Here is a 53,316-nt window from a genome sequence, read left to right as displayed (position 1 = left end):
AAAGATTATTCGAGCTTTATAAATGTTGCTGAAATGGATACAAACGGGGATGGTTATAAAGAAATCATTTTAAGAAATATAGGAATGGGCAGAATCTATGATACGTCTCCCTTTCAAAATATTCAAATTTTTACCCTTGAAGGTGGGCTTGATGAGTTTCTTGCAGCCCAATGGAAAAAGGTGGATGGCGGCAGAATCATAAACGCCGATACCGGTATGGAACTCATTAATCGAGAGATAAATGAGAGGCGTGATCATTTAGTTGAATTACAACTTCACCCCAACTATGACCCTAATAAAAGAGGACTATTGGCAAACCCATATTACTCTCGAACTTTTGGGGGGGGGATACAACATCCTTTTAGTTACCAAGGTGAAGGATATATAGCCTATATCCAGCCTCGGACCGATTTTGATCAAGGTAAAATTGATATTGCACATTGGGGGCTCATTCAGAAAATCACGGAGACTTGGCGAAAACATGACATTTGTTATATCGCGCAATTACGATAGATAGAAAAAGCTAGGTGCCTGAATTTCGGAGCGCCTCGAAACTTTAATAATCAGTTCTTCAGAGTTCGGGGGCCCTCAGAGTTCGGGGGACAGTTACCGATCTGTTGCTTTTGGGCTGGTTTTGCTAGGCAAGCGTAAGCGTTAATCCAACACAAAAAAAAGCGGTGCTTTCCATGTAGGAAGCACCGCTTTTTATTCGTTTGCGATCTGAGGATATCAGATTAGCCGACGATTTCGCACTCAGAGAAGAAGTATTTGATTTCTTCTGCAGCCGTTTCCGGAGCGTCGGAACCGTGGACGGAGTTTTCTTGAACGTCGATGGCGAAATCTTTGCGGATTGTGCCTTCTTCTGCGTTCGCCGGGTTTGTTGCGCCCATGATTTCGCGGTTAGCGAGGATGGCGTTTTCGCCTTCCAGAACCTGTACAACAACCGGTTCGGAGATCATGTATTCAACCAGTTCACCGAAGAAAGAACGCTCTTTATGCACAGCGTAGAAGCCTTCAGCTTGCTTTTGAGTCAGTTGGATGCGCTTGGAAGCAACGACGCGCAGGCCTTTTTCTTCAAAACGAGCGACGATTTGACCCGTCAGGTTGCGGCGAGTTGCGTCCGGTTTGATGATGGACAGTGTACGTTCGATAGCCATAATAGGGAAACCCCTTTGTCTGTAAAATCTCTGTGAAGTCACCGGGACGGATACCCAGCGACAAAGTGGGCGCCTTATACAGCGTCAAAACGCAATTTGCAACTGCACAATTATGTTTTTCATCTTTCATGGTGAAATGCCCAAAAAATGTGCTAAAAGCGCGACTATGTTACATATAAATGATCTGACATACCGCATTGGCGGGCGCATCCTGTTTGAACAGGCAACTGTTGTCGTTCCGGCAGGTCACAAGGTAGGCCTTGTCGGCAAAAACGGCACGGGCAAATCCACTTTGTTTAAACTAATTCTAGAAGAGCTTGCACCGGATGATGGAAGCCTGAGCGTACAAAAACGCGCCCGCGTGGGACGAGTCGCACAGGAAGCACCAACGGGCAGTGATTCTTTGCTCGATACCGTGTTAAAGGCTGATGGAGAACGTGAAAGTCTGTTGGCTGAGGCCGACACCTGCACCGACCCGCACCGGATCGGTGAAATCCACGCCCGACTTGCTGATATTGATGCCCATAGCGCCCCGGCACGCGCGGCAACGATCCTGAATGGTCTGGGCTTTGACCACGAAGCGCAGTTGCGACCCTGTAGCGATTTTTCTGGCGGTTGGCAGATGCGTGTGGCCTTGGCGGCTGCTTTGTTTGCCCAACCTGATTTGTTGTTGCTGGATGAACCGACCAACCACCTGGATCTTGAAGCCGTCATGTGGTTGGAAGATTATTTAAAAAGGTATCCCGGCACCATTTTAGTGATCAGCCACGAACGGGCCTTGTTAAATACGGTGGTGGACGAGATCATTCATCTGGAACATTGCAAGCTCACGCGCTATGGCGGCAATTATGATACGTTTGAAAAAACACGCCGGGAAAAGCTCGCCCTGCAAGCCAAGGCGCAATCCAAGCAGATGGCTCAGCGCAAACACTTGCAAAGCTTCGTTGATCGTTTCCGTGCCAAGGCCAGCAAGGCCAAGCAGGCGCAAAGCCGCGTGAAAATGCTGGAAAAAATGGAACCGATTGCATCGGTACTGGAAGAAAAGACCTATACCTTTGATTTCCCGGACCCGGAACCGCTGTCTTCGCCCTTAATCGCGATGGAAGAGGTCGATGTTGGGTATGAAGAAAATAAACCGATCCTGAAGAAACTGTCTTTACGCATTGATATGGATGACCGTATCGCCCTTTTAGGGGCCAACGGCAATGGTAAATCCACATTGGTTAAACTGCTGGCCAACCGCCTTGCGCCAATGGAAGGGAGCTTGCGCAAATCCAGTAAGTTAAAAGTTGGCTATTTCGCTCAACATCAAACCGATGAACTGAACGTACAAAAAACACCGTTTGACCATATGGCCGCCTTGATGCCGGATGCGGTGGAGTCCAAAGTGCGTGCGCAACTGGGGCGTTTTGGGTTCGAAGGCAACAAAGCCGATAGCAAAATTGAAAAATTGTCCGGTGGCGAAAAAGCCCGCTTGCTGTTTGCGCTGATGAGCTTCGAGGCCCCGCACATTATGTTTCTCGATGAACCGACCAACCATTTGGATGTGGATTCCCGCGAAGCCCTTGTGCAAGCCATCAATACCTATGACGGGGCGGTTGTGATTGTTTCGCATGATCCACACTTGCTGGAACTAACCTGTGATCGCCTGTGGATTGTGGAAAAAGGGGATTGTAAAGACTTTGATGGGGATTTGGCGGAATATAAACGCCAATTGATTGAAGCGCGTCGCGGCGACAAGAAAAACAACACCAACACTGATCAAAACAGCGCGGCCAATCAAAAAAAGGCCAGTCGCCAAGATCGTGCCGCCCAACGCGCGGCCCAAGCCCCTTTGCGCAAAAAAGCCAAAGAGGCGGAAAAACGCGTCGAAAAGTACACGCAGGAAAAAGAAAAACTGGAAGCCAAACTCGCTGACCCCAAGGTTTATGAGGGGCCGAGCGATAAGCTGCAAGCCTTGCAAATCAAGCTTGGCGAGATCAACAATCAACTGGAAGAAGCCGAAATGGAATGGCTGGAAGCTGCGGAAGCGTTGGAAGAGGCTAACGCTTGAATTTCTAACAATTTCGCGTTGCATTAAGGGGGCATCGCCTCTACAATCCGGGTCGTTGTATCGGGCAATACAATCGAAGGGGCATGTGGGGCGTGGCATCTAATCCTATTTTTTTTGTCAGATGGTTTTATGACGTTCAAAAATATATTCAAAAGGAAACAACGCGCTGGACCATAATCAGAGGTTTTCTTGTTGCCCTTGGCGCATCTCTTATATCAATTCTTGATCCTGTTGGGCTGACCAGTGCAACAGACCAACAGTCTATTTCTGCCTATAACCGGATTACATCGCCATTCTATAATAACGAGAAAAGTGGTGGAATATCTATCTTATTGATTGATGAAAGTACGATTAACGCTGCGAAAGCGAATAATCACGAGATTGGTTACCTCAACTATCCGCCGACTTTACGCCAATATGCAGATATTTTGTACAATGTCGCCAAACTGCGCCCAAAAGCTATTTTTATAGATATGTTGCTTTTGGATCCTCGGGGGGACGCTCAAGAACAAGTGCATCTTGAAAACACTTTGAAGAGAATAAAACGTGCCGGGGTTGACGTTTATTTTCCCAATCCAAACCTGCATACCCGCACATGGAATGGTCAGGATTGCACGTCACAGAGCTTGAAGAATATCGGCAATATCGATCAAATCTCAACAGCTTCACCTTTTGTCAGGTTTCAAGGTTATGATCGTTATTACCCCCTTGTTGGGTATCAGGCGTGCAATAATGAAATTGGTTATTCACCGGCGCTTAGACTCTATTATGACCAATGTCAGAAAGAAGGGAATTGTACGTCCTCAATTTTGGAGAGTGCCTCTCAGGTCTTTTCAGACCCTATGGATATTCAATGGGGGAATGGATTAGCACAGTTAAATATAAAATACCCTTTTTATAACCAAGATTGTCAGGAGCATCCGGCAGACTTTAATGGGAGGCTCGCTCGGTCAATACGTTATTTGGCAGAAGCAATACTAAATAAATTTCTGTCGGTTTCTTCTCAAAAAGGCTGTTTTTTCCATTCCCTCATTCCAATGTTGGATTTTCTGAAATTTCAAAAATCATCCGACCTGACTAAGAAAAAGATCGCTGGCGAGTTTGTCGCCAATAAGGTCGTCATGATCGGGGCTTCTCTCATTGGAAATGAAGATTTAACGCAGTCACCAACGATTGCACAGGTCCCCGGTGTCGTCGCTCACGCTATGGCCTACGATAATTTGCGTACCTATGGAACAGAATATTATCGTCCTGCTGAAAAGCTATTTTGGCATATAGATGCGACCACTCTGGTTGAATTTTGTTTAACAATTTTTATTATTATTGTTGAGGCATTGATTATTAAATCGATCGTGTCAAATACCAAGCAATCCCCATATAAGCTGCTTCTTAAAATGGCTTTTTTAAGCCTGCTTGTATTCTTAACTATTTTTTCGGCAGAAATCGCTTTTGTCAGTTGGTGGAATTTTGAACCTGTGAACTGGCTGGGGGTTTCCATGCTTGCGCTCACCTTTATTGGTGTTTTGACCGTTAATGCCCTTAAGAGCATATTCTCGTTTAGGTTTAATGAACCGAATCAAACTAAATGAAAGAGCGGCATGCTCTTTTACCGAATAAAATGAGGTTAAAAATGAAAAAAATACTCTTGATCGGACTGCTTCTCTTGTCTGCGTCCTTTTTAGGGGGACACTCAAGCTTTGCTGCAGATGTTCAACTCGTGAATGTTATTGCATATGATTCTATAGACAATACTGTTGACCTATATAGTGATCCGATGTCCGGGGAATTTGTTACGGTGAAAACAAGTGAGCTCTTACCGCTTCCTTTTGAAGTCGTCCGTCACCCTCAGAAGCCTCATATGCTGCAGTATAGTGACAAGTTTTGGTTGCCTGAATCATTCGTCCAAACCGATGAAAAAACCATTGTCGTAACGGATATGAATTGCCTGATCAAACAACTGAAAGAACGCCCTAAATTGGCGGTCGCACGTTCCTCAGATTATGGGCAACTTGTCTCACGCGGACTAGGGAACTGCAAGGATTAAGAAAAATGGAAAAGATAAAGCAGTTTAAAACCTTGTTAGGTGCCGGTCTCTGTCTGGTATCCTTGTCCGCATGTCAAACAACGGGCCAGACAAATCCAATTTACGACAAAATTCCCGGTAAGATGCAAGCCTCGGTTAAGGAAAGGCAAAACCCTGAATTAGAAGAAAATTTTTTAACAAAATTTTTGGATGGGATTGATTTTAAAGGGGATCTGGCTAAAAAAGATTACAAGTTCTCAAAGGACGTGAAGGCTCTTAAACAAAAAGAGAAAAGCTTAGGGCTTACAGGTAATAGGCAAGATTTTGAAAAAGCTGTTTTAAGACTTCATGATGAAAGCTCTCTTGTCGGTCCAGGTTATGACTATTTAAAAAAATATATCAATAGAGTCGCCAACAAGTTGCTGCAACATTATTCCGAAGCACATATTGATCCGCCTGTAACTTTTTTAATTACAGATAAAAATTATTATACGGCGAGGATGTCGACGTTTAACTTGCTGACCCTTCCAACCGGCACGCTTTTAAACATTGCGAGTGAGGATGAACTCGCTGCGATCTTGGCGCATGAAATGTCTCATTCAATTTTCCGTCACATGAATTCCGAGGTTTGGGAAAAATTAGCGGCTAAAGGTGTGCGCTCTGGTCTTTACACACTAGGTGCATTGATTTCGAATAAGCTAGGTGTGGATGCCACAGCCACCGGAATCGTCACCAGTTTAATTGATGATCCGGTCAGCGATTATTATACGAACGTACTGGCATATGAACACAAACGTGAAGATGAGCTTGAAGCGGATCTTCTGGCGGTTGATATGCTTTATAACGCAGGTTACAACTGGAACAGTGTCTTAACATATATCAAAAAAGTCTCTGCCCAGACACCACACAATGAAGCTGAAGAGACAGCAAAAGGGTGGTTCCGTTCCTATGCCTTTAGCCATCCGAGCGGGAAAGTCCGCTACCAGAATGCAAAATATTATATTCAAAAAGAATACCGTCGCGAAATTGTGAATCTTCCTCGTCTCAAGACCGAGGCCTATCAGAGGCATGTCTTCCAAGGTGTCGGTTTTAAAGCCATTGAACGCCGCCTCTATTTTAACCAAGCGCGCTTAGCCTTTGAAAAGAAAGACCTGAAAACAGCTGAACAAAAAATCCGCCTTTCTTTACGAGGGAAAGTAAACGATCCCGACTCTACAATTCGTCTCCTGTTTTATAAAATAAGGAAAGCGCAGGGTAAAAATAACAAAGCTATTAAAAATCTGGAAATTGCCGCAAATGGACCAGAGCCCACTTATGAGGTTTTTGACATTTTGCTGCGGGAATACGAAAATATAAAAATGTGGGATAAAGCGATTGTTGCGCATAAGCTTGCCAAACGGAAATTTCCAATTTCAGAGACAAGCTATATGGCTACATTGATTAAATATCAAGTTATGGCCCGCAAAGATAAGGATGCTCTTTACACGTTGCAGGCCTGTGAAAATAATCGTCAAAACACGAAGGAAAATAAGAGAATGTTTCACACTTGCCAGTTCTCGTTTAACGATGCGATGGCAGAACGTGAAGGTCGTAAAAATATGACAGCTTCAGAGACTTAAAAAAACGGTTTTACGAGTTCTCGAATTCCGTGAATTCCGGGGTCAGCTACGAAATTATCTTTCTTGATTGCGCAACTTAATTAGGTGGCTGACCCCGGAATATCCGCGAGAACTTCTTATGAAAGATTGAGAAAGATAATTTCGAGGTTGATCCCGGAATACAGAACTAAACTACGGATTTGTAAAGAAACGAATATAGCCGTTTTTATAATCTTTGGATTCACTGTTGGGTCGCCTTAAGTGGAACGATTCAGCACCTAAAACTAGTTCATTCTTATTGGATTCTAATTCCTGAGGAGTTAGGCATAGTATGATCCACCCATTATCGAGGTATATGAGTATACCTTCCTTACATTCTTCAGATTTTTCGTATGTGTATACGTTGTCCATAGGCCGCCCAATCCATTGACCGGCAATGGTCATAAGTACGAAGCTCTGTTCAGAAAACCACTTATCAATTTTTGAAATCATAGACTGTTCCATTGTTAAACCATTCTTTTTCTAGTTCGGGGCTAGTTCGGGGGGGCTAGTTCGGGGCACTAGTTCGGGGGACAGTTACCGAATTACTTGCCTAAGCTTTTCATACCTCTTTCAGAAAATGAAGGAGAATTCCGGGGTCAGCCACCTAATTAAATTTCGAGGCTGCCCCCGGAATAGGCACTTTATTGCCTAAAAAGCCCGGACCAAAACCGAGAGATCGGTAACTGTCCCCCGAACTTTAAAAAGCCCGGACCAAAACCGAGAGATCGGTAACTGTCCCCCGAACTCGCCCCGAACTCTGTAACTGTCCCCCGAACTCTGAACTCTGCCCCGAACTCTGAACTTTCTTCCCGAACTGTCCCCGAACTGTCCCCCGAACTCCAACTCAACTCCGAACTCCGCCTTATGGAATTGGTTTATACTCTACGTCATATCCTCTACCAAGTTCGGTTGTAAGGCATTCTGCTAGTTTTTTTCCTAGTTTTATGTGCTTTTCCTTTTCATTTGGAGAAACAAAGCCTGAATCAGGTGGATAATCATGATTAAATGTTCTCTGATATGCTTGATCCCACATGGTAATATTTTCTCTCAGAGAGTTTGAAATATTCAAACTTGAAATATCAACTGGCCCAAATTTTTGCTCGGAATAGAAACCTAGTTTTACTAGGGTTTGATCTTCATCTTCATATAAGAAAATTGGTGAAGTCATATATTCACATGCGAGAACTATTTTATTTACCATATCAATATCTTTCGAATTCTTTAATTGGATAGGCACTTACGATGTAGCCATTGTCTGAAACAACCACTGTGGTTGTTTTATTACCTACTAAGTGAAGTTCGAAGTTCGGGGACAGTTACAAGTTCGGGGGACAGTTACCGAATTACTTGCCTACGAGAATTCCAGAGTCAGCCTCAAAATTATATTATTTTTTAAGTTTTGTTTACAATAATCGGTGCCAATAATCGGTGACAGCTACCAATTTACTTGTCTTCTTGCAGCTTCCTTCCTGTTTTTTTCTTTCGGTAATCGGTATCTGTAACCGACTACCTGCACAAGCGATTATAAGCGGCGTTCCTGTAAAGACATATAGTCTGGAGACTTGCCAAAGAAAGTTGTTCTCAGTAGTCTGGCTGTCTTGATAAACAAAATAATCAATCATGGGTGGCAAATGGAATATTCTCTCATTGATGAAAATGATGTCAAACGGGTTGCGTTTTACGGCAATATCAAAGCCTCGTCCCGTCACAAAATTCTTGAAATTGCCAAAGCAATGGCGACATCTGATCAAAAAAAATGGATTCTGGATGTGCATGAGTTTGACTATATCGATTCATCCGGTCTAGGGATGTTGATTGAACTCCATGAACAGGCGGAAAGCAAGGGGATTACGCTTACGATTACCGGGGCCAAGCCGATGGTACGGCGCATGTTCGACCTTTCCAAATTCGATAGACTTTTTAAAATTGTTGATTAATTAGACGGTATTCCTTTCATGTTTATAGATGCGATCGGGCAAAGCCATCAGCCAAGTCAGGATGCCCGCATAATCTCTCTCGTCCCCAGTATTACGGAATTGCTGTTTGATATGGGGTTGGGGGATCAAGTCGTCGGGCGCACTGTTTTTTGTGTCCACCCCAAAGATCAGGTCAAGCAAGTACGCAGTATTGGCGGGACCAAACAGGTCAATATGGATAAGGTCAAGGCGTTGAACGCCACGCACCTGATCGTCAATGTGGATGAAAACCCCAAAGAACTGGTTGATGAACTGGCTGAGTTTATCCCTCATATCGTTGTCACCCATCCGAACACACCAAGTGATAATATTGATCTGTTCAGCCTGATCGGAAATATTTTCAATAAAAAGGGAGAGGCCGCGCGACTAATTTCAGATTTTCAGGCCGCCCTGACACATGCCCAGTTGACGGCACAAGGACTGGAAGAAAAAAAGGTCCTTTATTTTATCTGGAAAGATCCGTGGATGACGGTGACGGGCGAGACTTATATCTCTCAATCGCTCCGCACCGCCCATATGATCACCCAGCCGCAAGCCGCAGAGGTGCGTTATCCTGAAATTGATCTGGAAAGTGGCATTTTAGACGAGGTGGATGCCATCCTTTTTTCCAGCGAACCGTTTCTGTTTAAACAGCATCATTTGGATGAATTCAGCGAGGAATACAATATTCCTGCTGATAAGCTTCATATTATTGATGGTGAAATGACCAGTTGGTACGGCAGTCGTGCCATAGAGGGTATGCGATATTTAGCGCAATTTGCGCAGAAGCTTTCAGGCTAAGCTTAAATATATATAAAGCTATAAAAGCGGCGGTCCTCATGGATGCGCCGCTTTTATATTTTATGTGATTAGTTAGCTACATGCACCACAGCAGGAAGCGCCACCAGAGGCAAGGTCGGCGAAGTTATGACGGAACATGCCTTCTTTTAACGGCCCTTTGGACAGGAGATAGGCTGCATCTTCGATTTGCGCTTCTTCAGGGCAGTTATAAACTTCGTGAATTGTGATGCCATTTGGGGCTTGGCCCAGTTCAAGGTCACCTTCAACACTCATAATTTTATTATCTTCTGTGATGGCCAAGCGAAAAACGTTCATAAAAATGCTCCTGATATAGAAATTAAGTTGGAACAGAATTAACGCCGGGGCGCAAAAAATGAAATGATGTCGGTCAACCGGCGCCTACGTTATTTTACGTAAAAAATGTACGCAGTGATGCGGATTTCCTGAGGACAACCTGCGCTGTAATCTGGCAGGATAAAAAACCAGTTAAAATTAATCGTGTAACTATGGGTACTTGGGTATGAATAATACGGGCACACCGATTCAAAATGCGGCGGATGACGACTTGAATCTAAATCGTGAAATCGGCTTTGGCATTGGCAAAAGGCTACTGCTTGCTTTTGGAAGTGTAGGCTTCCTTTGCGTTCTGGTCAGTTTTGTCAGTTGGAATGGGCTTAATCAACTGAGTGAAACCCAAAATGCGATCAGTGAAGAAAAGGTCCCGGTGATTATTTCTTCGTTGATTTTGGCGAACCAGACATCACAGTTGGTGGCTTCGGCACCGTTGTTGAGTGCGGCATCCACAGATGAAGAACGCCAAACCCATATGGATATGATTGAAAAAACGATCACGGATGCTAATCAAGGGGTGAACTCGCTAGCCCCCCTGTTAAAAGATAAAAAGCAGGCCGAAGCCTTACAGGCGAAATTGCAGCAAATCCCGCCGCTGGTGACGCGTATGAACGAGATCGTGCGCCAAATGCAGCAGATGGAAGCACGGCGCAATGAATTGGCGAAAAATCTAATTTCCTTGCGTGAAATTTCCCAGACAAAACTTGATCCCATGACCAGTGGCGTCAATATCAGTATGCTGGATATTTCTGAAAAATGGCTGGCTTATATTGAACAGGTTATGGAACAGATCAAGGCGGGGCAAGAGATTGATCTCGAAACAACGGAATTGGAAATGGCCCCGTTGGAAGTCACCAAGTTTTTAAAAGCCGTTCTGGGTTTTAAAAGCGGGGCAAATCTTTTGATCGGTATGTTGCTGGAAGGGTCGCAAAGCGAAACAGCCGAAAGCCTGCAAAAAGTCGAAGAAGGGTTTTTACAATCCATCGCATCTATGGCTAGTCCGTTGTCTGTAATGGCGCAAACCCAAGACGTTGCCGAGCTTGAAAAATTATTTCAGGAACTTCTGACATTGGGCAGTAAGGGGGATGCCACAAACAACATTTTGAAACTGCGCCGGGAACAACTGAAATTACGCAATGAAAGCGATGCCCTGCTTAATCAGGCGCGTGATGTTTCAAGTGCTTTGTCGGTTGAGGTCGACAAAATTGTTGCTGATCTCAAAAACGATATGGACGGGGCGGTTGCACAAAACCACGAGTCCGCGCAAAAGACCATGATTGCGTTGGTTATTGTGACGGTGATTTCCATTTTGGTGGTTATCCTTGTAGGCTGGTTCTACGTCTTGCGCAATCTGGTGAAACGTTTGATGATTTTGGTTCGGGGCATGCAACAAATTGCCCGTGGGGATCTGTCCACGCGGGTCAATCGCAATGGCAGTGATGAAATCAGTATGATGGGTTCGGCCCTTGCGTTGTTGCGAAATGGTTTGCGTGAAGCGGACGAACTGAAAAAGGCGCAGGAAGAACAGCAAAAACGTGCCGAAGAAGAAAAGAAAGCGCAGGCGCAAAAATTGGCGGACGATTTTGATCGGGCTGTTGGACAATCCCTATCCATTCTGTCTGAATCGTTGGGTGATATCCGTAACAAGGCGGTTTCAATGAATGAAATCTCGCGTCACACTTTGTCTGAAACTCAGGAAGTGACACAAGCTTCGCAAGTGATGACGCAGGATATTTCCTCGGTTGCAGCCAATACGGAGGAACTGTCACGTTCCATCACCGAAATCAGTGGGCAGGTCGCCAATAGTTCGCAAGTGGCAAATGAGGCGGTTAGTCGTGCGGCCAACCTGAATAACAATATTGAACGCTTGAAAGATGGTTCTGAAAAAATCGAAAGTGTGATCGGCTTGATCAATACGATTGCCGAGCAAACCAATCTGCTGGCCCTGAATGCAACGATTGAAGCTTCGCGTGCGGGCGAGGCCGGTAAAGGCTTCGCTGTGGTCGCCAGTGAGGTGAAAAATCTCGCAAACCAGACGGCATCCGCGATCGACAATATCTCAGAACTGATTGGCAATATCCAAAATGAAATTGCAGAAGCGGTTGAAGCCAACGCGCAAATCACCACCATTATTTCCGATATTGATCAATTATCTGCCGGGATTGCGGCGGCTGTTGAAGAACAAAGTGCCGCGACAGCTGAAATTAGCCGAACTGTACAAAATACAGCAACCCATGTGAACACGATTTCTGAACGTGTGGTCGATGTGGCGGATGCGATTAAAAATAATGACGAAAAGGTCAGTGAAGTTTTGGAAGGTGTTTCAAGTATCGATGATCAGAGCAGCAAGCTTAATCAAGAAGTTGAATCGTTCCTTGATGATATGCGAGAGGCATAAGCGGCATACCTAGAAACCCTGATAAATGATACGCAAAAACACCGAGTCTTATTTAAAAAGCATCGGTTTGATTGTTTTGGACAAAAAAACAGGGCGTCAGTTGAAAAAAAATGTTGGTGAGATGAACAAAAAACAGCATGGTTTTGTATAAATAAATTTATAAAAATCAAATGGTTAATATAATATATGTAGGGGGTCAAAACTGTTTGGCTGCTAAACGAGGAGCCGAGCCTGTTTCTCTTTACAATTTTTAACATTTTGATTTTAAAACTGCGTTACACTGCCGCGCATGGCAACTCAAATTAGGAGAAAAAGCAATGAGTGATGTCTATCAGGCAATGCGTAACGAGTTCTCGCTGGAGATCCCGAGCAATTATAATTTTGCGTTCGATTTGGTTGAAAAACGCGCCAAGGATGAACCGAATAAAGTTGCCTACATTGCTGTAAGCCGTGATGGCGAACAGATGGAAGAACACACTTACGCAAAACTCAACGCAAAAGCGAACCGCTTTGCCAATGGCCTGCGTTCATTGGGCTGTAAAAAAGGCGATTTTGCCTGTGTGGTTATTGCCCGTATCCCGGCATGGTACGAAGTGCTGGTCGGTGCGATGAAGGTCGGCGTTGTGTCTATGCCGGGGACAAACCTGCTGACGGCACATGATTTGGAATACCGCATCAATCGTGCAGGTGCAAAGCTGGCGATTGTGACAGCGGAACATGCCGAAAAAATTGAAGAGATCAAAGAAAAATGCCCGACGCTGGAACACCTGATTATTATTGGTGAAGACCGTGATGGCTGGGTGAATTTTGAAACATTATGCGCTGAAAACTCTGATGAATTGTCACGTGATGATGTGGAGCCGACCGGTGCAGACGATATGATGTTGATCTATTTTACATCTGGCACAACGTCTATGCCGAAAATGGTCCCGCGGGATTATTCCTATGGGTTGGCGCATGCCATTACCGGCAAGTACTGGATGGATTTGCAAGACGGTGATGTTCATTGGACATTGACTGATACCGGTTGGGCCAAAGCCGCATGGGGCATGCTGTTCCCGCCGATGTTGATGGGCGCAACGATTGTTCTGTATGATGGGGATGGCCGTTTCGATGGGGATTTCCACCTGAAATTAATCGAACGCTTAAAGGTAACATCCTTCTGCGCCCCGCCGACGGTTTACCGTGTCTTTGCCCAAATGGACCTGTCACCTTATAATCTTGATAGCCTGAAACATTGCATCGGTGCGGGCGAACCGTTGAACCCGGAAGTGATGCGCACGTGGAAAGAAGCAACCGGTTGTGATGTTTATGACGGCTACGGGCAAACCGAAACAGTCAATATCGTTGCGAACTATAAGGGAATGGAAATTCGCCCCGGCTCTATGGGCAAACCTGTTCCTGGTCTGACTGTGGATGTGGTTGATGATGACGGCAAGATTGTTGCCGACGATACCGTGGGCCATATTGCCGTTAAAATGACGGAGCAATATCCGTACGGTTTGTTCAAAGGGTATTTCAAAGACGAAGCCGCCAATGCAAAATGTTTCAGCAATGGTTGGTATTATACCGGGGATACGGCAACACGCGATAAAGATGGCTACATCTGGTTCGTTGGTCGTTCTGATGACGTGATTACCTCGTCCGGTTACCGTATCAGCCCGTTCGAGGTTGAAAGCGCTTTGATCGAACACCCGGCAGTTGCCGAGTCTGCTGTTGTGGCAAAACCCGATGAAATGCGCGGCGAGATCGTGAAAGCCTACGTGACGTTGGCGGCTGGCTATGAAGCATCTGATGAGCTGGAAAAAGAAATTCAGGATTTCGTCAAGCATCTGACCGCGCCTTACAAGTACCCGCGCGAGATCGAATTCCGCGACGCTTTGCCGAAAACCATTTCCGGTAAAATCCGTCGTGTGGAATTGCGCGACGAAGCGAAAGCTTAACACAGTCAAACCCTTTGCACGTTGTTCTTTGGCGTGCAAAGGGGCAGGCATAAAAAAAGTCCCTTGTTCAGATAAGCGAACAAGGGACTTTTTTTTATTCGTTATTTTTTAATCAGGCTGATGGATTAATCGAGGCTGTATTCAGATTTTCCACACCGTTATAGATAACCTTTTCGCCGGAAACGCGGACTTTGCGCTCAGCAATTAATTTCAGGGCCAGCGGGTAAATTCTATGTTCCTGTTCCAGCACGCGCGCGCCCAGATCGTTTGCGCTGTCACCGGGCAGGACCGGAACGGCGGCTTGGACGATGATGGGGCCTTCGTCCATTGCCGGGCGAACATAATGAACGGTCGCCCCATGAAATTTGACACCGGCTTCAATGGCGCGTTCATGGGTATGTAACCCTTTGAACGAAGGAAGCAAAGCCGGGTGAATATTGATCAAACGATCACGCCATTTTTGCACAAACCCATCGGTCAGAAGACGCATGAAACCGGCAAGGCAGATTAAATCGACTTTGTCGCTATCTAGAACCTGATGCAACGCCTCTTCAAATGCCTCGCGACCATTATATTTTTTGTGGTCAATCACCGTGGTTTTGATGTCGGCCTGTTTCGCACGTTCTAAACCATAGGCGCTTTCCACATTAGAAATCACACGGGTGATTTCTGCTGGGGCATCGTCTTTCGCACACATGTCGATCAGGGCTTGCAGATTACTGCCACTGCCCGAGATTAAAACGGCGACTTTTAGCTTTGCCATGTCTCAATACCGCTGATGTTGACAAGTTCACCTGAATCGCGTTTGACGACTGTGCCGATTGTTGTTACGCGTTCGCCGCCATCTTGCAGGATCTTGGTCAAGACGTCTGCTTGATCCGCATCTACGATGACGCACATGCCGATCCCACAGTTAAAGGTACGGGCCAGTTCATGGTTTGCGATGCCGCCAGCCTCAGCCAACCAAGAGAAAACAGCAGGTAATTTCCAGCTGGATGCATCAATGTCAACGCCCAGACCATCGGGCAAAACGCGCGGAATATTTTCAACCAGACCACCACCTGTGATGTGGGCCAGTGCGTTTACACCACCGGATTTAATGGCAGCGAGTGTGCTTTTGACATAAATTTTTGTAGGATCAAGCAAGGCTTCGGCCAGACTGCGCTCAGCATCAAACGGGGCAGGGGCGGCATAATCCAGTCCAGCGGCTTCAACCACGCGGCGCACCAATGAGAACCCGTTGGAATGTAAACCGTTGGAAGCAAGGCCGAGAACCACGTCGCCTTCTTTTACATTTGCACCGGTCAGTTCTTGACCGCGTTCAACCGCACCAACACAGAACCCGGCCAGATCGTAATCGCCTTCGCTGTACATACCCGGCATTTCAGCCGTTTCGCCACCGATCAGGGCGGCACCTGCTTGAATACAGCCTTCTGCAATGCCTTTGATGATATCGCGCCCGGCAGAAACATCAAGTTTGCCTGTCGCGTAATAATCAAGGAACAACAGCGGTTCGGCCCCTTGCACAACCAGATCGTTGACGCACATGGCGACAAGGTCGATTCCAACCGTATCGTGTTTGTCAGCAAGAATGGCGACTTTCAATTTTGTGCCGACACCGTCTGTGCCAGAAACAAGGATGGGGTCCTGATAGCCCGCAGCCCGCAAATCAAAGAAAGCACCGAAACCGCCCAATCCGTCCATGACGCCTGCACGTTTGGTAGATTTTGCCAGCGGTTTGATCTCATCGACCAAATCGTTACCCGCATCGATATCGACACCTGCATCTTTATAGGTGAGACCCTTTTGATCAGCCATGACCCAACCTTCACTAAATCCATATGAAAAGAGCGTCCAACATACACCATGTTGAACGCCCCGAACATACTGAATTACAGCCAGTTTGCAATGAAGAAAACGCGATTGTCAGGTGATTCTTTTAATTGCAGCGTTGTACGGGTTGCATGCCGTTTAAGGCGGCACCAATATTATGCCAGACACCGGCGGTTTCAGCATCAACGCAACGGTTCAAATGATAATGACATTCTTCAATAGCTTTTTGGTGGCCGAATTCGTTGACGAGGTATTCTGCAATCTCTTTTGGGCTTACACTCATTCTCATGGAATTGACTCCTTAAAACATGATGTGGGGTTGCCTCGGCAATGTCTTTATATAAAAAGCACTTCTGCGCTGCATTGCAATATTGCTATTGTGCGGTGCGGAAATCAAGTTTTTAATTATTAAAAATAAATGTCAAAGTGGGTTTAACTGCCATTTTCTTGCATCCAAGCGGAAAACAGGGCAAAACAAAAGCGAAGAAATTTCCATCAAGGGGCGGTTATGATTGATAAAATACGCACGATTATCCTGTTTGGTTTATGGGTGGGATTGTTTGTCCTGAATATGGGACCAGCTCAAGCCGACGATGTCTTTGAAGTCAATGGCGTTTATGTGGATGTCACCGCCAAAAATGTCACTTTAGCCCGCCAACAAGCGATGCGAGAAGGCGAAGGCCGTGCGTTTGATATTTTGCTGAAACGCCTGACCATGAAGGCGGACCGTGATTTGTTGCCGTGGGTGGAGCCCAGCCGACGTGCACAATATATTCGTGACTTCAGCGTGAATGGCGAAAAATCTTCATCCGTGCGTTATTTGGCGACCTACACGTATCATTTTAAGGCCGATGCCATTCGAAATCTTTTAAAGGCTCGCGGTATTCCTTTTGCGGAAACCATCAGCAAACCAGTCTTGATCCTGCCCCTGTTTGAAGACGGAACGCGCTTATCCTTATGGGAAAATCCAAACCCGTGGCGCGATGTTTGGAGCAATCAACAAACACAAAATGGCCTTGTTCCCCTCGCGTTGCCTTTAGGGGATTTAGCTGATATTTCCGGGGTGAGTGCCCAACAGGCATTGGCTGGGGATCGTGATGCCTTAATGGCAATGACGCAACGATATGAAGTCCCAAGCGTTGTGATTGCACATTTATCGGTAACGGGGCGTGATAGCGAAGGTTTGCCCAATAGTGTTGATTTAATTGTGAACCGGATTGGGTCCGTATATGAAGGGCGTGCGACCTTATTGGGGTTGGCGGCACAAGAAGGTGAGAGCGCGAACGCGTTTCTGACCCGTCTTGCCGATGAGGTCTCAGACATTGTTCAGGAAAGCTGGAAACGCGATAATTTATTACAGTTCGGACAAATGGATGTTTTACCGGTTAATTTGGCGATTAAGGGATTGCCGGAATGGTTGGCTGTGAAGGAACGTCTGGAAAAAGTTGCCGTTGTGCGCCGTGTCGAGTTGGCTTTACTGGCGCGTGATACCGTACAAATCAATTTACATTTTATTGGTAAACTGGATCAATTGATCGGTTCCTTACGTCAAGTGGATTTGGACCTGACCTTAAATGGGGAAAGCTGGTCTCTTTTGAATTTGGCTGAGGGGAACCGTTCGTGAGCCGCCAAGTCTGGCTGAATATACCGAATATCATTACCTTGGGGCGCGTATTTGCGGTGCCTTTTATGGTTTGGCTTGTCTTGGAACACGAGATCAAAACGGCGTTCTGGCTGTTTATTATTGCCGGGATCAGCGATGGTGTGGACGGCTATCTTGCCAAAATTATGAAAGCGCAAAGTGCGATAGGGTCCTATCTTGATCCAATTGCAGATAAATTGTTGTTGGTCAGTGCCTTCGTTATTTTGGGTGTTCAGGACCTTTTGCCGCTTTGGCTGGTGATCATGGTTGTGTTTCGTGATGTTGCCATTGTAATTGGCGCGGCTTTGATTGAACTGCTGACACGAAATTTACGAATGTCGCCAAATTTCAGTTCCAAGGTTAATACCACGGTTCAAATTGCGCTGGTTGCGGCTGTTTTGGGGATTAATGGCTTGGACATAGAAGGGGGCGCATTTCTGATTGAAGGCCTCATTTACATAACAGCCTTGACGACTGTCTTATCCGGGCTGATATATTTATACCAGTGGGGACAAACCATTTCGCAGACGAACGGGAATTGATATGAACGCATCGAAACAGTTCAGAATATGGGGGATTGGTTTATTAACCTTTATCCTCTTGCTTTATATCCTCAGTGACGTTTTGACACCGTTTGTGGCTGGCATGGCTGTTGCCTATTTTGTCGACCCGTTGGCGGATCGCTTGGAAGAATGGGGATTGTCACGCTTGGTCGCAACCAGTGTGATTACGGTTTGCTTTTTTATTCTGACTATTGGTGTTTTATCGACTTTACTGCCCGTTTTGGCGACTCAGGTAATCGGGTTTGCCAGTCGGGTTCCAGAATATATGGATTATGTACGAAATTTGGCAGAACCGCTGATTAGAGACATTTTTGCAGGTGTCAGCGAAAGTGACCTTAAGGAATTGGGCTCAACAATTGCCAGCTTTGCAAAACAGGGTCTGGGCGTGTTGGGGCAGGTTCTCAAACAGGTCATCAGTGGCGGCGTGGCCTTGGTTGATATTGTCTCTATTTTGGTTCTAACCCCGTTGGTGACCTTTTATCTGCTGCGCGATTGGGATGTGATGGTGGCCCGCATTGATAATTGGCTACCGCGCAAACATGCCGATATTATTCGCGACCAGTTTCGCCTTGTCGATCAGACGTTGGCAGGCTTTGTACGCGGTCAGGCTAGTGTCTGTTTGATTTTGGGTGTTTTTTATGCTGCGGGTCTTTCTGTTCTTGGATTGGAGTTTGGCCTTTTGGTGGGACTGGGGGCGGGCTTAATCTCGTTCATTCCCTATTTCGGTTCCATATTGGGGCTGGGGGTCTCGATTGCAATTGCCTTGGTCCAGTTTGACAGCTGGATGGACATTGCGATGGTTGGTGGTGTCTTTGCGATTGGGCAAATCATTGAAGGGAACTTTTTAACGCCTAAACTGGTTGGTGAAAAAGTGGGATTACATCCGGTGTGGGTCATCTTTGCTTTGATGGCCGGGGGATCGCTTGCCGGTTTTACCGGGGTGATGTTGGCGGTCCCGGTGGCGGCTGTTATTGGGGTGCTGGTGCGTTTTGGACTTGCCCAATATATGAAAAGTGCGCTTTATACAGGCGACATGTCGAAATAAACAAACAGACGGTAAATTGTGTCCAGTTCGCCCCAGCTTCCTTTGGAATTTGATTATCGTCCCTCTATGTCGGGGGAAGATTTTCTGGTGAGTGCATCAAACGCGCAGGCGGTCGCATGGCTGGATCGTTGGCCGGATTGGCCTGCTCCCTTTGTCGTGATTTATGGTGAAGCCGGTTGCGGAAAAACCCATCTGGCAGAAGTTTTCAGGCAAGCCACAGGGGCAATTAACGTGACACTGTCTTTGGACCCTTATCAGGTGATGCAGGGGGCACAAGCGGGCGTCTTGGAAGATGTCGATCAATGGGTCGAAGATTATCAACAGGCGTTGTTCCATCTTTATAACTACGCCAAAGAAAATGATGCCACGCTATTGTTGACGGCAAAAAATCCGCCAAACGCATGGGGGATCACCTTACCCGACCTTAAATCCCGTTTGGGGGCTGCACCGGTGGTGGAAATCGGGCAGCCGGACGATGCGCTGATGGAAGCGGTATTGGTCAAATTATTCAGTGACAGGCAGGTCAAGGTAGAACGCGACGTGATTGCCTATATGCTGACACGTATGGAACGTTCCTTTGCCCAAGCCCGCGAACTGGTTCAGGAAATTGACCGATTTGCCCTGTCTGAGAAACGACCGATTACTGTACCGTTGGTTCGCTCGGTTTTGCAGCGGCAAGCTTAGCTTGATCTTGCGTTGTTTCGGGTTGAGGGACTTGATTTTCTTTTTGACAAATCTCTTGATCCTGTAGGCTGCGCAACAACTTGCAATCTTTTTGTGTAAGCGCTGATAAGCCATGATCGGTCAATGTTTTATCGGTGGTGATGTAAGAAATGCCATCCAGTGCAAGGCTAAGAATTTGCAGGGCAGGCGGGGCGGCACAACCTGAAAGGATAAAGATCAGGCTGATTAAGATAAGGGGGGATTTACTCGGCATGGTTTTCTTTTTATTGGCATGAAAAAACGCGGCCCCTTTTTGGGGAGCCGCGTTCTTCATTTGATTTTTTATAAGATCTGATTATTCAGCTTCTTTTTCAACTTCGCTGGTTTTTTCTACCTTCACTTTTTCTTTGGGAAGGTTCAGCTTGATGTGCAGTTCACGAAGTTGTTCGACGGAAACTTCGCTGGGTGCTTGCATCAGAAGATCTTCTGCGCGCTGGTTCATCGGGAAGGCGATAACCTCACGAATGTTCGGTTCGTCAGCCAACAGCATGACCATACGGTCGATACCCGGTGCGCAACCACCGTGAGGCGGTGCGCCGAATTTGAATGCGCGCAGCATGCCGCCAAATTCTTTTTCCACGACGTCTGCTTCATAACCTGCCAAACCGAAAGCTTTGTACATGATTTCCGGTTTATGGTTCCGAATGGCACCAGATGACAATTCGATCCCGTTACAAACGATATCGTACTGCCATGCCAGAATATCCAATGGTTCCTGACTTTCCAGCGCTTCCATACCACCTTGGGGCATAGAGAACGGGTTGTGAGAGAAGTCAATCTTGCCGGTATCTTCGTTCAATTCATACATCGGGAAGTCAACAACCCAGCAGAAGTTGAATTTATTTTGTTCCAGCAGGTCCAGTTCGTCACAGACACGGGTCCGCACGACACCGGCAAAGCTGGCTGCGTCATGTTCACTGCCGCAGGCAAAGAAGACAGCGTCGCCATTACCCAGACCGCAGGTTTCCAAAATGGATTTAACGCGGTCGTCATCCAGATTTTTTGCAATCGGGCCTTTGCCGTTGCCATCTTCGTCAATTGCGATGTAGCCCAGGCCACCTTTGCCTTCGTCACGTGCCCAGTTATTGAGCTTGTCGAAGAAGCTGCGCGGACGTGACGCTGCACCCGGTGCTGGAATGGCGCGCACAACGTTACCTGCCGCGACCAGTTTGGCAAACAGGCCGAAACCTGAATCGCGGAATGCTTCGGTCACATCGGCGATGATGATCGGGTTGCGCAGATCAGGTTTGTCACAGCCGTATTTCAGCATGGACTCTTTATAAGGGATGCGCGGGAAAGGCAGTGGTGTGACATCGCGACCATTGCCGAACTTGGTGAAGATTTCATGCATGACGGGTTCGATGGCTGCAAATACGTCTTCTTGTGTCGCATATGCCATTTCGAAGTCGAGCTGGTAGAACTCGCCCGGTGAACGGTCTGCACGTGCATCTTCATCACGGAAGCAGGGCGCAATTTGGAAATAACGGTCAAAACCGGAGACCATCAACAATTGTTTGAACTGTTGCGGGGCTTGCGGCAAGGCATAAAACTTGCCGGGATGGTTACGTGCCGGTACCAGATAATCACGCGCGCCTTCCGGGGAAGAGGCTGTCAGGATCGGTGTCTGGATTTCCATGAAATCCTGAGCCGTCATCAGGCGGCGGATTTCAGAAATAACGTTGGAGCGCAGCTTGATGTTGTTGTGCAGTTGTTCGCGGCGCAAATCAAGGAAGCGATGACGCAAGCGAATTTCTTCTCCGGCTTCTTCGTTGCCAGCGACTTGCATGGGCAGAACGGCACAAGCCGATTCAAGGACAACTTCGTCCATATAAATTTCAATTTCACCTGTCGGCATTTCCGGGTTAACGGTTTCAGCCGTCCGTTTTACGACTTTACCTGTGACGGTGAGAACGCTTTCAACACGCGCTTCTTCTGCGATTTTGAAGAGGTCGGAAGAAATATCGATGACGCACTGGGTCATGCCGTAGTGGTCGCGCAAATCAATAAACAGCAGGTTGCCGTGATCGCGTTTGGAATGGATCCAGCCGGAAAGGCGGACAACGTCACCTGCGTTTTCTGCGCGCAGCTCATTACATTTATGTGTGCGATAGGGATGCATCTTTCGCTCGTCTCTTTTCTTGAATTCCAAGGAAGGTCTAATATCGTCCAATCAGACAGCGTGAAATGGCATTTAAGAGGGGGGTATGTCAAGTGATATGGTAAGAAAACAGCGATTATTTATATCTATCATGGATGGCTTGGTAGGTTCCATCCGCGTGCATTGTAGCCAGTGCTTTATTGAAACGCTGGATAAGGTCGTGTGTGTCGGGCCGCGCTTTACTGAAACAGATATGATATTGCTTGCTGCGTATGGGAATGATTTTGATCAGTCGGGATAGTTGTAGCTGTTGGAGCGTATATTCGCCAAATTCCTTAATTGTAAGGAAAACATTGATCCGCCCGGCAAATAGTTTTTTGAAGGCGGTACTGTCGTCTGGGGATGTATCATAAGGCAATCCATACTGATCAAGCAACTTTAACTGGCGATATCCGGCAACCCCGCCAATTTTAAGGTCGGGATATTTGATTAAATCTTCAACTGAGGAAATCGGATAATCCCTGAAATTATGATCCGCATTCAGAAATAACGCATCTGTTGCCGTACTGATCGGGTCGGACATAAGAAAGATTTGTCGGGGACTGCAAGTGAGGATACCGTTGGCAACCCCCTGTTCCGTAGAGGCAAGGGCGCGGCGCCAGGGAACGATCTTAATTTCCAACGGTTCGTGCATCCGTTGAAATGCTTCACGGGCAACCTCGACATCAAAACCACTGAGTTTAGAATTGTCCTCGTTAATGATGTAAGGCGGGAAGTGAATGGTCAGCAAGACTGTTTTATCTGTCTCTGCGTGTTTCGCTGTCTCGCCATGCTCCGCAACGGCACTTGTGCTGAAGAGCAACAAGGCACAAAGCAAGGTCCAGAGATAGCGCATGTCACATTCCGATTGCGATGGCTTTGCGAACCAGATCAGGCAGGTTGGCCGAGTCCATTTTACGCATGACGGTTGCGCGGTAAATTTCAACAGTCCGTGGGCTGATGTCTAAAGATTGTGCTGCTTCTTTATTGGAAGCCCCCTTGACGATCAATGTCATAACTTCACGTTCACGCGGGGTTAATTCCGAAACAGTCTTTTTAATCAGGTCAGTTTCTTCGGCGCTGGGTAATTTTGTTTGGGGCGTATCAATCACACGCGAAATACAGTTGATGAGTTCTTCGGGTTGGACGGGTTTTTGAATAAAATCAACCGCACCAGCCTGCATGGCTTTTACCGCCATCGGTACTTCGGCATGGGCTGTCAGGAAAATAATGGGCAGGGCAAACTTCATTTCATTAAGTTTGGCTTGAAGTTCCAGTCCATCCATTTCCGGCATATTGACATCCAGAACGACGCAACCAGCTGGATTTACGTTTTCTACCTGCGACAGAAAAGACTGGGCAGAGGAAAAAGTAATTATCTGGCGTTCGTCGGATGTCATCGCAGTTTCGAGATAATCCAGCAAGTCTTGATCATCATCGATAAGATATACGTAAATGGGCTGCACGAAACTTCCGTCCTTCGTATTGTTCCTTAAGGGTATGAGTGTAGGTTCTAATAAAATGGCTTTGGAATCAAGGGGGATGTTTACTAAACGGCAAGTTGACAATTAAACATAATAAAAATGTATATTTAAAATAAATAACAAAAAATATTGACTAATTAATAAAATGCGCTCATATAGTTTGCAAAGCTGTGGTATAGCATGGCAGGAAACAAGACAAACTGAGGCTTTTGATTATGTCCCTACAAGTCATTACAGCGAACCGCCTGGATAATGGGCTTGCTGTTTTTTATAACGCCAGCGGAGAATGGCATACCAACATTAATCAGGCGACAACACTGGATGATGTTGAAAAAGGGGAGGCTTTGCTCAAGCAGGCCTCTTGTTCGAAGAATCAGTTGGTTGTCGTCGGTCCTTATCTGATTGACGTTGAGGAAGGCGAAGGTGGTTTGATCCCCGTGCGTTACCGTGAAATGATTCGAACCAAGGGGCCGTCGGTTCGTCCCGACCTTGGTTATCAGGCGCAGTAAATCTAGGAATAACGATAATGTATAAGTATGATGATTACGATCAGCAACTGGTGGACGAACGTGTCGCGCAGTTTCGCGATCAGGTCAACCGCCGCCTGAGTGGCGAATTAAGCGAAGAAGAATTCCGCCCGTTGCGCCTGATGAACGGCGTTTATTTGCAACTGCATGCCTATATGCTGCGTGTTGCCATTCCTTACGGGACATTCAACAGCACACAATTGCGCCAGTTTGCTTATGTTGCACGTAATTACGATAAAGGGTACGGGCATTTTACGACACGTCAGAATATCCAGTTCAACTGGCCCAAGCTTGTGGATATTCCCGATATTTTGAACGATTTGGCGAAAGTCCAGATGCATGCCATTCAAACCAGTGGCAACTGTATTCGTAACACGACAACCGATCAATATGCCGGTGCGGCCTTTGATGAGCTGGAAGACCCGCGTCCGTGGTGTGAATTGATCCGTCAATGGTCAACTATGCATCCCGAATTTACTTATTTGCCGCGTAAATTCAAGATGGCAGTGACCGGTTCGCCAACAGATCGCGCAGCGGTCGCTGTACATGATATCGGCCTGCGTATTCGTCGTGACGATCAAGGCGAACTTGGTTTTGAAGTGATGGTCGGCGGCGGTTTAGGCCGTACACCGATGGTTGGGAAAACCATTTGCGAGTTCTTACCCAAAGAAGACTTGTTATCTTATCTGGAAGCGATTTTACGCGTTTATAACCAGTTTGGGCGTCGCGATAACAAATATAAAGCCCGCGTGAAAATTCTGGTCCATGAAATCGGTGCGGAGACATTTGCCAATCTGGTAGAGAAAGAATGGGAACACATCCGTGACAGCGCGTTGCAGGTTTCCCCTGAGGAAATCGACAGCTTGCGTAGTTATTTCGCCCCGCCTGCTTTTGAAAAATTACCGAGTTTGAGTGCGGAATTTGCAGAAAAAGTTGGCAGTGATCAGGAATTTGCTTACTGGGTACAAAACAATGTGCGTGAGCATAAGCAACAGGGCTATGCCATTGCCAATATTTCTCTGAAACCGATCGGCGGCATTCCCGGTGATATCTCGCATGTTCAAATGGATGCGTTGGCAGATATGGCTGACCAATTCAGTTTCGGCGAAATTCGTTCCACGCATGAGCAAAACCTTGTTCTTGCCCATGTGAAACGTTCGGACCTTTATGCCTTGTGGCAAGGATTGAAGGAACAAGGGTTGGCAACGCCGAATTCAGGTTTAATCACGGATTTGATCGCTTGTCCGGGGCTGGATTACTGTGCGCTGGCAAATTCACGGTCCATTCCGTTGGCCCAACGTATCAGTGAACGATTTGGGGAACTGGACCGTCAGCATGATATTGGTAAAATCCAGATTAAGATTTCTGGCTGTATCAATGCCTGTACTCACCACCACGTTGGTCATATCGGCATTTTAGGTGTCGATAAAAAAGGTCAGGAATTTTACCAGATCACCTTGGGTGGTCGCGCAGATGAACATGCGAAGATCGGCAAAATTCTGGGTGCAGGTTTCTCAACCGATGAAATCGTTGATGCGGTGGAAAGGGTGATCAATACCTATCTATCTTTGCGTGAAAACAGCGAAGAAACATTCCTTGATGCTTATAACCGTGTCGGTGACACGCCGTTTAAGGAGGCTCTCTATGGCACTCGTTAAAAACAATTTGGTCATCGAAGACAAATGGATATTTGTTCAAGATGAAGATGACCTGCCAAATGGTGATATCATCGTTTCTTTGACACGATGGAAGAATGATCGTGAAACGCTTCTTAAACGCAGTGATGGTTTGGGGATTGTTTTGAAAAGTGGCGAAAACCCGGATCAGATTGTCGATGATCTCGCTTTTTTTCAAGTGATCGCGTTGACGTTTCCGGCCTTTACCGATGGTCGGGCGTATAGCTACGCGCGCCTGTTACGTGAACGTCATGGCTTTGATGGTGAAATTCGCGCGATTGGTGATGTTTTGCGTGATCAAGTCTTTTTGATGCACCGTTGCGGATTTGATGCGTTTGATATCAAGGCAGGTGATAATAAAGCCTTGGCCATTTGGCTGGATGCACAAAAGGAAATGACGACCTTTTACCAACCGACGGGGGATGGACGAAAAACCGTGCGTTCCTTGCGGGATCGTCGCAGGCTCGCCAAAGCGGCCTCATAATTGCGAAAAAACGGGTTTCCGGACAAAGGCCTCGCATTAGCGAGGCCTTTGTGATTCACGTTATAAAAATCGTCCATAGGTCAGGTATTGAATAACAACAAACCCCGCCAAGAATGACGGGGTTTGTTAACAATGTTGGGCCGCTGTGAAAGCGGCCCAAGGGAGACTCCGATGTCGAAGAGAGTCTTATTTGTATCCCTGAAGTTGATCGAAGAACTCCGGCAGGAAGAGTGAAATCTGCGGGATGTAAGTGATCAGGATCAAGAAGAGGAGCAACAAGGACAGCCACGGTAAGGCCGCTTTGACCGCCCAACCGATAGAATGGCCCGTAATCCCTGCGGTAACGAACAGGTTCAATCCAACAGGCGGTGTAATCATACCGATCTCCATGTTGACAACCATGATGATACCGAGGTGGATCGGATCGATCCCCAATTGTGTGGCGATGGGGAACAAGATAGGTGCCATGATGAGGATAATGGCACTGGGTTCCATGAAGTTACCGGCAGCCAGCAACAACAGGTTGACCACGATCAGGAAGCCCCACCACGGCAAGCCCCAGCCAACGATATATTCAGCAATATGGTGCGGAATGCGTTCTGTGGTCAGGACGTGTGCGAACAACATGGCATTGGCGATGATGAACAGCAACATAATGGAAACTTTGGTTGCATCGACCAGTACTTTGCGGACATCAGGGTCATTGACGCACTTCGGTAGCGCAACAATGGATTGCATGATTGCACGTCCAGCAAGAACAACACCGTTTTCGCCTTCATTCTGCCAGGCTTTTTCTTTCAATGGTCCCATGTCGCGATAGACGAAGACGGAAACGAAGAAAGCATAAACAGCAGAAACGGCAGCGGCTTCTGTTGGCGAGGCAATCCCGCCGTAAATAGAGCCCAGAACGATGACGATCAACATAATCCCGCCCATCGCACTGATCATTGAATTGAACAATTCTTTGATACCGGGGAAGGGCTGTGACGGCAATTTCATCACACGCGCAGCAATGTAAATGGCAACCATCAAAATCAGGCCCATCATGATACCGGGAACAAAACCGGCCATGAACATTTTAGAGGCAGAGACTTCTGTTGCGGCAGAATAAACCAACATTACGATTGACGGCGGGATCAGGATACCCAAGGTCCCGGCGTTGGCGATAACACCTGCGCCGAATTTTTCGGGATAACCAGATTTGACCATACCCGCGATAACGATGGAACCAATGGCAGCAACGGTAGCAGGGCTTGAACCGGAAACGGCGGCAAACAGCATACAAGCCAGAACGGATGCCATTGCCAAACCGCCCTTAATATGACCGACGACCGCGACGGCAAAACGGATCAAACGTTTGGCAACGCCCCCGGTGGAGAGGAAGGCGGAAGACAGAATAAAGAACGGGATTGCAAGTAGGGTGTAATGTTCGGACAGAGCTTCAAACAGTTTTAAAGCAATGGAAGCCAGAGAGTCGTCCGAGAACAACAAAATCGTACTGACAGAGGACAAGCCCAGCGCAATTGCGATCGGCATGCCCAAAAACATGCAGCCAAATAGAGTGACGAAAAGGAATGCAATGGTCATTATTTGGTCTCCTCGGCGTCATCATACATTTTAACATCACTGCTGACGCCAGCTTCTTCGAGTGCTTCTTTCGCTTCGTCAGCCATATGCATTTCCATCCATTCACCTGTAATGAGTTTTTTCAAGACATCCAAAAAGCGGATTGTCAGTAAAATAAAGCCAATTAAAAGAGGGCCGTGGGCAAACCACATAGGAAGCAGTGGGTCTTCTTCATCAATTTTGAAAACATCCCACATCATATGTTCGGGGATTATGGCTTGTAAAATACCAGGGGTGGGGGTGTCTTCCATCGCCAGGCCGATGCTGTACACTTTTGCAAGATAAATCCAGCCGCCGTACATAATTAAACCGCAATAAAGCAGGCAAAGCAGAACGGCTACGATACTGACAATGCGTTTGACTTCCGGTGTAAGAAGGCGAACGACCGCATCAACCCCGATGTGTGCACCCACTTTAACGCCATAGGAAATACCGAACAGAACAAACCAGGCAGACGTATGCAAGGTGACTTCCTGTACCCAGTGAATGCCGGTGTTAAAGCCGAAACGCAGGACAACTTCGACAAATACGAGAAGGGTCATGGTTACAAGCAAAAAGCTCAGAACCCCTTCTTCTAAATTGCGTGTTAATTTTGCAACCATCACAATGCCCTAAAATAATTGTTTGTGTTAATGGTAAGTGTAGTTAAGGAAACACCCCTCAAAAAACCGAAGTTTTCTGAGGGGTGTTTTTTTAGCAGACAGCTTAGTTATTGGCTGCGATTGCAGCGTCGAGGAGGTCTTTACCGACATCACCTTCGAATTTAGCCCATACAGGCTTCATAGCTTCAACCCACTGCTGACGTTCAGCATCAGTCAGGTCGATAACTTTGGAACGACCGGATTCTTCAATCGCTTTACGGTCGTTAATGGCTTTTTCACCCGCAATTTTGTTACCAAATGCAATGGCTTCATCCATAGCTTTTTTCACTTCAGCGCGAACGTCGTCCGGCAGGCCGTCCCAGAATTCAGCAGACGTTACAACCAGGTAGTCCAGCAGACCGTGGTCAGAGGCTGTGATATATTCCTGAACTTCAAAGAATTTCTTGGAATAGATGTTTGACCAAGTGTTTTCTTGACCGTCGATCGCTTTGGTTTGCAGCAGTGTAAATACTTCAGAGAACGGTTTTTTCAACGGAACAGCATTTACAGCTTCGAACTGGGCAGACAGAACGTCAGAAGGCATGATGCGGAATTTCAAGCCGTTTGCATCAGCAGGAACACGTAGCGGTTTGGAAGCGGAGATTTGCTTCATACCATTGTGCAGGTAACCCAAACCGACGACGCCTTTGCGTTTCATAGAACTCAACAGTTTTTGACCAGCTTCACCTTGCTGGAATTTTTCAGCAGCTTCCATGTTTTTAAACAGGAACGGCAGATCAAAAAGTTGCATTTTCTTTGTGTATTTTTTGAATTTAGACAAAGACGGTGCAGCGATTTGAACATCGCCTAACAACATTGCTTCAAGAACTTTGTTATCACCGTAGAGCTGTGAACTCGGGTAAACTTCGACTGTTACTTTGCCACCCAGACGTTCTGCAACCAGATCGCGGAATTTATTGGCCATTTGACCTTTCGGTGTGTTTTCAGCAACAACGTGAGAAAACTTGATTACGATCGGCTCTGCTGCTGTTGCAACAGTTGCCGTCATCATAGCGGCGGCAGCAAAAAGGCCGGCAGTAAGTTTACGCATAAGGAATATTCCTCCCAATTAATAAAAGAGTGGGGGCGGCGTGTCGTTTATGGACTGAAAAACAGTCTATTCGACGATACTCCCGTTGCCGCCCTCACCAGAGTTTGAAACTTTAAGCAAAGAAAGTACCCATAAGATTTCAAAATGTGGGGCTGAATAGAAGGACGAAAATTGAGAAAACCCGCAAAAAATAAGGTGTGCAGCGCAGCAATCGATATTTTCTTACGTTTTTTGCATAGGCTGGATGGAATTCCGCTCATGCGTCAGAAAAGGCGTGGCGGATTTCCGCCAATTCAATTGTTCGGCAAATGAACATTGTCGCAGTCATGCAAGAATCGCATGGCAGATTTACCAGATTCGCAAGAGTGGTAATACCGCTTTTGCTTGATTTTTTCTCACTTTAGGGGCAGGGGCTAACTTTATGTAAAGTCGGCGCGATCAATTTCGTATTTTTTGAGTTTATCACTGAGTGTTTTGCGCGGGATGCCCAAAATTTCCATCGCATCTTTTATGCAGCCATTGGATTTTTCCAAGGCTTGCATGATAAGCCCTTTTTCAAAGGCTTCGACTTTTTCCGGCAGATTTTGTTCATCACTGCTTGTGGATGACAAACGCATGGTTAAAGGATTTTGCCCACCGCTTAAGACATATCGTTCGGCGGCGTTTTTAAGTTCGCGCACGTTGCCGGGCCAGTTATGTTGCATCAGGGCTTGTAATTGCCCTTGTTTAATCTCGTTGGCGTCGCGCGACATGCGTTGGGCGGCTTCCTCCACGAAATGCTGGAACAGAACGGGGATATCTTCGCGCCAATCGCGCAATGGTGGCGTTTCTATAACAACCACGCTGAGACGATAATAAAGGTCTTCGCGAAAGTTTCCTTTTTCGACCTCATCCAATAAATTGGCTTTGGAAGCTGCAACAATACGTAAATTGAGCGGGATGACGGTGTTGGACCCCAATCGTTCGATGGAACGTTCCTGAAGGACACGCAGCAATTTTACCTGCATGGACATGGGCAAGGCTTCGATTTCATCTAAAAAGAGGGTCCCGCCGGAGGAATATTCAATTTTACCGATCCGGCGGTTGGTTGTTCCGGGAAAGGCACCTGGTTCAAATCCAAACAGTTCGCTTTCAAAAATACTGTCAGGCATAGCGCCACAGTTCACCGCCACAAAATGTCCATTACTGCGACTGCTGTTATCATGCAGGCAGCGCGCCACCATTTCTTTTCCTGTCCCGGTTTCGCCAACGACAAGGACGTCGGTATCTGTATCTGAAATATTGGCAATCAGGTTGCGCAGATATTCCATAGGGTGAGATTTTCCTAAAAAGTTGGAAGAAACACCGCTTTGGCTTTTGAGTTTCTCACGCAACGCGCGGTTTTCGCGCAGGAGCGACAGTTTTTCCATTGCGCGTCCGGCAACATCACTGAGCAATTCGGATGGAAACGGCTTTTCAATGAAATCATAAGCCCCATCGCGCATGGCTTGCACTGCCATTGTCACATCGCCATGTCCGGTGATCAGGATAATGGGCAGGTTTCTATCAATCTTATGGGCCGCTTCCATAAAGGCAAGGCCGTCCATGTTGGGCATCTTAATATCGGAAATGACGATACCGGGCCAACCTTGTTGAATTTGTTTCAGGGCGTCTTCGGCCGTTTCCAGGCAGACCACATCAAAACCGGCCAATTCCAGTGTTTGTTTTGCGGAAAGGCGAATGTGTAGTTCGTCATCTACAAAAAGGACGGGACCTTTATATTGATAATCAACCATGTGCGGCCTGTAAAAGTTCTATGGTGAAGACGGCACCGCCGTCCGGGTGATTGTGCGCTTTAAGAACACCACCGAAATCCTGAATGATTCGTGATGAAATGGAAAGTCCTAATCCAAGTCCCTTGCCGACCTCTTTGGTGGTGAAGAACGGATCGAAAATACGTTCAAGGTCATCTCCTTCAAAACCGGGACCGTTATCGCGAATATGAATGACCATACGGGTTCCTTGGGCGTGGGCTGAAATCCATATACAGGCCCCTGCTTTGTCTGCCAAGGCATCCAGTGCATTGCGCAGGATATTCAGCAGGACTTGTTCCAGACGGATGGCTTCACCCAACACGCTGATGGAGGGATCTTTAATGTTGTTGATGATTTGAGTATTTTCAAATTTGGAACTGCTTTCCAGCAATGTCAACGTATCAGCCATAACTTTAACAAGGCTAATGGGTTCTTTCTGTGAAGGAGTTTTGCGTGAGAAGACTTTGAGTTGTCCCGAAATTTTTCCCAGTCGTGCGCATAATTGCGAAATTTGAACGAGATTGGAATCGACATCGTTCAGCCGGTCCCGTTTCAGCAAAACACTTGCGTTGTCGGCATAGCTGCGAATGGCGGTCAGCGGTTGGTTCATCTCATGGGTGATCCCGGCCGCCATTTGCCCGAGGGCGGCCAGTTTCCCGGCTTGTATCAATTCATCTTGGGCGCGGTGCAGATCGTCTTCTGCCTTATGACGTTCCTGAATTTCTTCTTCCAGACGTTTGTTGGCTTCACTCAGGGCTTTGGTGCGCCGTTCAACACGGTGTTCCAGTTCGATCGCCGCATTTTCCAATGTTTGGCGGTGGCGTTCCTGATATTCGAGACGATGATTAATCATATTGCGCCGTTGCAGCATATAAAGAAAACTGAGAATAGCGATTAACCAGGCAAAGGCGGCAATGATCAGGGTATTGATCACGTCATTGCGCAAGGTGGCCTCGCGAAAGATATAATGAACGATCCAATCTGTCCCTAAAACGGGGCGTGAACGTATGTAGATATCTTCCCATTTGCTTGCATCTTTGCCATTGGCTAACGGATGGCGGATGGCAATGCGTTTGGTATTGTCGTCGATAATGCGTTCGCGCCCTGTTTCAATAGGAATCAACTGTGCATCTGAATATTGCCGGGAATTGATCAGGCTTTGGCGTAAATCCGGGCGGAGCTTTTCCAGCGTTCGAAAACGCCATTCGTCCCGTCCCGAAATAATAACAACGCCATTACGGTCTGTTACGATGACTTCTTCTTTTGCACGGGCCCATGCTTCTTCCAGCCGGGCGACGCTGACTTTCACAACGACAACACCATCAATTTTATCGCCGTCTCCGATGGGGTAGGACAGGTAATAACCGGGAATATTGGATGTTGTCCCCAAGGCAAAGTAATGTCCGGTGCGTCCTTGCATGGCATTTTTGAAATAGGGACGAAACCGAAAATTTTTCCCGACGAAACTATTTTCCTCGTCCCAGTTGCTGGCGGCAACTGTATTGCCCTGTGTCGTCATAACGTAAACGGCGGAGACTTCGGCAATTTGTTCAATGGCGCTGAGGTGACGGTTTGCCCGATCAATGCGAAAATCCAGCATTTCGCCTTCGAATAAGGATTTTAAAATCGGATCCCGCGCCAGAATAACAGGCAGATATTCGTATTTTTCCAATTCGCTGACGATGTTGGACGAATAAAGCTGCATACGGGAGTCGAGCTTGCGCCGTAAATCATTGAGGCTGTTGGTATGGGTCCATTGCGCCAACGCCCATAACGTGAGGGGCATGGCGATAGAAATAAGAATGACCAACAAAATCTTGATGGATCGGTTTTGTAACAGGTCATCATCTTTGTCATTGAATTCGGTTGAAGCCGTGAATTCAAAAGAGGTATCGCTCATTGCGTTTTATAAAAGCCAAATTGTCCCATTTCATGCAGCATAGGCAATTGTTGTGAACTAGTCAAAGCCTCGCAATAAAATGGAATGAATTGCAAAATGGTTCATGTCAGGATAACAAAGGGTAGATAGAAAAACGGGCCAGAGTTAATGAATTCAAGGACGAGCATGAAAACGATATGGGTGTTGCTGGATGATCGGGCTGGCAACGTAAACCAATGTCTTGGTGTTGCGGAAGCTTTGGGTTTGCCCTTTATCCGCAAGGATATTACCTATAATGCGTTGGCAAAACTCCCCAACTTTTTATTGGGGGCAAGCTTGTGCGGCGTCTCCGCTGAAAGTCGTCGTGCTTTAAATGCACCTTGGCCTGATTTGGTGATTGCAGCCGGGCGTCGGACGGCTCCGATTGCGCGTTATATAAAAAAGAAAAGTCAGGGCCAAAGTAAACTTGTTCAAATTATGCATCCCGGTTCAGCCGGGGCGGCAGATTTTGATTTGATTTGTGTGCCCGCACATGATTTACACGGCACTTTGCAAGAAAATGAAATGACAATGTTTGGGGCCCCCCATCGTGTGACAGCCGACAAACTGGTGCAGGCGTCATCGGACTGGGCGGATCGTTTTATGACGCTTTCATCACCACGGATCGGTTTAATTGTGGGTGGGGCAACAAAAAATCGGGATTTCTCAGCTGAAATGGCGCGTGATTTGGGGCGTGCCGTTAATAATATGGCGCAAGAAAAAGGGGCGAGTGTACTGGTGACCACATCGCGTCGAACCGGAGATGCTGCGAGCCCACTTCTGAATGAAATAACGGTGGCGTCCTTTCAGTACAAATGGGGGGATGAGGGTGATAACCCTTATTTTGGGATTTTAGCCTGCTCTGATCTATTGATTGTGACAGGCGACAGCGTGTCCATGTGTTCGGAATGCTGCGGCACAGGAAAACCTGTTTACATTTATGCCCCGCAAGGAATGATTTCTGACAAGCATATGCGGATGGTACATGCGTTGATTGAAAATCAATATGCTCTTCCTTTTGGGGAGGAAACCTCTCTGGCTCACACACAAACATTAAATGCCGCGACGGATATTTCTACCCGAATTCGGCATTTATTAGAGTGAATGTGAATTTTTTTACATTTTTCTTGTGCGTATCTGTATAATCGTTCTGCATATTTGTAGTTGGTGCTCTGCGCCATACGTGTGTGTAGATTTGGTAATTTGCGGGTAAGTGATGTCGGTTAAACTGATTGTAACAGCCGAGGAAAAATATACTCAGCTTGTCATGCTGGAGGGGGCCCGCGCGTGCGATTTTTTAGATTTTTATGCGGCACATTTCAGGTCAAACGCGGGATGTGAAAACGTGCGCGTCTTGGTTGATGTGCGTGGACGACCTGCTGTGATGGGGCTTGCTGAATTTCGTAGCGTTTTGGACTTAATGCATAAAAACAGGATATCAACGTTGGATATGCATATTGTCAGCGACGATAATGCACGCCCGATGCTGGGTGATTTAGTAAATGTGTTATGTGAAGAAAGCGTCGCTAAAATCCGCACCTTTTTCTATCGGGAAAAAGAGGAAGCCGAACACGTTCTCGCAAGTGTTTAAAGCTTAACCACCTTGCCGGGGTTCATAATGTTATTTGGATCGAAGGCACGTTTGACGAGACGCATGCTGTCCAGTTCAACGCCACCTCGAAAGCGGTCCATTTCGTTGATTTTTAACTGACCGATCCCATGTTCGGCGCTGAATGATCCCTCATATTTTTCAGCCATTTCATGGACGATTTCGTTAAAGGCTTCCCAGTTGGTCAGGAAGGCAGCTTTTTCCATTGTTTCAGGTTGAGAGATGTTGAAATGGATATTGCCGTCCCCGACATGACCAAAGGCACAAATACGACTGCCGGGAACAACATTACAAACAGCATGAGAAGTTTCTGCCAGAAAATCAGGGATATGGGAAACCGGGACGGAAATGTCATGTTTCACCGAACCGCCTTCGCGTTTTTGGGCCTCCGACATGCTTTCACGCAAGGCCCATATTTTTTCTGCCTGCATTAAATCCTGTGCAATAACGGCATTTTGGATGTAACCGCGATCAAACAAGGGATGTAAAGCCTCTTCTAATTCATTTTGCAGATTTGTATTCGGGCGGGAGGTCGAAATTTCAAGAACACCATACCATTGGTAAGCGGTGGTAAACGGGTCTGTCGTTCCTGTGATATGTTTCAAGACCAAATCCAGACCAAAACGCGGCATCATTTCAAAGGCCGAAAGCTGTTCGCCAAAATAGTCCCGCATATAGGCAAAGACATCCATCAAATGCCCCGGACTTTCGCTGGCAACGAAGGCGCAGGCGCGGGCTTTGGGTTTGGGGAATAATTTCAAAACAGCGCCGGTAATAACGCCCAAGGTGCCTTCCGATCCGATAAACAAATGTTTCAAATCATATCCGGTGTTGTCCTTGCGCAAGGCCCGTAAGCCATCCCAGATTTGCCCGTCCGGCAGCACAACTTCCAGCCCAAGGGCCAAGTCGCGCATGTTGCCATAACGCAAAACATGGATGCCGCCAGCATTCGTTGCAAGGTTTCCACCGATTTGACAACTGCCTTCTGCCGCAAGGGACAGCGGAAAATAAAGATCGGCCTTGTCTGCTGTTAATTGGACATTTTGCAAAATACATCCGGCATCAACGGTTATGGTTGCATTAAGGGCATCCAATTGGCGAATTTTATTGAGACGCGATAGATTGAGTAAAATGCCACCCTGCGGGACAGCCCCGCCGCAATGACCTGTGTTGCCACCTTGGGGCACGACCGGGATATTTTCATCATTACAAATGGCAAGGACTTCTGCGACTTCTTGTGTGTTTTTAGGGCAGATCAAGACATCGCAATGCCCCTGAAAACGGTTACGGCTTTCTTGCAAGTAAGGGGCGATTTCACCTTGGTTTGTAGTGAATCCTTTATCGCCTACAATAGAGTGCAGGGTTTGTAGAAGGGCGGCAGACAGGGGCATCTGAAACTCGTTTTATTCGGCTCTGGAGGCAAGAAGCTCCGTTTCGTGACTTTCTTCTACACTACCCCTTGTTTTGCATGCTTTCCAGTGCTACTTTCCGCGCTTCAAACTTTCACTTTTTTTGTAAGCCCGCATTGGCGGGTCGATAAGGGACGAAATCGTCATGTCTGCATTAGACAAAGATACCGTCAAGAACATTGCTTTTCTGTCACGCATCGAAGTGGCCGATGAAAAGCTGGAGCCGCTGGCTCAAGACTTGACCAAAATCCTTGATTGGGTTGAACAACTTTCAGAAGTTGACACCGACGGCGTAGAGCCGATGACATCCGTAGCTGCACAAACGCTGCACTGGCGACAGGACGAGGTTACAAGCGGCGACCAGCCGGACTTGGTTCTCAAAAATGCACCGGATCAGACCGATCATTGTTATCTCGTTCCCAAGGTGGTGGAATAAACATGACGAAATTAACAAACTTAACACTGGCAGAGGCCCGCGACGGCCTGAAAGCCGGTGATTTCAGCGCGGTGGAGCTGACCAAAGCCCACATCGACGCGATGGAAAAACATAAAGACCTGAACGCCTTTATTACCGAAACGCCGGAACTGGCACTTGAACGAGCACAAGCCAGTGATGCCAAGATTAAATCTGGTGATGCAGGTGCGATGGAAGGTCTGCCAATCGGTATGAAAGACCTGTTCTGTACCGAAGGGGTGCGCACAACTGCCGCCTCACGCATTCTGGATAATTTCATTCCGCCTTATGAAGCCACGGTTTCCGGTAATTTGAAAAAAGCCGGTGCGGTCATGTTGGGCAAAACCAACCTTGATGAATTTGCAATGGGTTCTGCCAACATCACGTCCAATTTCGGTTCTGTAAAGAACCCGTGGGGCGAAAATGTCGGCAAAGATCTTGTGCCCGGTGGGTCAAGCGGTGGATCTGCCGCAGCGGTTGCGGGCGGTCTGGCCTTGGCGGCAACAGGCACCGATACGGGTGGGTCCATTCGTCAACCAGCGTCTTTTTCCGGTATTGTTGGGTTGAAGCCGACATATGGTCGTTGTTCGCGCTGGGGCATTGTGGCTTTCGCATCCTCGCTGGATCAGGCTGGTCCGATGACCAAAACGGTTCGTGACGCGGCGATCATGCTGCAATCTATGGCAGGTTATGATGTGCATGATTCCACATCGGCCCGCGTTGATTTACCGAATTTTGAGGCTGCGCTCAGTGGCGATATCAAAGGTCTGAAAATCGGTATCCCGAAAGAATATAAAGTGGACGGCATGCCGCAGGAGATCTTGGAGCTTTGGAAAAAAGGCGAAGAGATGCTTAAAGATGCCGGTGCCGAAGTGGTGGATGTTTCCCTGCCGCATACAAAATATGCGCTGGCAACTTATTACATCGTTGCCCCGGCGGAAGCTTCTTCCAACCTCGCGCGTTATGATGGTGTGCGTTATGGCCACCGCGCAGAAGGGGAGTTGAAAAACCTGGATGACCTGTACATGAAAACCCGTGCACAGGGCTTTGGTGAAGAAGTACAACGCCGCATTATGATCGGTACTTATGTTCTGTCTGCGGGCTATTACGATGCCTATTATGCCAAGGCACAGAAAATCCGCACCTTGATCGCGCAAGACTTTGAAAAAGCCTATGAACAGTGCGATGTGATCCTGACACCGACCTGCCCGTCCGAAGCATTCGGGATTGGGGAAAATGAAGACGATCCGGTAAAAATGTACCTGAACGATGTCTTTACCGTACCGACATCTTTGGCCGGCCTGCCGGGCATTTCGGTTCCGACAGGTTTGTCCGCCAGCGGTTTGCCGTTGGGGCTGCAACTGATCGGGCGTCCGTTTGATGAAGAAACCGTCCTGCGTACCGCAGATGTATTGGAAAAGGCCGCTGCATTCAGCGCCAAGCCTAAGATGTTGGAGGCGTAACTCATATGGCTTACATTATCAAAGGTGAAACAGGCGATTGGGAATTGGTGATCGGTCTGGAAGTCCATTGTCAGGTCATTTCCAACGCGAAGTTATTTTCCGGTGCCTCTGCCACTTTCGGCGCAGAACCGAACCATAATGTCGCGTTTTTGGATGCGGGCATGCCGGGCATGTTGCCGGTCATTAACGAAAAATGTATTGAACAGGCTGTTCGTACGGGTCTGGGCCTGAAGGCGAAGATCAACGAATATTCTGTCTTTGCCCGTAAGAACTACTTCTACGCCGATTTGCCGCTGGGCTATCAAATTTCCCAGTTTGACAAGCCGATTGTCGGCGAAGGCACCATGATTCTGGATTTGGAAGATGGCGCGACCAAAGAAGTCGGGATCGAACGTCTGCATATGGAAATTGATGCCGGTAAATCCCAGCACGACCAACATCCGACCAAGTCCTTGATCGACTTGAACCGGGCAGGGGTCTGTTTGATGGAAATCGTTTCCATGCCGGATATGACATCACCGGAAGAAGCAGGTGCTTATTTGCGCAAACTGCGTTCTATCGTGCGTTATCTGGAAACCTGTGATGGGAATATGGACGAAGGCTCCATGCGCTGTGACGTAAACGTATCTGTACGCAAAGTGGGCGAAGAAGGCCTGCGTACCCGTACAGAAACCAAAAACGTCAACTCCGTTCGTTTCGTCATGCAGGCGATCGAGGCCGAAGCCGCCCGTCAGGTTGAAGTCTACGAAGACGGTGGTGAGATCGTGCAGGAAACCCGTCTGTTTGATCCAAGCAAGGGTGAAACACGATCCATGCGTTCCAAAGAACACGCGCACGATTATCGTTATTTCCCGGACCCGGACCTGCTGCCGTTGGTTTTGCCGGAAGGCTTTGTGGAAAATATCAGAAAAACCCTGCCAGAACTGCCGGACGAGAAAAAAGACCGCTTCATTAACGAACTGGGCTTGTCCCCTTATGATGCTTCCGTTCTGGTCGCAGAAAAAGAAAAAGCCGATTATTTCGAAGAAGTGGCCAAGGGTCGCGATACCAAACTGGCGGCAAACTGGGTGATTACCAACCTGTTTGCGGTACTGAACAAACAAGGCGTTTCGATCCAGAATAGCCCGGTCAGCGCAGCCAATCTTGGGAAACTGGTTGAATTGATCTCCAACGATACCATTTCAGGCCGGATTGCCAAAGACGTCTTCGAAATCATGGTGGAAACTGGCGGTGATCCTGAAAAGATCGTCGAAGAAAAAGGCCTCAAGCAAATCACCGATACGGGCGCGATTGAAGCCGCTATCGATGAGATTATGGCAGCCAATCAGGATAAAGTTGAAGAAATCCGTGGCGGTAAAGATAAAATGCTCGGCTGGTTCGTCGGTCAGGTTATGAAGGCCACCCAAGGCAAAGCCAACCCGGGTGTCGTAAACAAATTGCTCCGTGATAAAATCATGAGCTAACCGTTTGTTAGACCGAATATCTAAATCAAAACGCCCTCAAGGAAACTTGGGGGCGTTTTTTTATGTTACCTAAAAAAGGTTAAATCTTGCTTCCCACACCTTAAAAAAAGGGGCTGACCGAAGCCAACCCCTTAAAACCTCTTATTCCCACTCAATGGTTCCCGGTGGTTTACTGGTGCAATCATAGACCACGCGGTTAATGCCGCGCACTTCGTTAATAATGCGGTTGGTCACGCGGCCCAAGAATTCGTGGTCGAAGTGGTAGTAATCTGCGGTCATGCCGTCGGTGGAGGTTACGGCGCGGAGCGCACAGACGTAATCGTATGTCCGGGCATCGCCCATGACACCGACGGTGCGAACGGGCAGCAAGACGGCAAACGCCTGCCAGATGGCATCATAGAGGCCAGCGTTGCGGATTTCTTCCAGATAGATGGCATCGGCTTTGCGCAGGATATCGCATTTTTCCGGTGTTAAGGGTTGACCGGGGATACGGATAGCGAGGCCCGGACCGGGGAAGGGGTGGCGACCGACAAATTTTTCCGGCAGACCCAATTCACGACCCAGTTCGCGGACTTCATCTTTGAACAGTTCGCGTAACGGTTCAACCAGATCCATGTTCATGCGTTCGGGCAAACCACCGACATTGTGGTGGGATTTGATGGTGACACTCGGCCCGCCCGTGAAGGAAACAGACTCGATCACATCGGGATATAGAGTCCCTTGGGCCAAGAAGTCGGCCCCGCCTGCCGCTTTGGCTTCTTCTTCGAACACATCGATGAACAAACCGCCAATGGTTTTGCGTTTTTTCTCTGGATCGATTTCATCGCCAAGGGCATCGAAGAACAGTTTGGAGGCATCCTTGTGGATCAATTTGATGTTGTAATGATCGCGGAACAGGGTCACAACTTCTTCGGCTTCGCCCATGCGCATAAAGCCTGTGTCAACGAAAACGCATGTCAGTTGTTCGCCAATGGCTTCATGCAAGAGAACGGCAACGACCGAGCTATCGACACCACCGGATAGGCCACAAATGACTTTGCCATTTCCAACTTGTTTGCGAACGGCTTCAATGGCTTGATCCTTAAAGGCCGCCATTGTCCAGTCACCGGAACATCCCGCAACATTGTGTGTGAAGTTCTGAATGAGTTGCGCGCCGTGCGGTGTGTGGACCACTTCGGGGTGGAACTGAACGGCGTAGAATTTCTTTTCTTCGTTGGCAACGGCGGCAAAAGGCGCGCCTTCTGAGGTTGCGACAACTTCAAAACCCGGGGCCAGTTTGGTGACGCGGTCACCGTGGCTCATCCAGACTTGTTCTTTGGCACCGACAGACCAGACACCATCAAACAAGGCACAGTCTTTATTGATATCAACAAAGGCGCGGCCGAATTCGTGGTGATCGGATGTTTCGACCAACCCGCCAAGTTGTTGCATCATGGTCTGTTGACCATAGCAGATACCCAAAACAGGAATGCCCATTTCAAATACTTTTTCAGGCGCGCGCGGGGATTCTGCCCAAGTTACGGATGCCGGACCACCAGAGAGGATGATCCCCTTTGGGTTATAGTCGTCCAGAAAGCTGTCGGTAATGGAATTAAACGGGTGAATTTCAGAATAGACACCGCTTTCACGCACGCGGCGCGCGATCAGCTGTGTTACCTGAGATCCGAAGTCGATAATAAGAATGCGATCGGTCATGGGGCCACCAGATTATGGTCTTGAAGGAGGGCGCAACATACATCATGCGCCCCGCCCCCACAATAGGCAGTCTATTGCTTAGACGTTAAAAAATGTGGTGATCAGCACAATTATCGCACCGATTAAGGCCGTAAACGTCAGAACCATACCGTAAACCCGGAGTTTCAAGATCGCTTTGCCCACACCAATGGCATGAAGCAGGCGGCCCAGTAACAGAATCGTCCCAACAACATAGAGTGTCCAATCGAGCGCATGGTTTAGCTCACTCAATGCCATTAGAAGGAGGCATAAGGGAACATACTCGATAAAGTTTCCATGTGATCGAATAGCGCGGGTTAACTCGTCAACCCCGCCGTCGTGAAAGGATACACGATGACGCCAACGCGCTTTGATGACACGGACGCTTAACAAGATCAACATCACTGTCAGGATGATCGCGTAAACGGGGGTTACAAAAAGTTGGGGGGGCGTCATTTTATTTTCTCCGGTCTTGTTGATCTAAATATGATAAGCGTCATATTTAGATATGATGTATAACATATTTTGGAAAGAGTCGAGTCATTGTGCCGGGAAAGGTTGAGTTATGGGCTATCCGCAAGGACATAAGCAAAAAACACGCGAACGCATTGTTTTGGCGGCACGTAAACTTTGGAAACGTGATGGCTACGATGGGGCTAGTGTGGACAAGGTCATGGCAGAAGCCGGACTGACACGGGGCGGTTTTTATGCCCATTTTAAATCGAAAGACGATTTGTTGGTCGAAGCCCTGTCTGAAACGTTGGCGATTGAAACGATCAATCGACTGAAAGAAGAAGGCATCAATGACGAAAAAGTCATGCGACAGATGATCGTGGATTTTTATATTTCAAAAAGGCATCGGGATTACCCGGATCAGGGGTGTCCGCTGACAGCCTTGACACAGGAAGCGGCGCGTTTTGGTTCAGGACCACGCAAAGTCCTTGGCCGTTTGGTGGACCGTTTTTCGCGATGGTTGATCGGTGGCAAGTCATCGCGTGAAAATGGATTAACGGCCTTATCCTTGATGGTCGGGTCGGTCACATTGGCGCGCGCGATAGAAGACGAAAGCCTGAGTGACGAGATATTGGAAGCATCTCAGAAGGAAGTGAAGCGGATTTTACAGATTGAATAAAGTCACAACCCATTGGTGGATTATGTGATCAGGTGATGACCAGATCAGTTTGATCGTCATGGCAAAGCTGATAACGACCAACAAGGGACGGATAATTTTGCCACCATGTTTCATGGACATATGCGAACCAAGGTAGCCCCCGACCAACTGCCCCATCGCCATGACCAGACCAACCACCCAGACCATTTGCCCACCCAAAATGAAAAAAAGCAGGGACGCAATATTACTGGTGAAATTCAGAATTTTGGTATGGGCCGTGGCTTTTAAAATGTTGAACCCCATCATGGTGATAAAAGCCACGGCAAAGAAAGATCCGGTACCGGGCCCAAAGAAACCGTCGTAAAAGCCAATGGAAAACCCGAAAAACAAGCCATAGGCCCAAACGCCGATCCGTGCTTTGCGATCTTGTGTGCCGATTTGTGGCTGAAGTAAAAAATAAAAGCCCATGCCAACAAGCAAAAAGGGAATGACGTCAATCAGCAAAGACGCATCAATTGCTTGAACCGCCAATGTGCCCAACGCGGCCCCGATGAAGGTCATGACGATCATCGGCCAGATTTCTTTAAGATTCAGGTGTCCCTTTTTATAAAAATTCATTGTGGCAGCGAAGGTACCGAAGCTGCCTTGCAATTTGTTGGTGGCTAAGGCTTGCGCCGGGGAAAGGCCCGCCCCAAGCAAGGCAGGCAAGGCAATAAGTCCGCCACCGCCCGCGATCGAATCAATCCAGCCTGCGATTAAGGCCACACAAAACAGCAGGCCGAGCGTTTCATAGCTGAGAAATTCCATTACAGACGTTCCAACACAGCGCAGAAAAATCCGTCACTTTGATGTTGATCGGGGCGCATGGACATGAAATTCCCTTCAAACGGGCAGGGCGTTGTTAATGTCTCCGCCCAGACTTGTGAAATGGGCAGGAGTTTGAAGTTTTTGTTTTCATTGAGAAAACGTTCGATCTGATCTTCATTTTCTCGTTTGAGTAAAGAACAGGTGGCGTAAATCATGCGCCCACCCGGTTTGACCAAATGGGCCGCGTTTTGCAAGATGCGCTGCTGGCGTCCTTCCAGATCAGCCAGTAATTCCGGTGTCATCTTCCAGCGGCTTTCCGGTGAACGTCGCCATGCACCAACCCCGGAACAAGGGGCGTCAATCAGCAGACGATCTACACGATTTTCAAATTGTTTTAACCACGGGTCGGTTTCATTTTGTATGGGATGCAGGATGACATTTGTCACCCCGGCACGTTCCAGCCGACGACGCATTTTATAAAGACGTTTTGATGAAATATCTAAAGCGTATAGATGGCCTTTGTTGGCCATGTCTGCACCCAGAGCCAATGTCTTGCCCCCTGCGCCGGCACAAAAATCCATGACCAGGTCACAGCCTTTGGCCCCGCTCAATAAGGCGATAAGTTGGGATCCTTCATCCTGAATATCAACGATACCGTCCTTGTAGGCCTGAACACCGCCCAGTTTGACTTTTTTTGCAGAACGCAGACACAAGGGGGAAAAATCTGTCGTCGTTGTGTCGATATTTTGTTTGTTCAGCAAGTCCTGAGCTTTGTCATGGTCAGGGTGCAAGCTGTTAATCCGCAGATCAAGCGGCGCTTCTGCATTGAGTGCCTGAAGGCATGTTTCAAAATCATCGCCCAAGGAAATCCGTAATTCATTATCCATCCAGTCGGGATATTCCAGACGAATGGGGTCGGGCGCGCTTGCAAGGTCCAATTGGGCGAGAACGGGCAGGGCCTCGACTTGTTCTTTTGTCAGTTTGGCCGGGGCATATTGTTCCCCGTTGAACAGGTCGTTCACATCCATATCGTTGAGTACACAATCCATAAAAACCAGATTTTCTGCATTTGGTTCCAAATCTGTTTTTTGGGCAAGCCAACCGAGTTTGGCACGGTTGCGCAGGATGTTGTAAATTTGAGTGTTTACGGCGCGACGGTCTTTGGAACCGGCATAACGACGGATTTTGAAGTAATCGGCAATGAGGGTGTCGGCAGGTTTTATGCCTTTGAGAATTTCGTCCATCAGTTCAATGGACGATTGGATGCGCGCTGCCGGTTTCATTTATTCTTATCCGTTCTGAAAGAAGAGAACCCCTGCATCAAATGCAGGGGTTCAGAGTATCGCAAACTTTTTAGTCTGTCTTCAACTAGAATGCACTTAATTCTTATTTTGAACCGCTGTAGTTTGGCGCTTCACGTGTGATGGTGACATCGTGAACGTGGCTTTCGCGCAGGCCCGCGTTTGTAATGCGGTTAAACTCACATTTGGTGCGCATATCTTCAATGGTTGCATTGCCGGTATAGCCCATAGAGGAACGCAAACCGCCAACCATCTGGTGAACAATGGCAGATGCTTCGCCTTTGTAAGGGACGCGGCCTTCGATCCCTTCGGGGACGAATTTCATGTCGTCTTTGACATCGGCCTGGAAATAACGGTCTGCAGAACCGCGCGCCATTGCACCCATAGACCCCATACCGCGATAGGATTTGTACGAACGTCCTTGATAGAGGAAGACTTCACCCGGTGCTTCGTGCGTACCGGCGAGCATAGATCCCACCATCACACAACTTGCCCCGGCGGCAATGGCTTTGGCAATATCACCGGAATGTTTGATCCCACCGTCTGCAATAACCGGAACGCCGTGTTTTGCAGCGACTTCAACCGCATTCATAATTGCGGTTAATTGTGGAACACCAACACCGGCAACGATCCGGGTTGTACAAATGGAACCGGGACCGATACCGACTTTGACGGCATCTGCACCAGCGTCAATCAGGGCTTGTGCTGCTGAACCGGTTGCAATGTTGCCGCCGATCACCTGAACGTTTGAATGATGTTTTTTGATTTTGGCAACCTGTTCGATCACCCCTTTGGAATGACCGTGGGCGGTATCAACAACCAAAACATCCACACCGGCATCGATCAGGGCAACGGAACGTTCCCAACCGCTGTCGCCTGTGCCGGTTGCTGCGGCGACGCGCAGGCGACCATGTTCGTCTTTACAGGCGAGGGGGTGTGTCGCAGCCTTATCAATATCCTGTACGGTCACCAGACCGATGCAGCGATATTTATCATCAACGACCAACAGCTTTTCAACCCGGTTTTGATGAAGCAGGCGTTTGGCTTCTTCACCGGAGACACCCTCTTTGACGGTGACGAGGTTTTCCTTGGTCATCAATTCCGAAATGGGTTGATCGGGATTTTCGGCAAAACGCATATCACGGTTGGTAATAATCCCGACCAGTTTGCCTGTGCCACGTTCAACAACCGGGAAACCTGAAAATTTGACTTCTTCTTTTTTCGCCATGACTTCGGCAAGTTTTGCATCCGGCGGGAAGGTCAGTGGATCGGCGACCATACCGGATTCGAATTTTTTGACTTTGCGAACTTCGGAAGCCTGTTCGGGAATCTCAAGGTTTTTATGAATGACACCGATGCCGCCAAACTGGGCCATGGCAATCGCCATGCTGCTTTCCGTGACCGTATCCATTGCAGCAGAGACAAGCGGAATGTTCAGCTTGATGCCTTTTGTCAGGTTTGTGGAAGTGTTTGCTGTGGCGGGCAAAACGTCTGATGCAGCGGGAATAAGCAATACATCGTCGAAGGTCAAAGCTTCTTTAATAGTCACGGCCATCTCCATGGATATCGGGTGTCTGGATTTGGCGCGTTATATATACACAGGTCTTACCAACATTCCACAAGATTCATGCAGCGCAGCAAACTTTTTTTCAATAAACCGAAAATAGTTCTTGCAAATGATAATGATTATTAATAACGTTTTAAGTGTCCCGAGCACGGGATGCTGTGAAACGATCGTCCGGGCCTTGTGTTTTGGTTTCTTCTTCTCCCCAAAATGTAAGGCCCGGACAATTCGACAGCCAAGATTTCCAAATGCTGTTATGGAGTTTTCGATGTGCGATTTGCATAAACCCGATTTGATGCTCGAGACGAAGCTAAAGATGATCCCCAAACGCCGTAAACTTTGGGAATTGGATGTTCATTGGCATTGTTCGGTGATTGGCACCTGCATTTCGCATGATGAATTGCGCAAGTTGGGGCAAAAATGTAAGGCACCGGCTTACGATGGGCGAAGTGCGGATTATAAACTGCATGGCTTTATGGTGGGCAATGCACGTTATTCCCAAGGGGTCGGGCGTGTTCTGCACAAGTTTTTGGAACGCAAATACGCCCGCACAATCAAAACATTTGCCAAAGCAAAAACATCGGAAGATGTCGAAGCTCTTTGGCGGGATGCGTTTGAACGGGGCTATATCCCCGGACCATTTTGGGCGGTGATGACCCATCAGGCGAGTTCCCATGAATTGCTGGCGCAAGTATATGGTGAGGTTCATATGTTGTCGCATCTGGAAGGGGCTAGCAATCGGGCTGATCATCGTGAAATTGCAGACTTAAAATCCACGATTACGGTCATGCAAAATGATATGCAGGATCTCAATAAAAATCATCGCAAAGCCATCGACAAGCGCGACCATCTTATCGGTAATTTAAAACGGGAACTTTCCGATGCGCAAGCCAAGGCCAGCCGCAGTGATGAGCTTGAGGCGATGTTATTGGCGGAACAGGAAGGGCATTCTGTCGCGCGCCTTGAGAAACGAATTGATTGTCTGACCGCGCGGGTCCTTCAAGAAACGGACCGTGCCGATTTAAGTCAGGCCCGCATGCTGGAAATGGAATTGAAATATAAAGAAACCAGTGCGGCACTTTCATTTAAGGATGCACGTATTCTTGAATTGGAACAGGAACTCCTGTCATTGGAAAAGAATGCCTGCATGAAAGAACAAGGCTGCCCCGGCGGGGAAGACCTTTGTGGTCGATGCATTGCCTATATCGGCGGGCAGACCAAGCAAGCCGCGTTCTTCCGTGACTATGTAGAAAAGAAAAACGGGCAATTCTTGCACCACGACGGCGGTTTGCACGATGGTCAGGCGCGTTTGCAGTCCATTGTTGCACAGGCTGATGCCGTCATGTTTCCGGTCACATGCGTCAGTCACGAAGCCACGCGTGAAATTAAACGAATTTGTGCGCAACAATCCAAACCCTTTGTTCCGTTGCGTAGTCAGGGGTTGGGGGCCTTTACACGGGGGATTGACGATCTCGCCCGAAATTAGGCCGTAATCAGGATGCGTCGCTGAAGGTGTTCTTTCCGCGAAAACCGCTGGCAACCAAATAGGTTTCTGATGAATCCTTGCGGCTTGCCGGCGGTTTAGCGTGGCGAACCGTTTGAAATTGCAGTTTAAGTTGTTTCAACAAATCCGCATCGGCCCCGCCCGCCAAAACTTTTGCCACAAACCAACCGTTTGGTTTCAGGACTTCTTCGGCGAAATAGGCTGCAGCCTCAACCAAAGCTGTAATCCGAATATGGTCCGTTTGCGGGTGTCCGCTGGCAGAGGCTGCCATATCGCTCAAGACCACATCGACAGGCCCGCCGATGACTTCTTTCAGCCGATCAGGGGCGTCATTGTCCATAAAGTCACCCACCAGCAGGGTTGCACCGGGAATTTCTTCGACTTCTTGCAAGTCAATGCCAATGACATGACCGTTCGGATTTTTTTCGGCATCAATACGTTCTGCGGCGACTTGTGTCCAACCACCCGGCGCGCATCCCAGATCAACGACTTTTTGACCGGGTTTTAAAAATTCAAATCGGTCATCCAGCTCAATCAGCTTAAAGGCCGCGCGGGAACGATAACCTTTGCGGTGGGCTTCTTGAACGTAAGGGTCATTGAGTTGGCGTTGCAGCCAGCGTGTGGAAGAAAGCTTGCGTCCACGCGCAGTTTTAACGCGCACGGTTTTATCGCGTTTGGCTTGAACGGTTTTCCACTTCTTGCTTTGGGACATGGGGGCACTTTACGTCGTCTGGGGTTGTCGATGGGCATTATCACCCGCTCGCGTCTCTTACATAATCTTCTTTATAACAGAAATAAAGGGCTTTTGCGCCTATTCTTGTGCACGCATCAGATTAAGTAAGATCCCTTCGCGAATGCCGCGGTCTGCAATCGTCAGTTCCCCAACAGGCCAAAGTTTGCATAAGGCTTCCAAAATTGCACACCCGGCAATGACCAAATCGGCGCGACTGGTCCCAATGCAAGGGTGTGCCGCGCGTTCATCGCATTTCATCACGGCCAACTTCTGGGACACACGATGGATTTCGTCAAACGGCAGGCTCATCCCATCAACTTTGGACCGTAAATAACGGGGTAGTTTTAGATGAATGGCGCCAAGCGTGGTGACTGTGCCTGAGGTTCCCAGCATTTGGACCATGCCGTTTGCCACATCATGTGAAATCGCGTTGCGTTCATTGAAGGCCCGCAGTTCCTTTATGACATGATCCTGAATGGCTTGATAGCTTTCTTGTGTGACTTCTTCGGCGTGGGCGTATTCTTCGGAAACCGTCACAACCCCGATGGGCAGAGAGATCACATCGACCACATGTGGATCCCCCAGACGGTCCAGCTCAATCCACATGATTTCCGTACTGCCACCGCCAATGTCAAAGACGAGAGCTTTGGGCTTTTCAAGGCTGAGGAGAGAAGCACATCCGGCAAGGGCGAGATTGGCTTCTTCTTCCGGGTTTATGGCTTCCAGATCCAGTCCGGTTTCTTCCGCAACGCGATTGAGAAAATCAAGGGTGTTTTCTGCACGCCGACAAGCTTCTGTTGCAACAGAGCGTACAAAAGTGACATTGCGGTTTTGAATTTTTTTGGCACAGACCAACAAGGCTTTGACAGTCCGTTCCATTGCGTCTTCGGACAAACGGCCGCTTTGGGCCACATCTTCACCCAGTCGGGTGATGCGTGAAAAAGAATCTACAACCCGAAATCCTTGGCGGGTGCGCCGTGCAATCAGCATCCGACAGTTATTGGTGCCTAAATCCAACGCGGCATAAAGAGGCATTAGGGCAGAATTCTGTACATCCTGCGCTTTTTTACGCTTCTTTCTATGCTGCATATGGTTTGATGCCACTTTGTATTTACGCTCCGGTCCGTGATTTGCTTTTTATGACGAATACCCCTGAATTCTTTTTATACGATGAAGCCGCCAAACAGGAAAGGGGAAAGAAAGGAAAAAAGTTGAAATACAGTGATAATCATTCAATGGTTTTTAGGTGGAGCTTTTTCTACTTGTGATAACTTTGTTTCGGTGTTTTAATAATTTTATAATTAAAATCTAAGAGCTGGGGATGTTATGTGATGTGGGATCGCTTGTCTTTGGGCGGAAAAATGGCCGCTCTTTCGTCATTAATCGTGTCTTTTTGTTTGATCGTTGGGATTACAATAGCAACCAATCAAGCGTCCAAAGCAACATTGGATCTTGCTTTGGCCGATGCGGCAGATATCGGTCGAACGCAGAGTGCAAATGTAAAATTGCAATTGGACAGCGCCATGTTGGTGGCGAAAGAATTGCAAAAAACATTTATGGCGATGCGGCGCTCAGGGGTTGATAACCGTTCTGCCTATGATGCTGTTTTAGAAGATACGATGAAAATGCATCCCGAAATTGCAGGGGCTTGGGCTGGGTTCGAACCAAATGCGTTTGATGGGCGCGATGCGGATTATCAAGGTAAAGAACCGCATAACGTAAAGACGGGTCGCTATGCGACCTATTTTTATAATTTTGGTGGTGGTGTAACGCCTTACTATTTGACCAGTCTGGATGTGGACCCCTCAGACCCGACGGGGGATTATTACAACATCCCGTTAAAAACAGGACAGCCGTTTGTGGTTGATCCCGTCATGTACAATATTGATGGTGTTGATATTCTTCTTCCGTCTTTTGTTTATCCGGTTTTGGATGAGGCGGGAAAACCCATCGGTGTGATCGGTGTGGATATGGCGGTTAATGATATGGCCGCTGCGTTTGCTAAATTACATCCTATGGGGACGGGCCGTGTCTCTGTGATTTCAAACAAGATGAAATGGGTTGCCCATCCGGATAAAGCAAAAGTGGGTAAAGATCTGGATGATAAAGATGCCAAACAGGTTGCGGCTGTAAAGAAAATGACAGGTACAGATGTTGTGATCGAAGAAATCGGGTCGGCACACCATTTGTTTTTGCCCATTCCGATTATGGATGTGAAGACTCCGTGGTATATTGAAGTGGAGATCCCGACTGAAACTTTGACGGCAAGTGCCGACAGGATCGCGTTAAATATGATTGTGATTGCCGTTGTGCTGGTGATTGTTTTATGCGTTTCTCTACTGTTTCTGGGGCAGCTTATTATTAGAAAACCACTTCAAAACTCTGTTGGTATTATCCACGAATTGAAAAATGGCAATTTCGAAGTGACTGTCACAGGGCGACGTCGTAAGGATGAAATTGGCGAGATCAATACGGCCTTGGAAGTGTTCCGCGATGATGCCAAAAAAATGCAGGAAATGGAGGCCGCCCAGCAACGTGCGTTACGCGAGGCCAGTCAGCAACGGGCCGAAGAACGGGCAAAAATGGCGGCAGACCTTGAGGAAACATTGGGCAAGACCATCGCGCTGATCAATGCGGCGGCGACGCGGATTAAAAACGATTCAGAAGAGATGTCGGATACATCTGATCAATCTATGGAGCAAGCGGTTCTTGTGGCAGCCAGTGCGGAAGAGTCCTCTTCGAACGCGCATGCTGTGGCCTCTGCGGCGGAGGAACTCTCCGCCTCTATCAATGAAATCAGTTCTCAGGTGCAATTGTCCTCTTCGACAACACAAGAAGCCGTTGATGAGTCTAAACGTGCAAATGAAATGGTTTTACGCTTGTCGACGGCAGCTGAAAAAATTGGCGAAGTTGTGAGTTTGATTACAGATATTGCGGCCCAGACCAATCTACTTGCCTTGAATGCAACGATTGAAGCGGCCCGTGCAGGAGATGCCGGTAAAGGGTTTGCCGTCGTGGCAACCGAAGTGAAAAATCTTGCAAACCAAACGGCGCTTGCAACGGATGAAATTTCCCAACAGGTTGCCTCTATTCAGACCGAGACCCGAGGGACGGCCGTGGCTATTCAAACGGTATCTTCCACGGTTTTGAATGTGAATGAAATCGCGGCGACGATTGCCTCCGCAGTTGAAGAACAAGGTGCCGCCACGCAGGAGATTTCTCATAACGTGCAGCAAGCGGCGGCAGGTGCGGCAGAGGTTACCCAAACCATTTCAATGGTACGTGAAGGGGCGATGAGAACAGGTGAACAAGCGAAAGATTTACAAGTCTCTATTTCGGATATGAGCAATGCCATTGCCGGTCTGGACGGAGAGGTTCGCAGCTTCCTTGAGACTGTTCGGAATGCGGGAACGGAGGAATAAAAATCCTTTTAGATTGTATCATTATGATGGAATCGATTTTAAATTGCTGAGAAAGCGGTCAAATCCAATTCAGGTTTGACCGTTTTTTCGTTCCAGATAACGCAGGTTTCCGTGGTTTCGCAAAGATTCTGATGTGAAAGCTATGCGAGATTCGGAAATCAGGCATGAAAAAAACGCATATTGCGTTGCACAATGCAAAAAAAATAGTCGGTAATACCAGAAACGTGAGAGTTCCTCTGCTTTTTAATTGACTTTGATCAATCTCGGCGGAAACTATAGAGTTTGTGGAAATTTCTAAAATTAGAATACTTCTTCGCATCTGCAAAAAGTTGTTTCATTACCGTACAATATTTTAAGATTTCTCAATTTTTTTTGCATTGATGACTGGACCGGAGGTGTTTTTCTAAGGTACAAAATTGCGGGTTACGGCGCTTACTTTGTAACAAAGTTGTCGTAAAATAATTTTTTGTAACAATAAACCGCTGCTTTCCATGTGGCGGACACTCTCGATCTGTAGGGGAGGCTTTTTTTAAATGAGTACACATGATGGACAAGGTTATTGGGCGGCTAATATTCGTCTCGTGACTTGGCTGCTTGTTGTTTGGGCAATCTGCTCTTATGGCTTTGGTATTCTCCTGCGTGATGCGCTGGATGCTATGGTACCGTTTGGTGGTGTTGGACTGGGTTTCTGGTTTGCACAACAAGGGTCAATTTTCGTCTTCTTGGCTTTGATTGCGATCTACGCCAAGAAAATGGCTCAAATTGACGCTGATTTCGGCGTACGCGAAGACTAATAATCGTCTGGGGAATGACTTAAATGGATCTTACAACTCTTACGTATATCTTTGTGGGCGGCTCTTTTGCGCTCTACTTTGGTATCGCAATTTGGGCCAAGGCTGGCACAACGGGTGAATTTTATGCTGCGGGTCGCGGTGTACACCCGGTGGCCAACGGTATGGCCACGGCGGCAGACTGGATGTCTGCGGCTTCCTTTATTTCCATGGCGGGTTTGATCTCGTTCATGGGTTATGATGCGTCCATCTTCCTGATGGGCTGGACAGGCGGTTATGTGCTTTTGGCCCTGTTGCTGGCACCGTACCTGCGTAAATTCGGCAAATATACGGTGCCGGAATTCGTGGGCGACCGTTTCTATTCTACCTCTGCCCGTGTAACGGCGGTTGTTTGCTTGATCGTGGCATCTGTTACGTACGTTATCGGTCAGGTTAAAGGTATTGGTGTTGCGTTCTCTCGCTTCCTGGAAGTGGATTTCGTAACTGGCCTGTGGATCGGTATGGCAAT

At 47.6% G+C, this 53,316-nt stretch carries 49 protein-coding genes (1 of these 49 running past the window's edge); 26 read left to right on the top strand and 23 right to left on the bottom strand.

The features are described from left to right. Nucleotides 1–513, top strand: a 513-nt coding sequence (locus ACN0VA_RS07770) for a hypothetical protein (RefSeq protein ID WP_417820598.1), incomplete at its 5' end; no start/stop codon positions are given. A 221-nt stretch (nucleotides 514–734) separates the two neighbouring features. Here ACN0VA_RS07770 and ndk read toward each other — a convergent pair. Beyond that, nucleotides 735–1,157 (bottom strand): nucleoside-diphosphate kinase, encoded by a 423-nt coding sequence (gene ndk, locus ACN0VA_RS07765; protein ID WP_188661955.1) that lies wholly within the window; start codon nucleotides 1,155–1,157, stop codon nucleotides 735–737. A gap of 166 nt (nucleotides 1,158–1,323) precedes the next feature. On the opposite strand from ndk, the gene ACN0VA_RS07760 reads away from it, so the two are divergent. The 4 genes from ACN0VA_RS07760 to ACN0VA_RS07745 all read left to right on the top strand — a co-directional run bounded on the left by ACN0VA_RS07760 (nucleotide 1,324) and on the right by ACN0VA_RS07745 (nucleotide 6,852). Continuing rightward, nucleotides 1,324–3,210 (top strand): ABC-F family ATP-binding cassette domain-containing protein, encoded by a 1,887-nt coding sequence (locus tag ACN0VA_RS07760; RefSeq protein WP_417820597.1) that lies wholly within the window; start codon nucleotides 1,324–1,326, stop codon nucleotides 3,208–3,210. A gap of 92 nt (nucleotides 3,211–3,302) precedes the next feature. Then, on the top strand, nucleotides 3,303–4,799 hold the full coding sequence (locus ACN0VA_RS07755) for a CHASE2 domain-containing protein (RefSeq protein ID WP_417820596.1): 1,497 nt from the start codon (nucleotides 3,303–3,305) through the stop codon (nucleotides 4,797–4,799). A gap of 41 nt (nucleotides 4,800–4,840) precedes the next feature. Next, complete coding sequence (locus ACN0VA_RS07750) at nucleotides 4,841–5,254, top strand: hypothetical protein (protein ID WP_188661949.1); 414 nt, start codon at nucleotides 4,841–4,843, stop codon at nucleotides 5,252–5,254. A 5-nt stretch (nucleotides 5,255–5,259) separates the two neighbouring features. Then, on the top strand, nucleotides 5,260–6,852 hold the full coding sequence (locus ACN0VA_RS07745) for a M48 family metalloprotease (protein WP_417820595.1): 1,593 nt from the start codon (nucleotides 5,260–5,262) through the stop codon (nucleotides 6,850–6,852). Nucleotides 6,853–7,735: 883 nt separating this feature from the next. Here ACN0VA_RS07745 and ACN0VA_RS07740 read toward each other — a convergent pair. After that, nucleotides 7,736–8,074, bottom strand: coding sequence for a hypothetical protein (locus ACN0VA_RS07740; protein WP_417820594.1), 339 nt, complete (start codon nucleotides 8,072–8,074; stop codon nucleotides 7,736–7,738). 430 nt (nucleotides 8,075–8,504) lie between these two features. On the opposite strand from ACN0VA_RS07740, the gene ACN0VA_RS07735 reads away from it, so the two are divergent. Both ACN0VA_RS07735 and ACN0VA_RS07730 read left to right on the top strand, forming a co-directional pair. Further along, nucleotides 8,505–8,810: an STAS domain-containing protein gene (locus ACN0VA_RS07735; protein ID WP_417820593.1), complete on the top strand. Its 306-nt coding sequence runs from the start codon at nucleotides 8,505–8,507 to the stop codon at nucleotides 8,808–8,810. 18 nt (nucleotides 8,811–8,828) lie between these two features. After that, entirely contained in the window at nucleotides 8,829–9,629 is an 801-nt protein-coding gene (locus ACN0VA_RS07730; RefSeq protein WP_417820592.1) for a helical backbone metal receptor, read from the top strand. Between the two features lie 72 nt (nucleotides 9,630–9,701). Here ACN0VA_RS07730 and ACN0VA_RS07725 read toward each other — a convergent pair whose 3' ends face one another. Further along, nucleotides 9,702–9,944, bottom strand: a complete 243-nt coding sequence (locus ACN0VA_RS07725) for a hypothetical protein (protein ID WP_188667327.1) — start codon at nucleotides 9,942–9,944, stop codon at nucleotides 9,702–9,704. A gap of 205 nt (nucleotides 9,945–10,149) precedes the next feature. On the opposite strand from ACN0VA_RS07725, the gene ACN0VA_RS07720 reads away from it, so the two are divergent. Next, the gene (locus ACN0VA_RS07720; protein ID WP_417820591.1) at nucleotides 10,150–12,378 is read left to right on the top strand and encodes a methyl-accepting chemotaxis protein; all 2,229 of its coding nucleotides are present in this window, start codon (nucleotides 10,150–10,152) and stop codon (nucleotides 12,376–12,378) included. A 317-nt stretch (nucleotides 12,379–12,695) separates the two neighbouring features. Beyond that, nucleotides 12,696–14,321, top strand: a complete 1,626-nt coding sequence (locus ACN0VA_RS07715; RefSeq protein ID WP_417820590.1) for an acyl-CoA synthetase — start codon at nucleotides 12,696–12,698, stop codon at nucleotides 14,319–14,321. A gap of 112 nt (nucleotides 14,322–14,433) precedes the next feature. Here ACN0VA_RS07715 and purN read toward each other — a convergent pair whose 3' ends face one another. The 3 genes from purN to ACN0VA_RS07700 all read right to left on the bottom strand — a co-directional run bounded on the left by purN (nucleotide 14,434) and on the right by ACN0VA_RS07700 (nucleotide 16,443). Further along, the gene (purN, locus tag ACN0VA_RS07710; RefSeq protein ID WP_417820589.1) at nucleotides 14,434–15,084 is read right to left on the bottom strand and encodes a phosphoribosylglycinamide formyltransferase; all 651 of its coding nucleotides are present in this window, start codon (nucleotides 15,082–15,084) and stop codon (nucleotides 14,434–14,436) included. Beyond that, nucleotides 15,072–16,139, bottom strand: coding sequence for a phosphoribosylformylglycinamidine cyclo-ligase (gene purM, locus ACN0VA_RS07705; RefSeq protein WP_417820588.1), 1,068 nt, complete (start codon nucleotides 16,137–16,139; stop codon nucleotides 15,072–15,074). Before purM ends, purN begins: the two co-directional genes overlap by 13 nt. Nucleotides 16,140–16,260: 121 nt before the next feature. Beyond that, complete coding sequence (locus ACN0VA_RS07700; protein WP_417820587.1) at nucleotides 16,261–16,443, bottom strand: hypothetical protein; 183 nt, start codon at nucleotides 16,441–16,443, stop codon at nucleotides 16,261–16,263. 219 nt (nucleotides 16,444–16,662) lie between these two features. Between ACN0VA_RS07700 and ACN0VA_RS07695 the strand changes: the two genes are divergently transcribed. From ACN0VA_RS07695 to ACN0VA_RS07680, 4 genes are read left to right on the top strand one after another with little or no spacing between them, the layout of a single operon-like run. Next, complete coding sequence (locus tag ACN0VA_RS07695; RefSeq protein WP_417820586.1) at nucleotides 16,663–17,778, top strand: DUF2066 domain-containing protein; 1,116 nt, start codon at nucleotides 16,663–16,665, stop codon at nucleotides 17,776–17,778. Beyond that, entirely contained in the window at nucleotides 17,775–18,338 is a 564-nt protein-coding gene (locus ACN0VA_RS07690) for a CDP-alcohol phosphatidyltransferase family protein (RefSeq protein WP_417820585.1), read from the top strand. Before ACN0VA_RS07695 ends, ACN0VA_RS07690 begins: the two co-directional genes overlap by 4 nt. A gap of 1 nt (nucleotide 18,339) precedes the next feature. Further along, on the top strand, nucleotides 18,340–19,404 hold the full coding sequence (locus tag ACN0VA_RS07685; RefSeq protein ID WP_417820584.1) for an AI-2E family transporter: 1,065 nt from the start codon (nucleotides 18,340–18,342) through the stop codon (nucleotides 19,402–19,404). A gap of 18 nt (nucleotides 19,405–19,422) precedes the next feature. Next, nucleotides 19,423–20,088, top strand: coding sequence for an HdaA/DnaA family protein (locus ACN0VA_RS07680; RefSeq protein WP_417820583.1), 666 nt, complete (start codon nucleotides 19,423–19,425; stop codon nucleotides 20,086–20,088). Here ACN0VA_RS07680 and ACN0VA_RS07675 read toward each other — a convergent pair. The 4 genes from ACN0VA_RS07675 to ACN0VA_RS07660 all read right to left on the bottom strand — a co-directional run bounded on the left by ACN0VA_RS07675 (nucleotide 20,045) and on the right by ACN0VA_RS07660 (nucleotide 23,730). Next, entirely contained in the window at nucleotides 20,045–20,401 is a 357-nt protein-coding gene (locus ACN0VA_RS07675; RefSeq protein WP_417820582.1) for a hypothetical protein, read from the bottom strand. The genes ACN0VA_RS07680 and ACN0VA_RS07675 overlap by 44 nt on opposite strands. Before the next feature lie 21 nt (nucleotides 20,402–20,422). Beyond that, nucleotides 20,423–22,246 carry an aspartate--tRNA ligase gene (gene aspS, locus ACN0VA_RS07670; protein WP_417820581.1) on the bottom strand — a complete coding sequence of 608 codons (1,824 nt, stop codon included), beginning with the start codon at nucleotides 22,244–22,246 and terminating at the stop codon, nucleotides 20,423–20,425. Nucleotides 22,247–22,361: 115 nt separating this feature from the next. Beyond that, the gene (locus ACN0VA_RS07665) at nucleotides 22,362–23,120 is read right to left on the bottom strand and encodes a substrate-binding periplasmic protein (protein WP_417820580.1); all 759 of its coding nucleotides are present in this window, start codon (nucleotides 23,118–23,120) and stop codon (nucleotides 22,362–22,364) included. 1 nt (nucleotide 23,121) lies between these two features. Further along, complete coding sequence (locus tag ACN0VA_RS07660; protein WP_417820579.1) at nucleotides 23,122–23,730, bottom strand: response regulator transcription factor; 609 nt, start codon at nucleotides 23,728–23,730, stop codon at nucleotides 23,122–23,124. A gap of 233 nt (nucleotides 23,731–23,963) precedes the next feature. On the opposite strand from ACN0VA_RS07660, the gene ACN0VA_RS07655 reads away from it, so the two are divergent. Genes ACN0VA_RS07655 through ACN0VA_RS07645 form a run of 3 tightly spaced genes read left to right on the top strand, consistent with a single transcriptional unit; the run spans nucleotide 23,964 to nucleotide 26,435 of the window. Beyond that, the gene (locus tag ACN0VA_RS07655; RefSeq protein WP_417820578.1) at nucleotides 23,964–24,257 is read left to right on the top strand and encodes a DUF2849 domain-containing protein; all 294 of its coding nucleotides are present in this window, start codon (nucleotides 23,964–23,966) and stop codon (nucleotides 24,255–24,257) included. 17 nt (nucleotides 24,258–24,274) lie between these two features. Further along, complete coding sequence (locus tag ACN0VA_RS07650) at nucleotides 24,275–25,933, top strand: nitrite/sulfite reductase (RefSeq protein WP_417820577.1); 1,659 nt, start codon at nucleotides 24,275–24,277, stop codon at nucleotides 25,931–25,933. Beyond that, nucleotides 25,920–26,435 (top strand): DUF934 domain-containing protein, encoded by a 516-nt coding sequence (locus ACN0VA_RS07645; protein ID WP_417820576.1) that lies wholly within the window; start codon nucleotides 25,920–25,922, stop codon nucleotides 26,433–26,435. The genes ACN0VA_RS07650 and ACN0VA_RS07645 overlap by 14 nt, the downstream gene beginning before the upstream one ends. 186 nt (nucleotides 26,436–26,621) lie before the next feature. On the opposite strand, the gene ACN0VA_RS07640 is transcribed toward ACN0VA_RS07645, so the two are convergent. The 5 genes from ACN0VA_RS07640 to ACN0VA_RS07620 all read right to left on the bottom strand — a co-directional run bounded on the left by ACN0VA_RS07640 (nucleotide 26,622) and on the right by ACN0VA_RS07620 (nucleotide 33,446). After that, complete coding sequence (locus ACN0VA_RS07640) at nucleotides 26,622–28,022, bottom strand: TRAP transporter large permease (RefSeq protein WP_417820575.1); 1,401 nt, start codon at nucleotides 28,020–28,022, stop codon at nucleotides 26,622–26,624. After that, nucleotides 28,022–28,663: a TRAP transporter small permease gene (locus ACN0VA_RS07635; protein ID WP_417820574.1), complete on the bottom strand. Its 642-nt coding sequence runs from the start codon at nucleotides 28,661–28,663 to the stop codon at nucleotides 28,022–28,024. Before ACN0VA_RS07635 ends, ACN0VA_RS07640 begins: the two co-directional genes overlap by 1 nt. A 103-nt stretch (nucleotides 28,664–28,766) precedes the next feature. Then, the gene (locus ACN0VA_RS07630; RefSeq protein WP_417820573.1) at nucleotides 28,767–29,753 is read right to left on the bottom strand and encodes a TRAP transporter substrate-binding protein; all 987 of its coding nucleotides are present in this window, start codon (nucleotides 29,751–29,753) and stop codon (nucleotides 28,767–28,769) included. A gap of 419 nt (nucleotides 29,754–30,172) precedes the next feature. Further along, nucleotides 30,173–31,528, bottom strand: a complete 1,356-nt coding sequence (locus ACN0VA_RS07625; protein WP_417820572.1) for a sigma-54-dependent transcriptional regulator — start codon at nucleotides 31,526–31,528, stop codon at nucleotides 30,173–30,175. After that, nucleotides 31,521–33,446: a sensor histidine kinase gene (locus ACN0VA_RS07620; RefSeq protein WP_417820571.1), complete on the bottom strand. Its 1,926-nt coding sequence runs from the start codon at nucleotides 33,444–33,446 to the stop codon at nucleotides 31,521–31,523. Before ACN0VA_RS07620 ends, ACN0VA_RS07625 begins: the two co-directional genes overlap by 8 nt. A 165-nt stretch (nucleotides 33,447–33,611) precedes the next feature. On the opposite strand from ACN0VA_RS07620, the gene ACN0VA_RS07615 reads away from it, so the two are divergent. Then, on the top strand, nucleotides 33,612–34,568 hold the full coding sequence (locus ACN0VA_RS07615; protein ID WP_417820570.1) for a mitochondrial fission ELM1 family protein: 957 nt from the start codon (nucleotides 33,612–33,614) through the stop codon (nucleotides 34,566–34,568). Nucleotides 34,569–34,680: 112 nt separating this feature from the next. Next, the gene (locus ACN0VA_RS07610) at nucleotides 34,681–35,055 is read left to right on the top strand and encodes a hypothetical protein (protein WP_417820569.1); all 375 of its coding nucleotides are present in this window, start codon (nucleotides 34,681–34,683) and stop codon (nucleotides 35,053–35,055) included. On the opposite strand, the gene ACN0VA_RS07605 is transcribed toward ACN0VA_RS07610, so the two are convergent. Next, nucleotides 35,052–36,464 carry an FAD-binding oxidoreductase gene (locus ACN0VA_RS07605; RefSeq protein ID WP_417820568.1) on the bottom strand — a complete coding sequence of 471 codons (1,413 nt, stop codon included), beginning with the start codon at nucleotides 36,462–36,464 and terminating at the stop codon, nucleotides 35,052–35,054. The two genes, ACN0VA_RS07610 and ACN0VA_RS07605, sit on opposite strands and share 4 nt — an antisense overlap. A gap of 163 nt (nucleotides 36,465–36,627) precedes the next feature. Here ACN0VA_RS07605 and gatC point away from each other — a divergent pair, with 163 nt between their 5' ends. From gatC to gatB, 3 genes are read left to right on the top strand one after another with little or no spacing between them, the layout of a single operon-like run. Further along, nucleotides 36,628–36,918, top strand: coding sequence for an Asp-tRNA(Asn)/Glu-tRNA(Gln) amidotransferase subunit GatC (gatC, locus tag ACN0VA_RS07600; protein ID WP_188666892.1), 291 nt, complete (start codon nucleotides 36,628–36,630; stop codon nucleotides 36,916–36,918). 2 nt (nucleotides 36,919–36,920) lie between these two features. Further along, nucleotides 36,921–38,399, top strand: coding sequence for an Asp-tRNA(Asn)/Glu-tRNA(Gln) amidotransferase subunit GatA (gene gatA, locus ACN0VA_RS07595; protein ID WP_417820567.1), 1,479 nt, complete (start codon nucleotides 36,921–36,923; stop codon nucleotides 38,397–38,399). A 5-nt stretch (nucleotides 38,400–38,404) separates the two neighbouring features. Beyond that, nucleotides 38,405–39,862, top strand: a complete 1,458-nt coding sequence (gene gatB, locus ACN0VA_RS07590; RefSeq protein ID WP_417820566.1) for an Asp-tRNA(Asn)/Glu-tRNA(Gln) amidotransferase subunit GatB — start codon at nucleotides 38,405–38,407, stop codon at nucleotides 39,860–39,862. Nucleotides 39,863–40,003: 141 nt separating this feature from the next. On the opposite strand, the gene guaA is transcribed toward gatB, so the two are convergent. Further along, the gene (guaA, locus tag ACN0VA_RS07585) at nucleotides 40,004–41,557 is read right to left on the bottom strand and encodes a glutamine-hydrolyzing GMP synthase (RefSeq protein WP_417820565.1); all 1,554 of its coding nucleotides are present in this window, start codon (nucleotides 41,555–41,557) and stop codon (nucleotides 40,004–40,006) included. A gap of 78 nt (nucleotides 41,558–41,635) precedes the next feature. Then, nucleotides 41,636–42,031: an MAPEG family protein gene (locus ACN0VA_RS07580; RefSeq protein ID WP_417820564.1), complete on the bottom strand. Its 396-nt coding sequence runs from the start codon at nucleotides 42,029–42,031 to the stop codon at nucleotides 41,636–41,638. Between the two features lie 109 nt (nucleotides 42,032–42,140). Between ACN0VA_RS07580 and ACN0VA_RS07575 the strand changes: the two genes are divergently transcribed. Continuing rightward, complete coding sequence (locus ACN0VA_RS07575) at nucleotides 42,141–42,707, top strand: TetR/AcrR family transcriptional regulator (protein WP_417820563.1); 567 nt, start codon at nucleotides 42,141–42,143, stop codon at nucleotides 42,705–42,707. Here the strand turns inward: ACN0VA_RS07575 and ACN0VA_RS07570 are convergent. From ACN0VA_RS07570 to guaB, 3 genes are all read right to left on the bottom strand, one after another. Then, nucleotides 42,693–43,493: a TSUP family transporter gene (locus ACN0VA_RS07570; protein ID WP_417820562.1), complete on the bottom strand. Its 801-nt coding sequence runs from the start codon at nucleotides 43,491–43,493 to the stop codon at nucleotides 42,693–42,695. The genes ACN0VA_RS07575 and ACN0VA_RS07570 overlap by 15 nt on opposite strands. Continuing rightward, nucleotides 43,493–44,776: an RsmB/NOP family class I SAM-dependent RNA methyltransferase gene (locus tag ACN0VA_RS07565; RefSeq protein WP_417820561.1), complete on the bottom strand. Its 1,284-nt coding sequence runs from the start codon at nucleotides 44,774–44,776 to the stop codon at nucleotides 43,493–43,495. The genes ACN0VA_RS07570 and ACN0VA_RS07565 overlap by 1 nt, the downstream gene beginning before the upstream one ends. A 103-nt stretch (nucleotides 44,777–44,879) precedes the next feature. Continuing rightward, nucleotides 44,880–46,343 (bottom strand): IMP dehydrogenase, encoded by a 1,464-nt coding sequence (guaB, locus tag ACN0VA_RS07560; protein ID WP_417820560.1) that lies wholly within the window; start codon nucleotides 46,341–46,343, stop codon nucleotides 44,880–44,882. A 283-nt stretch (nucleotides 46,344–46,626) separates the two neighbouring features. Here guaB and ACN0VA_RS07555 point away from each other — a divergent pair, with 283 nt between their 5' ends. After that, nucleotides 46,627–47,844, top strand: coding sequence for a DUF2325 domain-containing protein (locus tag ACN0VA_RS07555; RefSeq protein WP_417820559.1), 1,218 nt, complete (start codon nucleotides 46,627–46,629; stop codon nucleotides 47,842–47,844). A 7-nt stretch (nucleotides 47,845–47,851) separates the two neighbouring features. Here the strand turns inward: ACN0VA_RS07555 and ACN0VA_RS07550 are convergent, their stop codons facing one another. Together ACN0VA_RS07550 and ACN0VA_RS07545 are read right to left on the bottom strand one after the other, a co-directional pair. Continuing rightward, entirely contained in the window at nucleotides 47,852–48,574 is a 723-nt protein-coding gene (locus ACN0VA_RS07550) for an RlmE family RNA methyltransferase (protein ID WP_188662777.1), read from the bottom strand. Nucleotides 48,575–48,673: 99 nt separating this feature from the next. After that, nucleotides 48,674–49,684: a Ppx/GppA family phosphatase gene (locus ACN0VA_RS07545; protein ID WP_417820558.1), complete on the bottom strand. Its 1,011-nt coding sequence runs from the start codon at nucleotides 49,682–49,684 to the stop codon at nucleotides 48,674–48,676. Between the two features lie 242 nt (nucleotides 49,685–49,926). Here ACN0VA_RS07545 and ACN0VA_RS07540 point away from each other — a divergent pair, with 242 nt between their 5' ends. From ACN0VA_RS07540 to ACN0VA_RS07530, 3 genes are all read left to right on the top strand, one after another. Further along, the gene (locus ACN0VA_RS07540) at nucleotides 49,927–52,017 is read left to right on the top strand and encodes a methyl-accepting chemotaxis protein (protein WP_417820557.1); all 2,091 of its coding nucleotides are present in this window, start codon (nucleotides 49,927–49,929) and stop codon (nucleotides 52,015–52,017) included. 533 nt (nucleotides 52,018–52,550) lie between these two features. Then, nucleotides 52,551–52,811 (top strand): DUF4212 domain-containing protein, encoded by a 261-nt coding sequence (locus tag ACN0VA_RS07535; protein ID WP_188662781.1) that lies wholly within the window; start codon nucleotides 52,551–52,553, stop codon nucleotides 52,809–52,811. A 23-nt stretch (nucleotides 52,812–52,834) separates the two neighbouring features. Further along, nucleotides 52,835–53,316, top strand: partial view of a sodium:solute symporter family protein gene (locus ACN0VA_RS07530; RefSeq protein WP_417820556.1) — the 5' portion only. Its footprint extends 1,294 nt past the window's final position; 482 of the gene's 1,776 nt are visible here — the first part of the coding sequence; the start codon lies at nucleotides 52,835–52,837; its stop codon lies off the right edge, out of view.

Source organism: Terasakiella sp., assembly GCF_048267425.1.
GTDB lineage: Bacteria > Pseudomonadota > Alphaproteobacteria > Rhodospirillales > Terasakiellaceae > Terasakiella.
The sequence above is the reverse complement of the archived record's forward strand: the minus strand, read 5'-3'. Positions and strand labels throughout refer to the sequence as shown.

Excerpts from the sequence above, each read along its gene's own strand:
- ndk (WP_188661955.1), bottom strand. The coding sequence starts at position 1,157 with ATGGCTATCGAACGTACACTGTCCATCATCAAACCGGACGCAACTCGC.
- ACN0VA_RS07760 (WP_417820597.1), top strand. The coding sequence starts at position 1,324 with ATGTTACATATAAATGATCTGACATACCGCATTGGCGGGCGCATCCTG.
- ACN0VA_RS07750 (WP_188661949.1), top strand. The coding sequence starts at position 4,841 with ATGAAAAAAATACTCTTGATCGGACTGCTTCTCTTGTCTGCGTCCTTT.
- ACN0VA_RS07745 (WP_417820595.1), top strand. The coding sequence starts at position 5,260 with ATGGAAAAGATAAAGCAGTTTAAAACCTTGTTAGGTGCCGGTCTCTGT.
- ACN0VA_RS07740 (WP_417820594.1), bottom strand. The coding sequence starts at position 8,074 with ATGGTAAATAAAATAGTTCTCGCATGTGAATATATGACTTCACCAATT.
- ACN0VA_RS07735 (WP_417820593.1), top strand. The coding sequence starts at position 8,505 with ATGGAATATTCTCTCATTGATGAAAATGATGTCAAACGGGTTGCGTTT.
- ACN0VA_RS07730 (WP_417820592.1), top strand. The coding sequence starts at position 8,829 with ATGTTTATAGATGCGATCGGGCAAAGCCATCAGCCAAGTCAGGATGCC.
- ACN0VA_RS07725 (WP_188667327.1), bottom strand. The coding sequence starts at position 9,944 with ATGAACGTTTTTCGCTTGGCCATCACAGAAGATAATAAAATTATGAGT.
- ACN0VA_RS07720 (WP_417820591.1), top strand. The coding sequence starts at position 10,150 with ATGAATAATACGGGCACACCGATTCAAAATGCGGCGGATGACGACTTG.
- ACN0VA_RS07715 (WP_417820590.1), top strand. The coding sequence starts at position 12,696 with ATGAGTGATGTCTATCAGGCAATGCGTAACGAGTTCTCGCTGGAGATC.
- purN (WP_417820589.1), bottom strand. The coding sequence starts at position 15,084 with ATGGCAAAGCTAAAAGTCGCCGTTTTAATCTCGGGCAGTGGCAGTAAT.
- purM (WP_417820588.1), bottom strand. The coding sequence starts at position 16,139 with ATGGCTGATCAAAAGGGTCTCACCTATAAAGATGCAGGTGTCGATATC.
- ACN0VA_RS07700 (WP_417820587.1), bottom strand. The coding sequence starts at position 16,443 with ATGAGAATGAGTGTAAGCCCAAAAGAGATTGCAGAATACCTCGTCAAC.
- ACN0VA_RS07695 (WP_417820586.1), top strand. The coding sequence starts at position 16,663 with ATGATTGATAAAATACGCACGATTATCCTGTTTGGTTTATGGGTGGGA.
- ACN0VA_RS07685 (WP_417820584.1), top strand. The coding sequence starts at position 18,340 with ATGAACGCATCGAAACAGTTCAGAATATGGGGGATTGGTTTATTAACC.
- ACN0VA_RS07675 (WP_417820582.1), bottom strand. The coding sequence starts at position 20,401 with ATGAAGAACGCGGCTCCCCAAAAAGGGGCCGCGTTTTTTCATGCCAAT.
- aspS (WP_417820581.1), bottom strand. The coding sequence starts at position 22,246 with ATGCATCCCTATCGCACACATAAATGTAATGAGCTGCGCGCAGAAAAC.
- ACN0VA_RS07665 (WP_417820580.1), bottom strand. The coding sequence starts at position 23,120 with ATGCGCTATCTCTGGACCTTGCTTTGTGCCTTGTTGCTCTTCAGCACA.
- ACN0VA_RS07655 (WP_417820578.1), top strand. The coding sequence starts at position 23,964 with ATGTCCCTACAAGTCATTACAGCGAACCGCCTGGATAATGGGCTTGCT.
- ACN0VA_RS07650 (WP_417820577.1), top strand. The coding sequence starts at position 24,275 with ATGTATAAGTATGATGATTACGATCAGCAACTGGTGGACGAACGTGTC.
- ACN0VA_RS07645 (WP_417820576.1), top strand. The coding sequence starts at position 25,920 with ATGGCACTCGTTAAAAACAATTTGGTCATCGAAGACAAATGGATATTT.
- ACN0VA_RS07640 (WP_417820575.1), bottom strand. The coding sequence starts at position 28,022 with ATGACCATTGCATTCCTTTTCGTCACTCTATTTGGCTGCATGTTTTTG.
- ACN0VA_RS07635 (WP_417820574.1), bottom strand. The coding sequence starts at position 28,663 with ATGGTTGCAAAATTAACACGCAATTTAGAAGAAGGGGTTCTGAGCTTT.
- ACN0VA_RS07630 (WP_417820573.1), bottom strand. The coding sequence starts at position 29,753 with ATGCGTAAACTTACTGCCGGCCTTTTTGCTGCCGCCGCTATGATGACG.
- ACN0VA_RS07625 (WP_417820572.1), bottom strand. The coding sequence starts at position 31,528 with ATGGTTGATTATCAATATAAAGGTCCCGTCCTTTTTGTAGATGACGAA.
- ACN0VA_RS07620 (WP_417820571.1), bottom strand. The coding sequence starts at position 33,446 with ATGAGCGATACCTCTTTTGAATTCACGGCTTCAACCGAATTCAATGAC.
- ACN0VA_RS07615 (WP_417820570.1), top strand. The coding sequence starts at position 33,612 with ATGAAAACGATATGGGTGTTGCTGGATGATCGGGCTGGCAACGTAAAC.
- ACN0VA_RS07610 (WP_417820569.1), top strand. The coding sequence starts at position 34,681 with ATGTCGGTTAAACTGATTGTAACAGCCGAGGAAAAATATACTCAGCTT.
- ACN0VA_RS07605 (WP_417820568.1), bottom strand. The coding sequence starts at position 36,464 with ATGCCCCTGTCTGCCGCCCTTCTACAAACCCTGCACTCTATTGTAGGC.
- gatC (WP_188666892.1), top strand. The coding sequence starts at position 36,628 with ATGTCTGCATTAGACAAAGATACCGTCAAGAACATTGCTTTTCTGTCA.
- gatA (WP_417820567.1), top strand. The coding sequence starts at position 36,921 with ATGACGAAATTAACAAACTTAACACTGGCAGAGGCCCGCGACGGCCTG.
- gatB (WP_417820566.1), top strand. The coding sequence starts at position 38,405 with ATGGCTTACATTATCAAAGGTGAAACAGGCGATTGGGAATTGGTGATC.
- guaA (WP_417820565.1), bottom strand. The coding sequence starts at position 41,557 with ATGACCGATCGCATTCTTATTATCGACTTCGGATCTCAGGTAACACAG.
- ACN0VA_RS07580 (WP_417820564.1), bottom strand. The coding sequence starts at position 42,031 with ATGACGCCCCCCCAACTTTTTGTAACCCCCGTTTACGCGATCATCCTG.
- ACN0VA_RS07575 (WP_417820563.1), top strand. The coding sequence starts at position 42,141 with ATGGGCTATCCGCAAGGACATAAGCAAAAAACACGCGAACGCATTGTT.
- ACN0VA_RS07570 (WP_417820562.1), bottom strand. The coding sequence starts at position 43,493 with ATGGAATTTCTCAGCTATGAAACGCTCGGCCTGCTGTTTTGTGTGGCC.
- ACN0VA_RS07565 (WP_417820561.1), bottom strand. The coding sequence starts at position 44,776 with ATGAAACCGGCAGCGCGCATCCAATCGTCCATTGAACTGATGGACGAA.
- ACN0VA_RS07555 (WP_417820559.1), top strand. The coding sequence starts at position 46,627 with ATGTGCGATTTGCATAAACCCGATTTGATGCTCGAGACGAAGCTAAAG.
- ACN0VA_RS07550 (WP_188662777.1), bottom strand. The coding sequence starts at position 48,574 with ATGTCCCAAAGCAAGAAGTGGAAAACCGTTCAAGCCAAACGCGATAAA.
- ACN0VA_RS07545 (WP_417820558.1), bottom strand. The coding sequence starts at position 49,684 with ATGCAGCATAGAAAGAAGCGTAAAAAAGCGCAGGATGTACAGAATTCT.
- ACN0VA_RS07540 (WP_417820557.1), top strand. The coding sequence starts at position 49,927 with ATGTGGGATCGCTTGTCTTTGGGCGGAAAAATGGCCGCTCTTTCGTCA.
- ACN0VA_RS07535 (WP_188662781.1), top strand. The coding sequence starts at position 52,551 with ATGAGTACACATGATGGACAAGGTTATTGGGCGGCTAATATTCGTCTC.